At 25.1% G+C, this 57,671-nt stretch carries 47 protein-coding genes, 5 tRNA genes and 1 pseudogene; 27 read left to right on the forward strand and 26 right to left on the reverse strand.

Translation table 11 applies throughout. The features are described from left to right. Nucleotides 1-19: 19 nt before the first annotated feature. The 9 genes from mnmG (at nucleotide 20) to atpC (ending at nucleotide 8,729) form a co-directional block, all read left to right on the forward strand. Nucleotides 20-1,903, forward strand: a complete 1,884-nt coding sequence (mnmG, locus tag AB4W55_RS00005; RefSeq protein ID WP_367672484.1) for a tRNA uridine-5-carboxymethylaminomethyl(34) synthesis enzyme MnmG — start codon at nucleotides 20-22, stop codon at nucleotides 1,901-1,903. Between the two features lie 275 nt (nucleotides 1,904-2,178). Continuing rightward, complete coding sequence (gene atpB, locus AB4W55_RS00010; RefSeq protein WP_367672486.1) at nucleotides 2,179-3,000, forward strand: F0F1 ATP synthase subunit A; 822 nt, start codon at nucleotides 2,179-2,181, stop codon at nucleotides 2,998-3,000. Nucleotides 3,001-3,033: 33 nt separating this feature from the next. Next, nucleotides 3,034-3,279, forward strand: a complete 246-nt coding sequence (gene atpE, locus AB4W55_RS00015; RefSeq protein ID WP_367672487.1) for a F0F1 ATP synthase subunit C — start codon at nucleotides 3,034-3,036, stop codon at nucleotides 3,277-3,279. Nucleotides 3,280-3,333: 54 nt separating this feature from the next. Continuing rightward, complete coding sequence (atpF, locus tag AB4W55_RS00020; protein WP_367672489.1) at nucleotides 3,334-3,807, forward strand: F0F1 ATP synthase subunit B; 474 nt, start codon at nucleotides 3,334-3,336, stop codon at nucleotides 3,805-3,807. Between the two features lie 25 nt (nucleotides 3,808-3,832). After that, entirely contained in the window at nucleotides 3,833-4,366 is a 534-nt protein-coding gene (locus AB4W55_RS00025; protein ID WP_367672490.1) for a F0F1 ATP synthase subunit delta, read from the forward strand. A gap of 18 nt (nucleotides 4,367-4,384) precedes the next feature. Next, on the forward strand, nucleotides 4,385-5,932 hold the full coding sequence (gene atpA, locus AB4W55_RS00030; RefSeq protein ID WP_367672491.1) for a F0F1 ATP synthase subunit alpha: 1,548 nt from the start codon (nucleotides 4,385-4,387) through the stop codon (nucleotides 5,930-5,932). Between the two features lie 39 nt (nucleotides 5,933-5,971). Beyond that, nucleotides 5,972-6,856: an ATP synthase F1 subunit gamma gene (atpG, locus tag AB4W55_RS00035; RefSeq protein WP_367672493.1), complete on the forward strand. Its 885-nt coding sequence runs from the start codon at nucleotides 5,972-5,974 to the stop codon at nucleotides 6,854-6,856. Between the two features lie 19 nt (nucleotides 6,857-6,875). Further along, nucleotides 6,876-8,273, forward strand: a complete 1,398-nt coding sequence (gene atpD / locus AB4W55_RS00040; RefSeq protein WP_367672494.1) for a F0F1 ATP synthase subunit beta — start codon at nucleotides 6,876-6,878, stop codon at nucleotides 8,271-8,273. 45 nt (nucleotides 8,274-8,318) lie between these two features. Then, nucleotides 8,319-8,729, forward strand: coding sequence for an ATP synthase F1 subunit epsilon (gene atpC, locus AB4W55_RS00045; RefSeq protein ID WP_367672495.1), 411 nt, complete (start codon nucleotides 8,319-8,321; stop codon nucleotides 8,727-8,729). Between the two features lie 88 nt (nucleotides 8,730-8,817). On the opposite strand, the gene gyrB is transcribed toward atpC, so the two are convergent. Further along, complete coding sequence (gyrB, locus tag AB4W55_RS00050) at nucleotides 8,818-11,232, reverse strand: DNA topoisomerase (ATP-hydrolyzing) subunit B (protein WP_367672496.1); 2,415 nt, start codon at nucleotides 11,230-11,232, stop codon at nucleotides 8,818-8,820. A gap of 140 nt (nucleotides 11,233-11,372) precedes the next feature. Then, entirely contained in the window at nucleotides 11,373-12,473 is a 1,101-nt protein-coding gene (gene dnaN, locus AB4W55_RS00055; protein WP_367672498.1) for a DNA polymerase III subunit beta, read from the reverse strand. Between the two features lie 126 nt (nucleotides 12,474-12,599). Between dnaN and rpmH the strand changes: the two genes are divergently transcribed. The 4 genes from rpmH (at nucleotide 12,600) to mnmE (ending at nucleotide 16,261) form a co-directional block, all read left to right on the forward strand. After that, a complete protein-coding gene (gene rpmH / locus AB4W55_RS00060; protein ID WP_367672499.1) occupies nucleotides 12,600-12,746 on the forward strand; it encodes a 50S ribosomal protein L34 in 147 nt (48 codons plus the stop codon). Nucleotides 12,747-12,757: 11 nt separating this feature from the next. After that, the gene (rnpA, locus tag AB4W55_RS00065; RefSeq protein WP_367672501.1) at nucleotides 12,758-13,102 is read left to right on the forward strand and encodes a ribonuclease P protein component; all 345 of its coding nucleotides are present in this window, start codon (nucleotides 12,758-12,760) and stop codon (nucleotides 13,100-13,102) included. A gap of 114 nt (nucleotides 13,103-13,216) precedes the next feature. After that, nucleotides 13,217-14,842: a membrane protein insertase YidC gene (yidC, locus tag AB4W55_RS00070; RefSeq protein ID WP_367672502.1), complete on the forward strand. Its 1,626-nt coding sequence runs from the start codon at nucleotides 13,217-13,219 to the stop codon at nucleotides 14,840-14,842. 57 nt (nucleotides 14,843-14,899) lie between these two features. Further along, on the forward strand, nucleotides 14,900-16,261 hold the full coding sequence (mnmE, locus tag AB4W55_RS00075; RefSeq protein ID WP_367672503.1) for a tRNA uridine-5-carboxymethylaminomethyl(34) synthesis GTPase MnmE: 1,362 nt from the start codon (nucleotides 14,900-14,902) through the stop codon (nucleotides 16,259-16,261). Nucleotides 16,262-16,287: 26 nt separating this feature from the next. On the opposite strand, the gene AB4W55_RS00080 is transcribed toward mnmE, so the two are convergent. Then, nucleotides 16,288-16,360, reverse strand: a tRNA-Phe gene (locus tag AB4W55_RS00080). Nucleotides 16,361-16,615: 255 nt separating this feature from the next. Between AB4W55_RS00080 and AB4W55_RS00085 the strand changes: the two genes are divergently transcribed. The 3 genes from AB4W55_RS00085 to efp all read left to right on the forward strand — a co-directional run bounded on the left by AB4W55_RS00085 (nucleotide 16,616) and on the right by efp (nucleotide 19,364). Next, nucleotides 16,616-16,909, forward strand: coding sequence for a co-chaperone GroES (locus AB4W55_RS00085; protein WP_367672504.1), 294 nt, complete (start codon nucleotides 16,616-16,618; stop codon nucleotides 16,907-16,909). Between the two features lie 47 nt (nucleotides 16,910-16,956). Continuing rightward, nucleotides 16,957-18,600, forward strand: coding sequence for a chaperonin GroEL (groL, locus tag AB4W55_RS00090; protein ID WP_367672505.1), 1,644 nt, complete (start codon nucleotides 16,957-16,959; stop codon nucleotides 18,598-18,600). A 188-nt stretch (nucleotides 18,601-18,788) separates the two neighbouring features. Further along, nucleotides 18,789-19,364 carry an elongation factor P gene (gene efp, locus AB4W55_RS00095; RefSeq protein WP_367672507.1) on the forward strand — a complete coding sequence of 192 codons (576 nt, stop codon included), beginning with the start codon at nucleotides 18,789-18,791 and terminating at the stop codon, nucleotides 19,362-19,364. 57 nt (nucleotides 19,365-19,421) lie between these two features. Here the strand turns inward: efp and AB4W55_RS00100 are convergent, their stop codons facing one another. Together AB4W55_RS00100 and rsmD are read right to left on the reverse strand one after the other, a co-directional pair. Then, nucleotides 19,422-20,153 (reverse strand): ATP-binding protein, encoded by a 732-nt coding sequence (locus AB4W55_RS00100; protein WP_367672508.1) that lies wholly within the window; start codon nucleotides 20,151-20,153, stop codon nucleotides 19,422-19,424. An 80-nt stretch (nucleotides 20,154-20,233) separates the two neighbouring features. Further along, entirely contained in the window at nucleotides 20,234-20,806 is a 573-nt protein-coding gene (gene rsmD / locus AB4W55_RS00105) for a 16S rRNA (guanine(966)-N(2))-methyltransferase RsmD (protein WP_367672510.1), read from the reverse strand. A gap of 98 nt (nucleotides 20,807-20,904) precedes the next feature. Between rsmD and ftsY the strand changes: the two genes are divergently transcribed. The 3 genes from ftsY to metE all read left to right on the forward strand — a co-directional run bounded on the left by ftsY (nucleotide 20,905) and on the right by metE (nucleotide 25,668). Continuing rightward, on the forward strand, nucleotides 20,905-21,873 hold the full coding sequence (ftsY, locus tag AB4W55_RS00110) for a signal recognition particle-docking protein FtsY (protein WP_367672511.1): 969 nt from the start codon (nucleotides 20,905-20,907) through the stop codon (nucleotides 21,871-21,873). Between the two features lie 156 nt (nucleotides 21,874-22,029). Next, nucleotides 22,030-22,887 (forward strand): RNA polymerase sigma factor RpoH, encoded by an 858-nt coding sequence (rpoH, locus tag AB4W55_RS00115; RefSeq protein WP_367672512.1) that lies wholly within the window; start codon nucleotides 22,030-22,032, stop codon nucleotides 22,885-22,887. 498 nt (nucleotides 22,888-23,385) lie between these two features. After that, the gene (gene metE / locus AB4W55_RS00120) at nucleotides 23,386-25,668 is read left to right on the forward strand and encodes a 5-methyltetrahydropteroyltriglutamate--homocysteine S-methyltransferase (protein WP_367672513.1); all 2,283 of its coding nucleotides are present in this window, start codon (nucleotides 23,386-23,388) and stop codon (nucleotides 25,666-25,668) included. 88 nt (nucleotides 25,669-25,756) lie between these two features. Here the strand turns inward: metE and purH are convergent, their stop codons facing one another. Then, complete coding sequence (purH, locus tag AB4W55_RS00125; protein WP_367672515.1) at nucleotides 25,757-27,346, reverse strand: bifunctional phosphoribosylaminoimidazolecarboxamide formyltransferase/IMP cyclohydrolase; 1,590 nt, start codon at nucleotides 27,344-27,346, stop codon at nucleotides 25,757-25,759. Between the two features lie 253 nt (nucleotides 27,347-27,599). Here purH and AB4W55_RS00130 point away from each other — a divergent pair, with 253 nt between their 5' ends. Beyond that, nucleotides 27,600-28,103 (forward strand): TIGR00645 family protein, encoded by a 504-nt coding sequence (locus AB4W55_RS00130; RefSeq protein ID WP_367672516.1) that lies wholly within the window; start codon nucleotides 27,600-27,602, stop codon nucleotides 28,101-28,103. Nucleotides 28,104-28,378: 275 nt separating this feature from the next. Here the strand turns inward: AB4W55_RS00130 and rpoC are convergent, their stop codons facing one another. From rpoC to AB4W55_RS00190, 12 genes are all read right to left on the reverse strand, one after another. Beyond that, on the reverse strand, nucleotides 28,379-32,569 hold the full coding sequence (rpoC, locus tag AB4W55_RS00135) for a DNA-directed RNA polymerase subunit beta' (RefSeq protein WP_367672517.1): 4,191 nt from the start codon (nucleotides 32,567-32,569) through the stop codon (nucleotides 28,379-28,381). 77 nt (nucleotides 32,570-32,646) lie between these two features. Continuing rightward, nucleotides 32,647-36,675 (reverse strand): DNA-directed RNA polymerase subunit beta, encoded by a 4,029-nt coding sequence (rpoB, locus tag AB4W55_RS00140; RefSeq protein WP_367672518.1) that lies wholly within the window; start codon nucleotides 36,673-36,675, stop codon nucleotides 32,647-32,649. 273 nt (nucleotides 36,676-36,948) lie between these two features. After that, nucleotides 36,949-37,317, reverse strand: coding sequence for a 50S ribosomal protein L7/L12 (gene rplL, locus AB4W55_RS00145; RefSeq protein ID WP_367672519.1), 369 nt, complete (start codon nucleotides 37,315-37,317; stop codon nucleotides 36,949-36,951). Nucleotides 37,318-37,388: 71 nt separating this feature from the next. Beyond that, a complete protein-coding gene (gene rplJ / locus AB4W55_RS00150) occupies nucleotides 37,389-37,883 on the reverse strand; it encodes a 50S ribosomal protein L10 (RefSeq protein ID WP_367672520.1) in 495 nt (164 codons plus the stop codon). 148 nt (nucleotides 37,884-38,031) lie between these two features. Then, on the reverse strand, nucleotides 38,032-38,730 hold the full coding sequence (rplA, locus tag AB4W55_RS00155; protein ID WP_367672521.1) for a 50S ribosomal protein L1: 699 nt from the start codon (nucleotides 38,728-38,730) through the stop codon (nucleotides 38,032-38,034). Then, a complete protein-coding gene (gene rplK, locus AB4W55_RS00160) occupies nucleotides 38,731-39,159 on the reverse strand; it encodes a 50S ribosomal protein L11 (protein WP_367672523.1) in 429 nt (142 codons plus the stop codon). It lies immediately after the preceding gene. Between the two features lie 38 nt (nucleotides 39,160-39,197). After that, the gene (gene nusG, locus AB4W55_RS00165) at nucleotides 39,198-39,746 is read right to left on the reverse strand and encodes a transcription termination/antitermination protein NusG (RefSeq protein ID WP_367672525.1); all 549 of its coding nucleotides are present in this window, start codon (nucleotides 39,744-39,746) and stop codon (nucleotides 39,198-39,200) included. 1 nt (nucleotide 39,747) lies between these two features. Then, nucleotides 39,748-40,116 (reverse strand): preprotein translocase subunit SecE, encoded by a 369-nt coding sequence (gene secE / locus AB4W55_RS00170; RefSeq protein WP_367672526.1) that lies wholly within the window; start codon nucleotides 40,114-40,116, stop codon nucleotides 39,748-39,750. A 237-nt stretch (nucleotides 40,117-40,353) separates the two neighbouring features. Next, nucleotides 40,354-40,427, reverse strand: a tRNA-Thr gene (locus AB4W55_RS00175). A 6-nt stretch (nucleotides 40,428-40,433) separates the two neighbouring features. Continuing rightward, nucleotides 40,434-40,505, reverse strand: a tRNA-Gly gene (locus AB4W55_RS00180). Between the two features lie 7 nt (nucleotides 40,506-40,512). Then, nucleotides 40,513-40,595, reverse strand: a tRNA-Tyr gene (locus AB4W55_RS00185). A gap of 17 nt (nucleotides 40,596-40,612) precedes the next feature. Continuing rightward, nucleotides 40,613-40,685, reverse strand: a tRNA-Thr gene (locus AB4W55_RS00190). A gap of 380 nt (nucleotides 40,686-41,065) precedes the next feature. Between AB4W55_RS00190 and metF the strand changes: the two genes are divergently transcribed. The 5 genes from metF (at nucleotide 41,066) to epsC (ending at nucleotide 46,409) form a co-directional block, all read left to right on the forward strand. Then, a complete protein-coding gene (gene metF / locus AB4W55_RS00195; RefSeq protein WP_367672527.1) occupies nucleotides 41,066-41,962 on the forward strand; it encodes a methylenetetrahydrofolate reductase in 897 nt (298 codons plus the stop codon). A gap of 60 nt (nucleotides 41,963-42,022) precedes the next feature. Further along, nucleotides 42,023-42,802, forward strand: a complete 780-nt coding sequence (locus tag AB4W55_RS00200; protein ID WP_367672528.1) for an acetylglutamate kinase — start codon at nucleotides 42,023-42,025, stop codon at nucleotides 42,800-42,802. Between the two features lie 23 nt (nucleotides 42,803-42,825). Then, nucleotides 42,826-44,043 carry an argininosuccinate synthase gene (locus AB4W55_RS00205; protein WP_367672530.1) on the forward strand — a complete coding sequence of 406 codons (1,218 nt, stop codon included), beginning with the start codon at nucleotides 42,826-42,828 and terminating at the stop codon, nucleotides 44,041-44,043. A 93-nt stretch (nucleotides 44,044-44,136) separates the two neighbouring features. Beyond that, nucleotides 44,137-45,579, forward strand: a complete 1,443-nt coding sequence (argH, locus tag AB4W55_RS00210) for an argininosuccinate lyase (RefSeq protein WP_367672531.1) — start codon at nucleotides 44,137-44,139, stop codon at nucleotides 45,577-45,579. Nucleotides 45,580-45,587: 8 nt separating this feature from the next. Continuing rightward, nucleotides 45,588-46,409, forward strand: coding sequence for a serine O-acetyltransferase EpsC (epsC, locus tag AB4W55_RS00215; RefSeq protein WP_367672532.1), 822 nt, complete (start codon nucleotides 45,588-45,590; stop codon nucleotides 46,407-46,409). A gap of 107 nt (nucleotides 46,410-46,516) precedes the next feature. Here epsC and rpoD read toward each other — a convergent pair whose 3' ends face one another. From rpoD to rpsU, 3 genes are all read right to left on the reverse strand, one after another. Then, entirely contained in the window at nucleotides 46,517-48,367 is a 1,851-nt protein-coding gene (gene rpoD, locus AB4W55_RS00220; RefSeq protein WP_367672533.1) for an RNA polymerase sigma factor RpoD, read from the reverse strand. A 96-nt stretch (nucleotides 48,368-48,463) separates the two neighbouring features. Beyond that, the gene (gene dnaG / locus AB4W55_RS00225) at nucleotides 48,464-50,212 is read right to left on the reverse strand and encodes a DNA primase (RefSeq protein ID WP_367672535.1); all 1,749 of its coding nucleotides are present in this window, start codon (nucleotides 50,210-50,212) and stop codon (nucleotides 48,464-48,466) included. A gap of 54 nt (nucleotides 50,213-50,266) precedes the next feature. Next, complete coding sequence (gene rpsU / locus AB4W55_RS00230; RefSeq protein ID WP_367672537.1) at nucleotides 50,267-50,482, reverse strand: 30S ribosomal protein S21; 216 nt, start codon at nucleotides 50,480-50,482, stop codon at nucleotides 50,267-50,269. Nucleotides 50,483-50,660: 178 nt separating this feature from the next. Here rpsU and tsaD point away from each other — a divergent pair. Beyond that, nucleotides 50,661-51,673 (forward strand): annotated as a pseudogene (gene tsaD, locus AB4W55_RS00235) (tRNA (adenosine(37)-N6)-threonylcarbamoyltransferase complex transferase subunit TsaD). A gap of 9 nt (nucleotides 51,674-51,682) precedes the next feature. On the opposite strand, the gene ribB reads toward tsaD, so the two are convergent. Beyond that, nucleotides 51,683-52,336, reverse strand: a complete 654-nt coding sequence (gene ribB / locus AB4W55_RS00240; protein WP_367672538.1) for a 3,4-dihydroxy-2-butanone-4-phosphate synthase — start codon at nucleotides 52,334-52,336, stop codon at nucleotides 51,683-51,685. 146 nt (nucleotides 52,337-52,482) lie between these two features. On the opposite strand from ribB, the gene AB4W55_RS00245 reads away from it, so the two are divergent. Then, the gene (locus tag AB4W55_RS00245; protein WP_367672540.1) at nucleotides 52,483-53,709 is read left to right on the forward strand and encodes a tRNA CCA-pyrophosphorylase; all 1,227 of its coding nucleotides are present in this window, start codon (nucleotides 52,483-52,485) and stop codon (nucleotides 53,707-53,709) included. Between the two features lie 72 nt (nucleotides 53,710-53,781). Here AB4W55_RS00245 and crr read toward each other — a convergent pair whose 3' ends face one another. From crr to cysK, 4 genes are all read right to left on the reverse strand, one after another. Continuing rightward, the gene (crr, locus tag AB4W55_RS00250) at nucleotides 53,782-54,285 is read right to left on the reverse strand and encodes a PTS glucose transporter subunit IIA (RefSeq protein ID WP_367672541.1); all 504 of its coding nucleotides are present in this window, start codon (nucleotides 54,283-54,285) and stop codon (nucleotides 53,782-53,784) included. A 42-nt stretch (nucleotides 54,286-54,327) separates the two neighbouring features. Further along, entirely contained in the window at nucleotides 54,328-56,043 is a 1,716-nt protein-coding gene (ptsI, locus tag AB4W55_RS00255; protein WP_367672543.1) for a phosphoenolpyruvate-protein phosphotransferase PtsI, read from the reverse strand. A gap of 152 nt (nucleotides 56,044-56,195) precedes the next feature. Further along, nucleotides 56,196-56,453 (reverse strand): HPr family phosphocarrier protein, encoded by a 258-nt coding sequence (locus tag AB4W55_RS00260; RefSeq protein ID WP_367672545.1) that lies wholly within the window; start codon nucleotides 56,451-56,453, stop codon nucleotides 56,196-56,198. A 160-nt stretch (nucleotides 56,454-56,613) separates the two neighbouring features. Further along, nucleotides 56,614-57,573 (reverse strand): cysteine synthase A, encoded by a 960-nt coding sequence (cysK, locus tag AB4W55_RS00265; RefSeq protein WP_367672546.1) that lies wholly within the window; start codon nucleotides 57,571-57,573, stop codon nucleotides 56,614-56,616. Nucleotides 57,574-57,671: the final 98 nt, after the last annotated feature.

Below are 57,671 nucleotides of genomic sequence, written 5' to 3' on the forward strand. Positions count from 1 at the left end.
AAAATATATATAAGAGAAAATGTCTAATCATAATTTATTTTTTCAAACAATTGTTGTCGGAGGGGGTCATGCTGGGACAGAAGCAGCATTAGCTTCTGCTAGAATGAAAAAAGATACTTTATTAGTTACTAAGTCAATTAAAACTTTAGGATGTCTTTCATGTAACCCAGCAATTGGTGGAATTGGAAAAAGTCATTTAGTTAAAGAAATTGATGCATTAGGAGGAGTCATGGCAATTGCTGCTGATTACTCTGGAATACAATTTCGAACATTAAATTCTACTAAAGGAATTGCTGTACAATCAACAAGAGTACAAATTGATCGTGATTTATATAGCAAATTTATAAAAAAAACTTTAATAAATCAAACATATTTAAATATTATAGAAGAAGAGGTAGAAGATTTAATTATAAGAGATAAAAAAGTTTTAGGAATTATAACAAAAAAAAATAATAATTTTTATGCATCATCTGTAATTTTAACTACTGGTACTTTTTTAGGAGGAAAAATATATATAGGATTAAATAGTTATCAGGGAGGAAGAATAGGAGACCATACATCAATTAAATTAGCTGAAAAATTAAAGAAATTATCTTTTAAAATTAATAGATTAAAAACAGGTACTCCTCCTAGAATTGATATTAGAACAATTAATTTTAATAATTTAGTTGAACAGAAAGGACAAATACCAAAACCGAATTTTTCTTTTATTCCAACTAATTCTAAATTTTCAGAACAAATATCTTGCTTTATTACTCATACAAATGAAAAAACACATGAAATAATTAAAAATAATCTCCATAAAAGTCCTATATACCAAAACTTGATTCAAGGTATTGGACCTAGATATTGTCCTTCAATTGAAGATAAAATTGTTAAATTTCCAACAAGAAAATCTCATCAAATTTTTATTGAACCTGAAGGAAGATCTTGTATTGAAGCATATCCAAATGGTATTTCTACTAGTTTACCAATAAAAATTCAAAAACAAATTATTTCTTCAATTAAAGGATTTGAACATGCAAATATTTTACGTCCAGGATATGCTGTAGAATATGATTTTGTAGACCCTAGAGGATTAAAACCAACATTAGAAAGTAAGTATATCAAAGGATTATTTTTTGCAGGACAAATTAACGGAACGACTGGATATGAAGAAGCTGCAGCACAAGGTTTAATAGCAGGTTTAAATGCAGTTCTTCGAACATCCCGAACTTATCCTTCAGGTTGGTTTCCTAAACGGCATGAAGCGTATTTAGGCGTCTTAATTGATGATTTGTGCACTAAAGGAGTAACCGAACCATATCGTATGTTTACTGCAAGAGCAGAATACAGATTAAATTTAAGAGAGAATAATGCTGATTTAAGACTGACAAAAATTGCACATGAATTAAAATTAATTAATCAATTAAGGTGGAAAGTATACCAAAAAAAAAATCAAGAAATAAAATTTATAACATCTAAAATTAAAGATCATACAGTTATACCAAATTCTGATTTAAGTTTAAAAATACAAAAAAAATTTAATATTAAAATTAAAAAAGAATCAAGCATAATAGAATTATTAAAGCGTCCTGAAATTAATATATCAATATTTCAAATATTAAATTTATTTAAGGAACAAAAAATTAATTACAATGCATTATTAGAAGTAATTACTCAAATTAAATATAATGGTTATATTTTAAAACAAAAAAAAGAAATTGAAAAACAATTAAAATATGAAAATATTATATTACCAAAGCCGTTTAATTATAATAATATTATAAGTTTATCATTAGAGGTCATTGATAAGTTAAATAAATATCAACCTATTTCTATTGGGCATGCATCTAAAATTTCTGGAATTACGCCAGCAGCAATATCAATTTTATTAATTTATTTGAAAAAGAGATCTATTTAAATTAATAATTTTTAATTAATTTAATAAAATGTTGTATTAAAATAAATTCCTTTAAAATTTAAATATATAGTATAATATGTTTATTATTTTTTAAATAGATTAAAAAAAATATTTTTTAGAATTGAAGAATAATAAATTATAAATATTTAAACATTTTTAGTTATATAATTATAAATTACTGTTATATTTTTAAATTATTTAAAATTCAATAATTTTGAACATAAAATTTTTCATAAAAATATTATGTATTTCAATTTATAAAGGCGATTTTTATTATGTTTTTAGAAAGTATAATTGAATCTGAAAGATATATTAGTCATCATTTACATCATCTACAATTAGATATCAGAAATTTAAAATTTATTAACTTTAATTATATGCCGAATACTTATTGGATTATTAATCTAGATTCAATATTATTCTCATTTTTTTTAGGAAGTATATTTTTAATATTTTTTTATAAAGTATCTCAATCTTTATCTCTTAAAAATCCAAATAAATTACAAATAGCTATTGAGTTAATTGTTGAATTTGTTAATAAAAATGTAAAAGAAATGTATCATGGATATGATAAATTAATTGCTCCATTATCATTAACAGTTTTTATATGGATTTTTTTAATGAATTCAATGGATTTAATTCCAATTGATTTTTTTCCATACCTATTTAAAAAATTTTTAGGATTACCATATTTTAGAATAGTACCATCAGCTGATATTAATATTACTATTTCAATATCTATGGTAATATTTTTTTTAATTATTTTTTATAATTTTAAGAAAAAAGGTTTAATAGGTTTTTTGAAAGAATTAACTATGCATCCATTTAATCATATTATATTCTCATTATTTAATTTTTTTTTAGAATCTATTTCATTATTATCTAAACCCATTTCATTAGCATTAAGATTATTTGGGAATATGTATGCTGGAGAAATTGTATTTATTTTAATTGCTGGTTTATTACCATGGTGGTCTCAATGGATTTTAAGCGTTCCATGGGCAATTTTTCATATTTTAATTATATTTCTACAGGCTTTTATTTTTATGGTATTAACGATTGTTTATTTATCCATGGCATCCCAAAAACATAACTAAATTAAAAAAATTTTTAACTTTAAGGAAATAATTATGGATAGTAGCATAAATATAGATATGATATATTTTTCAGCCGCTTTAATGGTGGGTATGGCAGCAATTGGTGCTTCAATTGGAATTAGCATGTTAGGTAGTAAATTTCTTGAAGGAGTTTCTCGCCAACCTGATTTAGTTTCTATTTTACGTACACAATTTTTTATCGTTATGGGATTAATTGATGCTATTCCTATGATTGCTATTGGATTAGGATTATATATGATTTTTGTTTTATCAGGGTAAATATAAAAATTTATATTTTAAAAATATACATATTAATTTAAGGATAAATCATTTATGGATTTAAATGCAACTATCATTGGTCAATCTATTTCATTTGTATTATTTATTTGGTTTTGTATGAAATATATTTGGCCAAATATTATCAATGTAATAGAAGATAGAAAAAAAGAAATTAATCTTGCAGTATTAAATATAGAAAATTCTAAAAAACAGATTGAAATATCTAAAATTCATGCCAATAACATTCTAAATGAATCAAAAAAAAAAGCACTTTCAATTATTGAAAAAGCAAATCAAAATAAATTAATCATTTTAGAACAAGCGCAATTATCTGCAAAATGTGAAAAAAACAAAATTCTTTCACAAGCAGAATCCGAAATTAATTTAAAAAAAGAAAAAATTCAATCTGAGTTAATACAAGAAATTAGTTCATTATCTATAATAATTGCAAAAAAAATTATTCAAGGTTCTATTCAAAATCATAATGAATTAGATGATTTAATTAAAAAATTAGAAATAAATTTATAAGCTTTTGTGTATGAGGATAAAATCAGTGTTAAAAAATATTACTATAGCACGACCATATGCTGAAGCAATATTTGAATTTGCGATAGAAAAAAATTCTTTAGAGAATTGGAAGAAATCATTATATTTATTTTCAGAAATATCTATACAAAAAGAAATTAAAATTTTTTTTTCCGAAATTTACCCACCTAATATTTTATTAGAAATTTTTTCCATTATATATCATGATAAAATGGATATTTATGAAAAAAATTTAATTAATTTATTAATTATAAATAAAAGATTTTTTTATTTAAAGGATATTTTCTTACATTTTTTAAAATTATATGATAAATATCGAAAGATTTTACATGTTAAATTAATATCTGCATGTAATTTTAACAATAAAAAAAAATATCAAATTCATCAAATGTTAGAAAAAAAATTTAATAAAAATATTTATTTGAAATTTCAAGTAAACCCTATGATTTTAGATGGAATAATTATTTATGTAAATGATTTAATTATTAATGATTGTTTAAATTATCATTTAAAAGAATTATCAAATTTTTTATTGTATTAGCCGAGAATATATAAAAACATGAAATTCAATTCTATTGAAATTAGTTCATTAATTAAACAACGTATTTCTAAATTTAATATAGTAAAAAACATTCATAGTGAAGGAATAATTATCTCTATATATGACGGAATTATAAAAATTTATGGTATGAAAAAGGTCATGTTTGGAGAAATGTTATTAATATCAGACAATCAGTATGCATTAGCTTTAAATTTGGAAAGAGATGTTGTTAGTGCAGTCGTTATGGGTTCGTATCTTAATTTAACTGAAGGAATGTTAGTATATTCTACAGGTCGTATTTTAGAAATACCTGTAGGTTTAAGTTTGTTAGGAAGAGTTATTGATGTTTTAGGAAAACCCATTGATGGTAGGGGATCAATTATAAGTAATATATTTTTTCCTATTGAACAAGAAGCTCCTAATGTTATAGAAAGAAAATCTGTTACTGAACCTTTACATACTGGTTATAAAGCAATAGATGCTATGACACCAATCGGAAAAGGTCAAAGAGAATTAATTATTGGTGACAGACAAACAGGAAAAACAACTCTAGCAATAGATACCATTATCAATCAAAAAGAATCTAATGTTTTTTGTATCTATGTTGCCATTGGTCAAAAACAATCTACTATATTAAATGTTGTAAAAAAGTTAGAAGAATACAATGCATTATCATATACTATTATAGTAGTTGCTTCTGCATCGGAAGCCCCTGTTATGCAATATTTAGCTCCATATTCTGGATGTGCAATAGGAGAATATTTTAGAGATCAAGGGAAAGATGCTTTGATAATTTACGATGATTTATCAAAACATGCAATTGCTTATCGACAAATTTCATTATTATTAAAAAGACCACCCGGAAGAGAAGCGTTTCCTGGTGATATATTTTATTTACATTCAAGATTATTAGAAAGATCTGCACGTATTAACGAAAAAAGTGTTGAAAAACGAAGTAATGGATTGGTTAAAAATCAAACAGGATCATTAACTGCAATTCCTATTATTGAAACACAATCAGGTGATGTTTCGGCATTCATACCAACAAATGTAATTTCTATTACTGATGGGCAAATTTTTTTAGAATCTAATCTATTCAATATTGGAATTAGACCTGCAATTAATCCAGGTATTTCGGTTTCTCGTGTTGGAAGTGCTGCTCAAACTGAAATTATTAAAAAATTATCTGGAACAATTAGAACATCTCTTGCTCAATATCGAGAACTGGCTTCATTTGCTCAATTTTCTTCTGATCTTGATGAAAATACCAAAAAACAATTACAACATGGACAAAAAATTACTGAACTTTTGAAACAAAAACAAAATCATCCACTTTCTGTAGCTGAGCAATCGATTTTATTTTTTGCTGTTGAATATGGATTTATTGATGATATTGAATTAGAAAAAATGGTATTTTTTGAAGAATCAATATTAGCTTATTTTAATTGTCATTATTCCAAGTTAATTCAATTAATTAATTTAAATGGATTGTATACTCCAGATGTGCAATTTCAATTTAAAAAAATTATTAAAAAGTTTAAAAAATCTAATATTGGTCAATATTAATAATGTAAAAATTTATTAGAGTTACTAAATAGGTAAATTATGACCAATATAAAAAATATAAAAAATAAAATTAGTAGTTTAATTAATACTAAAAAAATTACAAAAACTATGGAAATGGTAGCAATTTCTAAAATGAAAAAATTTAAAAAAAAAATTGAAACCAGCTTTTCATATTCCAAAGTAATTGAAAAAGTTATTTCTCATGTTTTAGAAAGCCCATTGAAATATAAACATATTTTTTTAATCAAAAAAAAAATAATCAAAACTATTGGAATTATTGTAATATCTTCAGATAAAGGATTATGCGGTAGTTTAAATTCTAATCTATTTAAGATGATTAATTCTATAATATTAAAATATTCTATTCAAAAAATTCAATGTCGTTTATACGTTTTTGGACAGAAAGGGTTATTTTTTTTTAAACATATTAATTTATTTCATTTTTCTAATATAATTCATTTAACAGATGATATAAATGAATCAGATTTAATTAAATCTACTGAAGAAATATTAGAACAATATCAAACTAATAAAATTGATAAGTTGTTTATTGCTAGTAACAAAAATGATAATAGAGTTTCTTTCAAACCAGTTTTAACACAAATTTTACCTTTTAAAAAAGATGTGTTAGATCATAAAAAAAATAAAATTTATAAATTTTGGGATTATTTATATGAACCTAATTCCAAAATTGCATTAGATATTTTATTAAAAAAATATATTTTATTTCAAATATTTCATTCTATTTTAGAAAACATGTTATGCGAACAAACATCTCGTATGATTGCTATGAAAACAGCGTCTGATAATAGTGATAATATTTTAAAAGAATTACAATTAATTTACAATAAAATGCGTCAATTTAGTATTACACAGGAAATTACAGAAATTATTTCAGGGGCATCTCTTGTTTCTGAAAATTAATGAATTATGGGGAATTTATATGACTCTTGGGAAAATTATTCAAATTATTGGTGCGGTAGTTGATGTTGAATTTTCTCAAAAACATGTTCCAAAAATATATCATGCATTACAAGTGGAATATCAAAATAAAACATTAATTCTTGAAGTGCAGCAACAATTAGGATCTGGTATTGTTCGAACAATTGCAATGGGTTCTTCAAATGGTTTAAAGCGAGGATTATTGGTAAAAGATCTTCAACATTACATTAAAATTCCAGTGGGAACTTCTACATTAGGTCGTATTATAAATGTATTAGGAGAGCCTATTGATATGAAAGGACCAATTACAGGTAATAATTTAAAAAGTCTTGATTACTGGGAAATTCATCGTTCTCCCCCAACATACGAAGAACAATCTAACTCGAAAATTGTTTTAGAAACCGGAATTAAAGTAATTGATTTAATTTGTCCATTTATGAAAGGTGGAAAGGTTGGATTATTTGGAGGAGCAGGTGTAGGAAAAACAGTTAATATGATGGAATTAATTCGCAATATTGCAATTGAACATTCTGGATATTCTGTATTCACAGGTGTTGGAGAGCGTACCCGAGAGGGAAATGATTTTTATTATGAAATGAAAGCATCTAATGTTTTGGATAAAGTATCTTTAATTTATGGACAAATGAATGAACCCCCAGGCAATAGATTACGAGTAGCTTTTACAGGATTAACTATAGCAGAAAAATTTCGAGATGATGGAAAAGATGTATTGTTATTTATTGATAATATATATCGATATACTTTAGCTGGTACAGAAGTATCTGCTTTACTTGGTCGAATGCCTTCTGCAGTAGGATATCAACCTACGTTATCTGAAGAAATGAGTATATTACAGGAACGAATTACTTCCACTAAACGAGGTTCAATTACTTCTATACAAGCTGTATATGTTCCTGCAGATGATTTAACCGACCCAGCACCAGCAATTACTTTTTCACATTTAGATTCTACTATAACATTAAGTAGACAAATAGCTGAATTAGGAATTTATCCTGCTGTTGATCCTTTAAATTCTACTAGTCGTCAATTAGACATTGAATTAGTAGGAGAAGAACACTATAATACTGCTCGTAAAGTGCAATCTATTCTTCAAAGATATCAGGAATTAAAAGATATAATTGCTATACTTGGTATGGATGAGTTATCAGAAAATGATAAATTATTAGTTTATAGAGCCAGAAAAATACAAAAATTTTTATCTCAACCTTTTTTTGTTGCTGAAGTTTTTACTGGTATGCCAGGAAAATATGTTTCTTTAAAAGAAAGTATTCGAGGTTTTCGGGGTATTATAGAAGGGGAGTTTGATCACTTATCTGAACAATCCTTTTATATGGCTGGTTCTATTGATGATGTAATTAAAAAGTCAAAAAATATGTAATATATTTTAAATATTCATGATTAATAAAAGGATATTATTAATTATATGAAGTGCTATTTAAATGTAGTAAATACATATAATAATTTTTTTTCTGATTATATTAAGAAAATACATATTAATAGTATATCTGGAGAATTAGGTATTTATTCTGGACATTCTCCATTATTAACTATTATTCAACCCGGTCCATTATGTATTTTTCGAGATAATAAAAAAATTAAATATTTTTATATTTCTGGAGGTATTTTAGAAGTACAACCAGATCATATTAGCATTTTATCAGATATTGTAATAAATCATGATAATTTATGCTTTAAAAAATTACTCCAAGAAAAGATCTTTATAGGAAATAAAATAAAATTTTTACAATATTCTAAATCATATAAATTAAAAAAAACACTTTTAGAAATTAATGCAAAATTAAAAGTTTTAGAAATAGTTAAAAAATATAGTTAAATTTAAAATACGGCAGGTAAATTAATATTATCAATCATCCTGCCGACTTTATAAAATTAATAATATTATTTAATATAATTAATTTTTTTTAAATATCAATATTTTCAACTCTTAACGCATTTTTCTCAATAAAGTTTTTTCTGGGATCAACTATATCTCCCATTAAAATATTAAATAATTTATTGGCAGAACTTGCGTCTTTAATAGTAATTTGTAACATATTTCTTGTTTTTGGATTCATAGTAGTTTCCCAAAGTTGATTTGGGTTCATTTCACCTAATCCTTTATATCGTTGTATTTTAATTCTTTTTTTTGATTCTTCAATTAGCCATTTAATAATTTTTTTTAAATTTTTAATGGGTATTTTTTTTTCTCCTTTTTTAATATATTTATTTTGATTTATTAATATTTTCCATTTTTCTTGTAGTTTAATAATTTTATGATATTCATTACTAAGCACTAATTTTTCATTGATAAAATATATATTTTTTTTTGAATTTAACTGATTGAATTTTAATATTATTGGTTCAAATATATTTTTTTCAAAGTTTTCTTTTATATCATAGGAATATTTAATATATTTTGATTCATAATTTAGATTTATAAGAAATTTTTCTATCCAATTTTTTACATGATTTTTATCATTTAGATTTTTTAAAATTGGTTCATTAATTAACGCAGATAAAATACTGCTAGATAGATTATATTGATTTTGGTTTAAATTATTTTGAATCATTTGATATTCTAATATAATTTTTTCTAATTTTTCGAAATTAAAACTTTTTTCATTATGTTTAAGGTTATATGATTTTAAATTATCTAAAGCGATTTTAATTTGTTCTTGATGCATTTCTTGCAGGTTTTTAATATATATACTTTTTTTTCCAATTTGAATTTTATATAAAGGAGGTTGAGCTATATAAACATGTCCTTTTTCAATAATTTCTGGCATATAACGATAAAAAAATGTTAAAAGTAATGTCCGGATATGAGATCCGTCAATATCAGCATCAGTCATGATAATTATATTATGATAACGTAATTTTTCGGGATTATATTCTAATTTACTGACCCCACATCCTAACGCAGTAATAATTGTTCTAATTTCATTTGAAGAAATCATTTTTTCAAATTTTGCTTTTTCTACATTAAGTATTTTTCCTTTTAATGGTAGAATTGCCTGATTTTTTCGATTGCGACCCTGTTTTGCAGATCCCCCAGCAGAATCTCCTTCTACTAAATAAATTTCTGAAAATTGTGGGTTTTTTTCTTGGCAATCAGCAAGTTTCCCTGGAAGTCCTGTCGATTCTAATAATCCTTTTTTTTTACTAATTTCTCGAATTTTTTTTGCTGCTTCTCTAACTTTTGCTGCATGAATGATTTTATTAATAATAATTTTTGAATCGTCTGGATTTTCTAAAAGAAATTCTGAAAGATATTCTGTAATAATTGATTCTATTACTGATTTGATTTCGGAAGATACTAATTTTTCTTTAGTTTGAGAAGAAAATCTTGGATTTTGAAATTTTATTGAAATAATTGCTACTAATCCTTCTTTAATATCTTCTCTTGTTGTATGAATTTTTTGATTTTTTACATATCCTTCACGATTAATATAATTATTTATAGTTCTTGTCATACCTGTTCTAAAACCAGATAAGTGTGTTCCTCCATCCTTTTGGGGTATATTGTTTGTAAAACAATATATTTTCTCTTCAAAAGAATCATTCCATTGTATAGCAATTTCAATATAAATATTTTTTTTAATGGTATTAAAATATATTACTTGATTATGAATAGGTTTTTTTTGTTTACTGATAAATTTAATGAAACTTTTAATACCACCTTTATAATGATATGTTGCGTGTAAATTTTTGGAGATATCTTTTATTGACATAGTTACATTAGAATTTAAAAAAGATAATTCTTGTAATCTTTGAGAAATTATTTCGTATTTAAAAGAAATAATATTTGTAAAAATTTTATGACTTGGCCAAAATTGAATTTTAGTTCCATTTTTTTTTGTATCTCCAATTATTTTTAATGAATTAATTGGTTTTCCATTTGAATATTCTTGTTGATAAATTTTTTTTTGTTTATATATAGTGAGTTTTAATTTATTTGATAATGCATTAACCACTGAAATACCTACTCCGTGTAATCCTCCTGATATTTTATATGTACTGTTATCAAATTTTCCTCCTGCGTGTAACATTGTTAAAATAACTTCTGCTGCTGAAATGTTTTCTTCTTGATGTATATCAACAGGAATTCCTCTTCCATCATCTTGGACTGAAACAGAATTATCTGAATGAATAATTACTTCTATATTTTTACAATAACCAGCTAATGCTTCATCGATCGAATTATCTACAACTTCAAACACCATATGATGTAATCCGCTTCCATCATCCGTGTTTCCAATATACATTCCTGGTCGTTTTCGAACTGCATCTAATCCTTTCAAAATTTTTATATTAGATGAGTTGTAAGAATTTGACATTAATTATTTTCCTAATTTTTTATTTTTAATACAATATACAATATAAATACGTTATTTATATTAATTTAATGAATTCATTTAATTAAATTTTAATAAATATTTTATTTTTTTTAATATATATTTAGTATAAGAATATATATTTATATAATTAATGGCATAATTATATAAGTCGAATAATATTCGTTAATATTTTTTATATATATACTATTTGTTGATTGATTTAATAATATTTTAATATCATTTTCTTCAATTACGTTAATTACTTCCATTATATAATGAATATTCATTGTTAATTCTATTATTTTATTTGAATAATTAATTCTAAATCGTTCTTGAATTTTTTCTTCATATTCATTATGAAAACTAACAGTACATATCTGATTGTTAAAAGTTAATTTTACTCCTTTTGATTTATTACTAGATAATACGTAAGCTCGATTTAATGCGGATTGTAATTTATTACGATTAATTATGATTGTTTGATCGAAATTATCAATTAATATACTTTTATAATCGGGAAAATCATGATCAATTAATTTACTCGATATAATGTATTCTTTTGTATAAATTTGTAACATTTTTTTTCCGACTTTCATTTTAAATGTGTCATCAGTTTCTTTTAATATTTTAATTAATTCTGTAATAGTTTTTCGGGGTATAATCATAGAATGATTTTGAATTGATTGTTCGATTTTTACAGTAGATATAGACATGCGATATCCATCTGTAGTAATTGCTGATATTTTATTTTTTTTGATTTCTAAATATAATCCATTTAAATAATTTCTAACATCTTGTTTTGCCATTGAGAATTGTGTATTATGAATAATATCTCTAATTTTTTTTTGAGATACAAAAATTTCAATAATATTATCTTCTGTTTTAAATTTTGGAAAATTTTTGCTTTCTGATATAGAAATTATAAAAAAGATATTTTGATAAAAAATTTTTATATAATTTCCTTGTATTTTTATTTCAATCATAGCATCATTTGGAAAACTTCGGATAATATTTAATAATCTTTTTCCGGGTACGGTAATACTTCCATTTTTATAGTTTTTTTGACATGGTATTTTAGATACTAATTCTATTTCTAAATTAGTACTAATCAAAAATAAATATTTCGATTGTACTTTTAAGAGTATATTATTTAGGATTGGATTTTCAATATTAATTGATAATAAACTATTTAATTTTTGCAGTGGTTTTAAAAGTATTGTTTTTTCTATAATAAAGTGCATTTTTAATCTTCCTTTTTAAATTGGATTAAAAAATAATACTTTAAATAATTTATTAAATTCAAATTATAAAGTATAATATAATAATTTATTATTTTAATATTTATATCTTGATTTAGGTCTAGATTAATGAAAAGAACTTTTCAACCTTCTATTTTAAAACGTAATAGAGTACATGGATTTCGATCTCGTATGTCAACAAAAAACGGTCGATATATTTTATCTCGCCGTCGAAATAAATCACGCATACGTTTAACTATATCTTCTAAGTCTTGATAAATATATACATGCGAAAGTTATCTTTTTCAAAAAAAATGCGTTTATTAAATTCTGATGATTTTAATAATGTTTTTAAGTGTTCTAAAAAATATGAAATATCTGAAATTATTATTTTGTATCGAAGTAATCAATTAAATTATCCTAGATTAGGTATAATAGTTTCTAAAAAAGTTTCAAAATATTCTCATCAAAGAAATTTATTTAAAAGATTAATTCGGGAGAGTTTTCGCTTAATTCAATATCGTTTAATGTATTTTGACTTTGTTATCATAGTTAAACCAAATATGTTGATACTTCAAAAAAATAAAATACAAATTCTTTTAAAACATTTATGGATGCGTTATTATATATAATAATTCTTTTTTTAAATAAATTAATCATTGTTATTAATAATTGATTTAATTATGTATTTTTTTTAAAAATATTAAAATATTTTAAAATGTTTTAAAGAAATGAGAATATTAATTATGTGTTTAAAACGTATTTTTTTGATTTTTTTATGTTTATTATTAATAATTTTTTCATGGAAACAATGGAATATCTCAATAAAAAATTTTAATTTTAAATCAGTAAAAGTTTCTCATAATTTAATAGAATCTTCGTTAAAAAATGATAGTCAAATAAATAATGTTCATGTTAAGACTGATGTAATGAATGTAATAATTAATTTATCTAATGGTAATATTAAGGAAATTAAATTACTTCAATATCAAGAACATTTAAATTCATTTAAAAAATTTATACTATTTAATAAACAAAAAACATCTATTTATAAAATCCAAGAAGGTTTATTAAGCAATGAATCTCTAAAATTCATAGATAAAAATTATGCAATTAATTTTAAACATTATAAATTAGCAAATGATCAAAAAATATTACGTGTTCCAGTAGAATTCGTATCAAAAAATGGTGTACAATACATTAAAAATTTTATTTTTAAAAGAGGATCATATGATATACAGATTGAATATTACATACATAATTTAAATATATTTTCAGTAAATTTAAATTTATTTGGAAAAATTCAAGAAAAATTTTTAATTCAAAAGAAAAAAAATATTTTTCATATATCTTCAAATACTAATCATTTAAGTAATATATCTTATTATTCGGATAATAATAAGTATAATAAATTTTCATTTGATGATATTTATCGTGGTCGAAATATAAAAATTTTTTCTCATGATGGTTGGATTGGATCATCTCAAAAGTATTTTATTATTTCCTGGATTATGAATCCTAAAAATCAGAATATGATGCATGCATATTATTTACATGATAATCAAGTAGTAATTGAATATCATACGTTAGATATTAGTATTTTTTCTGGCCAGAAAAAGATTTTAAGAAGTATATTATGGGCTGGTCCAAAAATTCAACACAAAATGTCATTAATTAATTCTTCGCTGGGTTTATCAATAGATTATGGATTTTTATGGTTTTTATCTAGACCATGTTTTTTATTTTTAAATATATTACATAATATAACTGGAAATTGGGGTATTTCTATTATTATTATTACATTTATTATGCGATTTTTAATGTATCCTTTAACTAAATTTCAATATCTTACAATAGCTAAGATAAAATCTTTACAACCTCAAATTAATACTTTAAAAGAAAAGTTTAAAAATGATACGGTTAGATTAAATCAATTTGTTTTAAAATTATATAAAGATGAAAATATTCATCCATTAGGAGGTTTTTTACCAGTACTAATTCAAATGCCAATTTTTTTATCGTTATATTCTATGTTAGTAAATTCTATCGAATTACGCCATTCTCCTTTTTTATTTTGGATTTATGATTTGTCTGATCGTGATCCATTTTATATTCTTCCTATTATTATGGGAATTACTACTTTTTATATTCAAAAAACTTCCCCTCCAGATTTAGTTAAAAATGATAGTAGAACACAAAATATCATGAATCTTGTACCTATTTTTCTATCTTTTATTTTTTTATGGTTTCCATCAGGACTAGTATTATATTATCTTGTGGGTAATATTGTAACTATTATACAACAAATTATTATTTATAAAGAATTTCAGAATATAAAAAAAAATAAGAAAAATAATACAATTTTAAAATGATGACTTTTATAAAATATGTTATTTTAATAATACAATGTTGATATTAATAAAAAATTTATGTTTTATGATACTATAGTGGCTCCTTGTACACCATATGGACGATCCGGTGTAGGTATATTAAAAATATCTGGTATTCATTCTAAAAGAGTTGCTTATAAAGTATTAGGTAAAATTCCGATTCCTAGATATGCATATTATTCAAAATTTATAGATAATCTGGGTGCTGTTATTGATTCAGGAATTGCTTTATGGTTTCCAAAACCAAATTCTTGTACAGGAGAGGATGTTCTTGAATTGCATTGTCATGGTAATCCAACGATTTTAGATTTATTAATTAAAACTATTCTTTCTATTCATGGTATTCGTTTAGCAAATCCTGGTGAATTTTCTGAACGTTCTTTTTTAAATAATAAAATAGATTTAATTCAAGCTGAATCTATTATGGATCTAATTCATGCGAATTCTGAAGCAGCTGTAAAATCTTCATTAAGATCTCTGCAGGGTTTTTTTTCGAAGGAGATTAATAGTTTAATATTGCAAGTTAATAAAATTAGAGTTTTAGTGGAAGCTTCAATTAATTTTCCTGAAGATGATACTCGTATTCTTGATCATAAAATTACTCAAGATATTAATAATATTTTTTTGAAACTAATTGATATTAATAAAATTTCCAATTCTGGATTTTTGTTACAAGAAGGAGTAAAAGTTTCTCTAGTTGGAAAACCTAATTCAGGAAAATCAAGTATATTTAACGCATTATTATTAGATAATGCTGCAATTGTAACAGATATTGAAGGAACAACTCGCGATATTTTAAATGAAAGTTTTCAAATTGATGGAATAACATTTCATATTAGTGATACTGCTGGTTTACGATCCACAGATAATATTATAGAAATTTTAGGTATAAAAAAAACTATCGAACAAATTAAATTATCTGATCATATTCTTTTAGTTATTGATGATACATCAGAAAAATTTAAAAAGAAAAAATATATTTCTGATTTTATAAAAAAATTTATTCTAAATCAACGAATTACTATTTTATTTAATAAATCAGATCTTTCCAAAAAAAAATCGTATATAAAAAAAAGTAATTTTGGCTATTCATGCATTTATCTTTCTGCAAAAACAGGATCTGGAATTGAAATTTTAAAAAATCATTTAAAAAAGCAAGCGCTTGGAAAAAATGTTATTCCAGGAGAAATTTTTTTAGCGCGTCGTCGACATATAGATATTTTATCACGCGTACAAAAAAAAATTAAAAATATTAAAAAGATATGGATGATTGAAAGAAACGTAGAATTATTAGCAGAAGATTTAAAATCTATTCAGAATATTTTAGGAGAAATTACAGGAAAAGTAACTTCTAATCAAATTTTGAATTCTATATTTTCTACTTTTTGTATTGGTAAGTAGATGATAATAGTTTTTTAAAATTAATATGCCCGAAGGTGGAATTGAACCACCGACACAGGGATTTTCAGTCCCTTGCTCTACCAACTGAGCTATTCGGGCAAATTAAACTATAGTATAAATTAAAGCATTAAATGTTAATAAATGTCAATAGTTTTATTTTGTAATGTTTTAATTTAATTTTAGTGATATATATAAAATATTGTATTAATTTAATTTTTTGGTACTCTTGAAAATATATCGATCGATCCACATATATGAATATAATCACGTAACGTTTTTTTCAATAAAATTTTTAAATTTAAATATATTTTAAATATAATTAATTTGAGGTAATCAATTAAGGAGTATAATGTAATGAAGATTCGTCCATTGCATGATCGAGTTATTGTTAAAAAACAGGAAGTGGAATCAAAATCAGCCGGTGGTATTTTTCTGACTGGATCTGCTGCAGGAAAATCTACTCGCGGAAAAATTATTGCAGTAGGTAATGGCCGTATTTTAGATAATGGTCAGTTAAAACCTCTAGATGTTAAAGTTGGTGATATTGTCATTTTTAATGAAGGTTATGGTGCTAAAACTGAAAAAATTGATAATGAAGATGTATTAATTTTAACTGAAAGCGATATTTTAGCAATTGTTGAAAAATAGTATACTCTTTATAAATCCATTCAGAATATACAAGGAAAATATGATATATGGCAGCTAAAGATGTAAAGTTTGGTAATGAGGCACGTGTAAAAATGCTTCGGGGTGTAAATGTATTAGCAGATGCTGTAAAAGTAACCCTAGGTCCAAAGGGAAGAAATGTTATTTTAGATAAGTCATTTGGCGCTCCAAGTATTACAAAAGATGGTGTTTCAGTAGCTAGAGAAATTGAATTAGAAGATAAATTTGAAAATATGGGAGCACAAATGGTTAAAGAAGTAGCATCGAAAGCAAATGATGCTGCTGGTGATGGAACAACTACTGCTACTTTATTAGCACAATCTATTGTAAACGAAGGATTAAAAGCAGTTGCTGCTGGAATGAATCCTATGGATTTAAAACGTGGGATTGATAAAGCAGTAATCAAAGCTGTTCAAGAACTAAAAAATATGTCTGTTCCGTGTTCTGATTCTAAAGCAATTACTCAAGTAGGTACTATTTCTGCTAATGCTGACGAAAATGTTGGTATGTTAATTGCTGATGCTATGGAAAAAGTAGGAAATGACGGTGTTATTACAGTAGAAGAAGGTACAGGATTACAAGATGAATTAGAAGTTGTAAAAGGTATGCAGTTTGATCGTGGTTATTTATCACCTTATTTTATCAATAAATCTGAGACCGGAGTAGTTGAATTAGATAATCCTTATATTTTAATGGCAGATAAAAAAATTTCTAATATTCGTGAATTACTTCCTCTATTAGAATCAGTTGCAAAATCTAGTAAACCATTGTTAATTATCTCTGAAGACTTAGAAGGAGAGGCATTAGCTACCTTAGTTGTAAATTCTATGCGAGGAATTGTCAAAGTAGCTGCTGTAAAAGCTCCTGGTTTTGGGGATCGTAGAAAAGAGATGTTGGAAGATATTGCGGTATTGACTAATGGGACAGTAATTTCTGAAGAATTAGCAATGGAATTAGAAAAATCTACTTTAGAAGATTTAGGTCAAGCAAAACGTGTGGTTATTACAAAGGATACAACAACTATTATTGACGGTTGTGGTGATAAGGTAGCTATTAGAAATAGAGTAAATCATATTCGCCAACAATCGCAAGATGCTACTTCTGATTACGATAAAGAAAAACTTAATGAACGTTTAGCAAAACTTTCCGGTGGCGTAGCAGTATTAAAAGTAGGAGCCGCTACTGAAGTAGAAATGAAAGAAAAGAAAGCTCGTGTTGAAGATGCTTTACATGCAACTCGTGCTGCAGTTGAAGAAGGTGTAGTTGCAGGGGGAGGTGTTGCATTAGTTCGGGTTGCTGGTAAAATTTCTAATATTTTAGGTCAAAATGAAGATCAGAATGTTGGTATTAGAGTTGCATTACGCGCAATGGAAGCTCCGCTTCGTCAAATAGTTTCTAACTCTGGAGAAGAACCTTCAGTAGTTACTAATAATGTCAAAGATGGAACGGGGAATTATGGATATAATGCTGCAACTGATCAATATGGAGATATGATTGATTTTGGTATTTTAGACCCTACTAAAGTAACTCGTTCTGCTTTACAATATGCAGCTTCTGTTGCTGGTTTAATGATTACTACAGAATGTATGGTAACAGATTTAGCTAAAGAAGATAAAAATGATCTTCCTTCACCTACTCCAGGTATGGGTGGTGGTATGGGTGGAATGATGTAATTTTTTTTATACATTTTAGAATATATTAATAATTACCCTTTATAATATAAAGAAAATTATTTAGGGTGATTATTAGATTTTTAAATACATATTAATTCCAAAAATTTTCTTATATAATAGTAAATATATAATATTTTTATTTTATTAAATATTTCATTTTAAAACATATTTATTTTACTTATAAATTTATGATATTGTATTATACTAATCATTTTAAATCTGGTTTAAAAGTAATTTTTGAAAATTTTCCTTATTGTATTGAATCTGTTCAGTTTGTTAAACCAGGAAAAGGACAATCATTTTCTCGAGTTAAGTTAAGAAATTTATTAAATAAACAACTAATTGAAAAAACTTTTCGTTCTACTGATTGTTTAAAACATGCTGATATTATTGATATTAATTTACTTTATCTTTATCATGATAGTAAATTTTTGTATTTTATGAATGAACAAACGTTTGATCAAATTTTAGTAGAAAAATTTATTATCCAAGATAAAATGAAATGGTTGATAGAACAACATAATTATTTAGTTACTTTATGGAATGATAAGCCAATTGGAATAATTATTAATAATTTTGTTGAACTTAAAGTGATTAATGTTACTCCAGAAGTTTCTTCAGATGTAATTTCTAATGTAAAGAATACTAAATTTTGTCAAGTAACCACTGGTGCAATATTAAAGGTTCCACTCTTTATACAAGAGGGAGATATCATTAAGGTGGATATTCGTACAGAAAAATATCATTCAAGAATTAATAGATAATTTTTTTTAAATATATTTATTATTTATTATTTATTAATTATTAACTATTTATTACTCTTACTTAATTTTTCTTCGATAACTTTTCCAGCCAAAATTTAACCATAAACTATTACCGATACACATTCTATCCATTACTCTTTCTCCGAGTAATTTTTCCATTTGATTATAATCCAAATTAGATATCATACCGGTAGATTTTTTAGATGCAGCTCTTCTATCTATGATTTGATTGATAATATTTTTTTCATATCTTGATGCTATTTGAATTCCGATTTCATCTAGAATTAGTAAATCCATTTGATTTAATTTATTTAATATTTTTTTTTCAGTTAGATGATATTGATGATTATTAAAAGTATCTTTTAAGTTGGACATCAGGTCAGATATTGTTAAAATTAATACATTTTTTCCATATGATATTAAATAATTACTTATTGCGCAAGCCAGGTGATTTTTACCTGTTCCGGGTTTTCCGGAAAAAATAAAACTATCTTCATGTTTATCAAATTCCTTTGCATATTTTTTGGCAGATTCTAATACTTTTCGATGACCCTCATGTTCGATATAATAATTTTTGAACGAACAATTGGTATACAGTTTTTGAATGCCAGATTTTTCTATAATAGATTGATGTTTGATTATTTGGTTATTCTTTTTAATTATCCGAGAAAGTAATTTACTTTGTTGTTCGTGCCATTTTAATAATTCATAATCATTGTAAAATTTTGGTTTAATATGATTAGGAATAATTTTTTTTAGACGATTTAATATTGTGATATTTTTATTCATATTTTCCTCAAAAATATATTAAAAAATATTTTAATTTATATTATTATTCATACTTTAACGTTTTATAAAAAATATTTTTTTTATTGTGTACTTTCTTGATATATTGCATAACTTATTTTACTGGTATATTTTTTTTTCCATAATTTCCAGTTATTGGGTATTTTAATATTTTTGTTAGATATTAAATTTTCTATATATATATATCCTGATTTTTTTATGCAATGTGTTTTTTCTAATAAAAAAATAGTTTTTTGTAATGTATTTTCTTTAAATGGAGGATCTAAAAAAATAATATCATATTTTTTTTTATTAATTTTTAACCATGTTAGTGTATTTGTTCGAATAATATTAATATTCTTAATGTTTAATTGTTTTATATTATTGTATAAGTTATTATATATTTTTTGGTCTATTTCTAATAATGTTGCAAATTTAGCATATCGGGAGATAGATTCAATACCTAAAGCACCACTCCCAGAAAAACAATCTAAACAATATGCATTATGAATTTTTTGGGATATCCAATTAAATATTGTTTCTTTCATTCTGTTAGTGGTTGGTCGTAATCTTTTATGATTAAATGTATTTATTATTCTTCCCTTTAAATATCCTGCAATAATATAGATTTTTCCGTTTTGATATTTATTTTTCATAGTAGTAAAGATTTTATTGATTTTTATAATTTATGAAATCACAATTTATTTCAAAATACAAAACATCTAATGATTAATGTAAATCAAGTTAATAAATCTTGTTTAATTATGAACAATTATTTTTTTTAGGAACAATGAATATTTTTAAAAATATACAACTTGGATTTAAACGCACTAGGGATGCTTTGTCATTCCAAATTAAAAATTTTTTTAAAACAGATAGTATTAATCATATTTTTTTTGAAAAATTAGAAGAACAATTGTTAATATCCGATTTTGGGGTACATACTACAAAAATTATTATTGATTATTTAATTCAACAAAATAAATCAGGTATTTTGAAAAATGAAGATAATTTATATGATCATTTAAGATATATTATGCTTTCTATTTTAAATAAACATGATCATTTAATTCAAAATAAATCAATTATTAATAATAATAAATTATATATTATATTAGTTATTGGTGTAAATGGTGTTGGAAAAACAACTACAATAGGGAAATTAGCGTATTTCTATAAAAATTTAGGAAAATCTGTTGCATTATCTGCTGCAGATACTTTTAGAGCAGCTGCTGTTGATCAGTTAAATTTTTTTGGGAATAAAATTTCTATACCAGTTATTTCGCAATCATTTGGATCAGATCCAGCTTCTGTAGTATTTAATTCTATTAATTTTGCGCAATCTAATAAAATTGAAATATTAATTATTGATACTTCAGGAAGATTACATAATAAAAAAAATCTGATGGAAGAGTTAAAAAAAATTGTTCGTGTTATTAAAAAAAAAAACTTTTCCGAACCAGATGAAATATTACTAATATTGGATGCATGTAATGGACAAAATTCTTTTCAGCAAACAAAGATTTTTAATCAATCAGTCAAGTTAACTGGTATTGTATTAACTAAATTAGATGGTACGGCAAAAGGTGGAGTAATATTTTCTATATTAAATGAATTTCCTATTCCAATTAAATATATTGGTTCAGGAGAAACTGTAAATGATTTAATAGTGTTTAATTCTCGAAAATTTATTAAAGGAATATTAAAAAAAAATAATATTTAAATGGGTATGTATACATTGATTTTAAAAGTTTTTATGTTTTATTATAAATACTTATATTTTAAATTAATGACTATTTATTGTTTTATATTTTAAAAATTTTTAAGATATTGAAAATTATAAGTATTATATGATCATTTATTAATATGGAAAGTGAATATGCTTAATAAGATTCAAACATTACATGCCATTCCTTTAAGAGATTTAAATTCTTATATTCGTACTGTTAATAAATTAGATATGTTGTCAGCTGATCAAGAGCGTATTTTAACTGAGAAGTTATATTATAATGGTGATTTAAAAGCAGCACAGACTATTATCCTATCTCATTTAAGATTTGTAGTATATATTGCAAAAAAATATTCTGGTTATGGATTATCTCAAGCAGATTTAATTCAAGAAGGAAATATTGGTCTTATGAAAGCAGTTCGTAGATTTAATCCTAATGTTAATGTAAGAGTAGTTTCATTTGCTGTGCATTGGATTAAATCTGAGATTCATGAATATGTATTGAAAAATTGGCGAATTGTCAAAATTGCAACAACAAAATCACAAAGAAAATTATTTTTTAATTTAAGAAAAAATAAAAAAAGATTAGGCTGGTTTAGTTCAAATGAAGTTAAATTGGTTGCAAATCAACTTGGTGTTAGCATTCAAGATGTTCAAGATATGGAAAAACGATTATCTGTACAAGATGTTACTATTTATCCAGCTACAGGCATACATAATCAAAGCTTTAATACTAATAATATAATTTCATATTTAAATGATTCAAAATCAGATTTTTCTTATACAATAGAAAAAGAGAATTGGCAAAAATATTCCAATAGTAAATTGAATAATGCCATGTTAGAATTAGATTCGCGTAGTCGATATATTATTCATGCTCGTTGGTTGAGATATCGTAATAAAATTACTTTACAAGAGATAGCTAATAATTATGGTATTTCAGCTGAGCGAGTTCGTCAATTAGAAAAAAATGCCATGAAAAAATTAAAATGTGCTATAGAAAATTAAATATATTTTTTAATATTTATTATTTATATATATAGGTATAATTTAAAAGATTTTTCATTTGTATAAAATATATTATTCAGTGCAAGTTGTTATCTTTATTCATATTTAATATTATTTTTATATTTTATTATTTTTTAATAATTTTATTTTAATGTATTAATTATAAAAATATTTTTAAAAATTTGATTATGATTTTTTTAAAAAATGTAAAATTATTTTTTTTAAATAGAATGTGTTTATTCAATATAGTTATAATGTAATCATAATATAAATTTTTATTTTTTATATGTTAAAATTTTTTTATTTTTATTAAAAATATTTTTAAAATTTTTAATTACATATATTTAATTTTTTTAAAATTTATTTAATAATATTAATTTAATTTATTTTTAATTTTAAATATTAATTTAAATTGATAATTATAACAATAGTTATATAGTAAATATTCTAAATCGATTAATTTGTTGTAAAAATGTTATTTAATACGGGATATATTTTATGGATATTATAAATCATATTCTAGGATTTCCTAGAATTGGTGCACATCGAGAATTGAAATTTGCTCAGGAAAATTATTGGTCTGGAAAAATTTCGAAAATCGAATTATTAAAAATTGGGAAGAAATTAAGGTATAAAAATTGGAAAGATCAAAGTTCATCAGGAATTAATTTGATTTCGGTTGGTGATTTTTCGTGGTATGATCATGTTTTAACTACAAGTATGATGTTGGGGAATATTCCCGAAAGACATCGTAATATTGATGGTTCAATTGATTTAGATACATTATTTTATATGGCTCGAGGCACAGCATTAAATAAATCTTCAGTTTTAGCTTGCGAAATGACAAAATGGTTTGATACGAATTATCATTATATTGTTCCAGAGTTTGTAAAAAATCAGGATTTTAATTTATCTTGGAATCAGTTATTTGATGAAATTGATGAAGCAATTAATAAAGGTTATTCAGTAAAACCTGTAATTTTAGGTCCTATGACTTATTTATGGTTAGGAAAAATTACAGGAGTTAAATTTAATCGATTAAGTTTATTACCAAATTTATTAAAAGTCTATCAAAAAATTTTAAATAAAATTTATGAAAAAGGTATTGAGTGGATTCAAATTGATGAACCAATTTTAGTTTTTGATTTACCATCTGATTGGATGCATGCATTTAAAATGACTTATGATATTTTAAAGAGTGATTTGAAGTTACTATTAACTACATATTTTGAAAGTATTAATCATAATTTAAATGATATAGTAAATTTTCCCGTACAAGGTTTGCATATTGATTTAACACATGGAAAGTATGATTTATCTGTTTTAAATCGAAAGATACCTCATGATTGGGTGTTATCTTTAGGTGTTATTAATGGTCGAAATATTTGGAAATCAGATTTAAAGTTTTGGTTTGATGTTATTCAAAATTTTTTAAAATTTAAAAGAAATGTATGGATTGGATCTTCTTGTTCTTTATTGCATAGCCCAGTTGATTTAAGACTTGAAAATAATATTCCATTAGAAATAAAAAATTGGTTTTCTTTTGCTTTACAAAAGTGTTATGAATTAAATTTATTGACTTTAGCCTTAAACGATAATGATTCTAGTATATTACAGTCCTGGACTGATTTATTACATAGTCATGCTAAATCAGAAATGGTAAATAATGATTTTGTAAAAAATCAACTAATGAATATTACTTATAATGATAAAAAACGACATTCAGTTTATTCAGTTCGTTCAAAAGTTCAAAAAAATACTTTCCATTTTCCTGTTTTACCTACTACTACTATTGGATCATTTCCTCAAACCGATGATATTCGTGCATTACGTTTACAATTTAAGAAAGGAAAGATTGATTTCCATAAATATCAAAATGAAATTAAAAAACATATTCAATATGCTATTCAACAACAAGAATTATTAGATATTGATGTTTTAGTGCATGGAGAATCTGAACGTAATGATATGGTAGAATATTTTGGTGAGCATTTAGCAGGTTTTATATTTACTAATTATGGATGGGTACAAAGTTATGGGTCAAGATGTGTTAAACCACCTGTAATTGTTGGGGATGTTTATCGTAAGAACCCAATTACAATAGAATGGTCTAAATATGCACAATCTATAACAAAAAAACCTGTTAAAGCCATGTTAACTGGACCTGTTACTATATTATGTTGGTCTTTTATTCGAGAAGATTTACCAAAACAAATAATATCTAATCAAATCGCATTAGCATTACGTGATGAAGTGTTAGATTTAGAAAGAGCTGGGATTAATATAATTCAAATTGATGAACCTGCTCTTCGGGAAGGATTACCTTTACGAAAAATAGATTGGAAAAAATATTTATCTTGGGCAACTCAATCTTTTAGAATTTCCTCTTCCAAAGTACAAGATACTACTCAAATTCATACTCATATGTGTTATTGTGAATTTAGTGATATCATGGATGCTATTGTTCAATTAGATGCGGATGTTATTACTATTGAAACTGCGCGATCTCATATGGATTTATTAGAATTTTTTAAAACTTTTGAATATCCTAATGAAATTGGTCCTGGTGTATACGATATACATTCACCAAATATTCCTAGCGTTGACCAGATTGTTTATTTATTAGAACAAGCTATAAAATATATTCCAATTAATCGTTTATGGGTGAATCCGGATTGTGGATTAAAAACTAGAAATTGGAAAGAAACTATATCATCTTTAAAGAATATGATGATTGCTACTAAAAAAATTCGTAAAAAATTTGAAACATTAACTATATAACATTATTTAAACAAAAGGGTTATATTTCCCTTTTGTTTTGTTTCAAAAAGTAATATAAATATGTTTTTAATATGATTGTATTATAAATTTAATGATAAAAACTTCTAACATGTGTAAATATCATAGATATATTATTATCGTTAACTGTTTTGATGATTTCATGATCTCTAATTGATCCTCCTGGTTGTATAATGCATGATACTCCTGCATATATTGCTTCTTGAATACTATCTTTAAATGGAAAAAATGCATCTGAAGCCATGATAATATTTTTTTTATTTATTTGATTTTTTTGAAGTTTTTGAAAGTATTTATAGTTAGCAATTTTTACTGCATCTATTCGGCTTGTTTGTCCAGAACCTATACTTATTGTTTTAAAATCGTAACCATAAACAATTGCATTTGATTTACAAAATTTTGCTATTTTCCAACAAAATATGGCAGTTTTTATTTCTGATTTGGTGGGTTTTTTTTTACTTACTATAGTTAATTTTTTTGTTTTACTAATTTCTACATTTGATTCTTGTACTAATAAGCCATCATCGATAGTTTTAAATTCAATAAAAGGTATATTATTTTTATTTTTTTGATACTGACATATTAAAACTTTAATTTTATTTTTATTTCTTATTAATTCTAATGCTTCAGGAGTAATTTCTGGCCCAATAATTAATTCTACAAACTGTGTATTTAAAATTTGGTTGATAGTGTTCGAATCAATTATTGTATTAAAACCAATAATACCTCCAAATGCTGAAATTTCATCACTTTTATAGGCAGATAAATACGCAGAAAATATATTATCTGAAATTGCTGCTCCGCATGGTGTTCCATGTTTAACAATAACACAAGATGGTTTTTGGAATTGATTAACACATTTTAATGCAATATATGCATCGTATATATTATTATAAGATAATTCTGCTCCATGGATTTGACGTAAAGAATTAATTAATCCTGTTGTTTGTTCAGGATATAATGTATATAATGCAGATTTTTGATGTGGATTTTCTCCGTATTTTAATTTTTTTTGTTTATAGTAAATCAATTTTATTTTGTTAGGTAGTAAATTATTCGATTTTAATTTAAAGGTATTGTTTCTTTTTAAATTAAAATATTTTGTAATCATATTATCGTATTTATTTACATATTTAAATGCTTTATAAGCCAATTGTAGTTTAGTTTCAAGTTTTACGTATCCATGTTGATTAATTTCGTTTAAAATTTTATCATAATCTGATGGATCTGTTAAAACTACGGTATGTTTATAGTTTTTTGCTGCAGCTCGTACCATTGCAGGGCCACCAATATCAATTTGTTTTTCGATATTTTGATTTATATTTACATGATTAAATGGATAGAAATTCACTATTATCATGTCAATAGTGGTGATTTGATGATCTTTAATAAATTGTTGATCATCTATTTCATTACTTAATATTCCGCTAAAAATTTTTGGATGTATTGTTTTGATTTGTCCATTCATAATTTCTGGATATTGAGTAATTTCAGATATTTGAGATGCCGTGATATTATTTTCTTTTAATTTTTTTTCTGTTCCGTGAGTTGAAAATATTTTTATTTTTTTATTTTGTAATTCTTTACATAATTTGATGAGATTAGATTTATCAGATACACTTATTAAAGCCGTTTGAATTATTTTGTTGTATAATTTCATAATTTTATCCATTAATTTTAATATATTAATAAATACCTAAAAGTTATTAATTAAATAATATATTTTTTAAATTATTTATCTTGTAATCAAAATATTGCATTTGAATAAATTCATTTAATAAAATACCTAAAAATAATTTATGGATATATTATATGTAATTAAAATTATTATGTACGTAATTTATTATTTTAAATTAATATGTTTTAAATTAGTTTTTAATATTTAATTTGTAATATTTTTAAAGAGGATAAATATGGAAAAAATTATTGAAAAAACCATTTATGCTTCTCGGTGGTTAATGTTTCCTGTATATATTGGTTTATCTTTTGGTTTTATATTATTAACATTAAAATTTTTTCAACAAATTATTTTTATTATTCCTGAAATTTTAATTATGTCGGAATCTGGATTAGTATTAATTGTATTATCATTAATTGATATAGCTCTAGTTGGTGGTTTATTAGTCATGGTCATGTTTTCGGGATATGAAAATTTCATTTCCAGAATGAATATTCAAGATAATAAAGAACGATTAAGTTGGATGGGCACTATGGATGTTAATTCTATTAAAAACAAAGTAGCTTCATCAATTGTAGCAATTTCTTCTGTTCATCTTTTACGATTATTTATGGAAGCAGAAAAAGTCTTAGATGATAAAATTATGTGGTGTGTAATTGTTCATTTAACTTTTGTATTATCAGCATTTGGTATGTCATATATTGATAGAATGAATAAAAAAATATTATGTTTTGATTGATCAAATTGTAAATTTAACATGTATATTTTTAAAAATATTTTAAAATATTGTTTTGTATCGATTTTATTGTATGAATATTTTGTAATTTATTATTTAAATTAATTTAAAATTGGTGATTTATATGAAATTCATATACAACGATATTATATATCAATATATAGTTTGTATAATATTTTTTTTTAAATTTATACATAATAATATATTTGTGATAGCTTATTAATAATAGCTCTCACAAATAAATATGTATTTTAATCTTAAATAATATATTTAATTCATTACTTTATGATATCATCATTAGAAATGATAGATTCATTATGTGTTTTAGAATATTCATTAAGTATTTTATCTCTTTCATAAATTCTTTTATTATGATAAATATATCCAGTTCCAGCCGGAATAAGTCTTCCAACAATAACATTTTCTTTTAATCCTTTTAGATCATCTTTTTTACCAGAAACTGCTGCTTCAGTTAATACTCTTGTTGTTTCCTGGAATGACGCTGCGGATATAAATGATTCGGTTGCGAGAGATGCTTTAGTAATTCCGAGTAAATTTCTTTCAAATGTAGCTTTTATTTTTTTTAATTTTTTTAGTTTTCTATTCGTAATTTTAATTTTTGAATATTCTACTTGTTCTCCTTTTAAAAAATTAGAATCTCCTGGATTAATAATCGTTGCTTTTCTTAGCATTTGTTTTACAATTACTTCAATATGTTTATCGTTGATTTGTACCCCCTGTAATCTATATACTTCTTGTACTTCATTAACGATGTATTTAGTTACTGCTTGCACTCCACGCAATCGAAGAATATCATGCGGTGATTCTGGTCCATGGGATATAATATCTCCTTTTTTTACTTTTTCTCCTTCAAATATGTTTAATTGTCTCCACTTGGGGATCATTTCTTCATATGTATTATCTTCATCAATTGATTTAATTATTAATCTTCTTTTTCCTTTTGTTGCTTTTCCAAATGAAACAATCCCACTAATTTCAGATAATATTGCAAATTCTTTTGGTCGTCGGGCTTCAAATAAGTCTGCAACTCTTGGTAATCCTCCTGTTATATCTCTTGTTCCTATTGATGCTTGCGGTATTTTTGCTAAAGTATCTCCAGCATAAATTTTTGTTCCATTATTTAATTGAATAATAGCTCTTTTTGGTAGGAAATATATGGCTTGCATTTCTGTTCCTGGAATAAAAATATCTTTTCCATCCTTTGTAACGATTTTTAATGCTGGTCTTGGATCTAATCCTGTATTACTTCTTTCAAAAACATCTAATATAATAATTGAGGATAATCCAGTTAGTTCATCTGTTTGTTTAATAATTGTTTGTCCTTCAATCATGTCAATAAATTTTACATATCCATTTACTTCTGTGATGATAGGAATAGTATGTGGATCCCATTGAGCTAACATTTCTCCAATATGAGATTTTTCTTTATTTTTTTTTTCTAATATTGTTCCGTAAGGTATTTTATAGTTTTCTTTAATTTGACCTGAATCGTCTATGATATTTAATTCAGAATTTCTTGAAATAACAATATTCTTTCCGCGAGAGTTCGTAATTAATTTTGTATTTTTTAAATTAATTATTCCTTCGTGTTGCACTTCAATATTTGATTGTGTAACTGACCTAGAAGCTGCTCCTCCAATATGAAATGTTCTCATAGTTAATTGAGTACCAGGTTCTCCGATAGATTGCGCTGCTATCACACCGATAGCTTCTCCTTTTCGAACTAATTTTCCTTTAGATAAGTCTCTTCCATAACAATATGCACATACTCCAAAATCAGTTTTACAGTTAACAACCGATCTTACTTTAATATAATCTATAAAGTACTTTGTCAATAATTTGCATTTGTTTTCATTTAATAATGTATTTTTTGGGATCAGAATTTCAGAAGAATTTGGATATAATACATCTTCTGATGTTACTCTTCCAAGCGCTCTATCTTGTAGTGGTTCTTTTACAATGCTTCCCTCAATAATTGGAGTAATAATCATTCCATTTTTTGTTCCACAATCATTTTCTGTTACCACAAGATCTTGAGCTACATCTACCAATCTTCGTGTTAAGTAACCAGAATTAGCTGTTTTTAAAGCAGTATCTGCTAAACCTTTTCTCGCTCCATGCGTGGAAATAAAATATTGTAATACATTTAATCCTTCTCTAAAATTTGCAGTAATTGGGGTTTCTATAATTGATCCATCAGGTTTAGCCATCAGTCCTCTCATTCCGGCTAATTGTCTAATTTGGGCTGTAGATCCGCGAGCTCCTGAATCTGCCATCATAAATATGTTATTAAAAGATTTTTGTGTTTGAAATTCTCCATTTTTGTTCACGACAACTTCAGTAGATAAATTTTTCATCATAGACTTTGCTATTTCTTCATTAGATGCAGCCCAAATATCAATTACTTTATTGTATCTTTCTCCTGAAGTGACTAATCCTGATTCAAATTGTTCTTGAATTTCTAGAACTTCTTTTTTTGCTTCTCCTATAATTTGATTTTTTTGTTGTGGTACTGCCATATCATCAATACCAACTGATGCACCTGATCTTGCCGCATATTCAAATCCAGTATACATAATATTATCTGCAAATTGTACTGTCTCTTTTTGTCCCAATATTTGGTAACATATACTTAACATATGAGAAATTGATTGTTTTTCTAATGTTTTATTTATTATTTTAAATTGTAATCCCTTGGGAACAATCATCCAAAGTATCGCTCTACCAATGGTTGTATCAACAATTTTTGTAATTTTTGTAAAAGAATTATCTGAATTTTTAGAATATTCTATAATTTTTACTTTGATTATAGATTGTAGTTCTGTAAATCCTAATCGATATACTTTTTCTGCTTCTTGTACGCTGTTTAATATCATTCCTTCTCCTTTGCTGTTTTTTTTCTTTCTAGTCATATAATATAATCCTAGTACAACATCCTGAGAAGGTACAATAATTGGTTCTCCATTAGCTGGAGAAAGAATATTTTTAGTAGACATCATTAAAGCACGTGCTTCCATTTGTGATTCTTGTGTTAAAGGTACGTGTACTGCCATTTGATCACCATCAAAGTCAGCATTATAAGCAGCACATACTAATGGGTGTAATTGAATTGCTTTTCCTTCTACTAATATTGGTTCAAATGCTTGTATTCCTAATCTATGTAGAGTTGGTGCTCGATTTAATAATATAGGGTGTTTATGTATAATTTCATCAAGTATATCCCATACTATTGGCTCTTCATGTTCTACCATTTGTTTGGCGGTTTTAATTGTAGCTGCTAAACCTTGAGTTTCTAATTTTCCGTATACAAATGGCTTAAAAAGCTCTAAAGCCATTTTTTTCGGTAATCCGCATTGATTTAATTGAAGAGATGGACCAACTGTAATTACGGAACGTCCAGAATAATCTACTCTTTTTCCAAGAAGATTTTGACGAAATCTTCCCTGTTTTCCTTTTATCATATCTGATAATGATTTTAATGGTCTTTTATTAGATCCTAAAATAGCTTTCCCTCTTCTTCCGTTGTCTAACAATGCATCTACTGATTCTTGTAGCATTCTTTTTTCATTGCGTATAATAATATCTGGTGCAGATAAATCTAATAGTCTTTTTAATCTGTTATTTCTATTAATTACTCTGCGGTATAAATCATTTAAATCGGATGTTGCAAATCTTCCGCCATCAAGAGGAACTAATGGCCTTAAATCTGGTGGTAAAATGGGTAAGACTTGTAGAATCATCCATTCTGGTTTATTATTTGATGATCGGAAAGATTCTACAATTTTTATACGTTTAGTAATTTTTTTTCTTTTTGTTTCAGATTGTATACTTTGTAATTCTTTATGTAATTTTTTATATTCTAGAGATAAATTTAAATCTTTTAATAATAATTGTATTGCTTCTGCTCCCATTTTTGCTTCAAAATCATCTCCAAATTCTTCTAATGCATTTAAATATTGTTCTTCTGTTAAGACTTGTTTTTTTTTAAGATTTGTCATCCCTTCTTCTAAAATAATGTATGACTCAAAATATAATACTCTTTCAATATCACGTAATGTCATATCTAATAATAATGCAATTCGTGATGGTAAAGATTTTAAAAACCAAATGTGTGCTATTGGAGCAGCTAATTCAATATGTCCCATTCTTTCTCTACGTACTTTGCTGGTTGTAATTTCTACTCCGCATTTTTCACAAATTACACCTCGATGTTTTAATCGTTTGTATTTTCCGCATAAACATTCATAATCTTTCATTGGTCCGAATATTCTTGCACAAAATAAACCATCCCTTTCAGGTTTAAAAGTACGATAATTAATAGTTTCTGGTTTCTTTACTTCTCCAAACGACCATGATCGAATGACTTCTGGAGACGCTAATTCAATTTTAATAGAATTAAATCCTCCTATTTTTGTTTTTATTTTTAAAAAATTTAATAAATCTTTCACGAAATTACTCCGTTTTTGAAAAAAAATATATTTAAATGTGATAAACAGTGAATTTTTCAATTCAATTGTTTAATTTTTTATTCTTCGTCAAGTTCAATATTAATTCCTAACGACCGAATTTCTTTCAATAAAACATTAAAGGATTCTGGCATTCCTGGATTCATATCATAATTATTTGATATTATGTTTTTATATATTTTTGTTCTTCCATTTACATCATCTGATTTTACAGTTAACATTTCTTGTAATGTGTAAGCAGCTCCATATGCTTCTAATGCCCATACTTCCATTTCACCAAATCGTTGTCCTCCAAATTGCGCTTTCCCTCCGAGAGGTTGTTGAGTAATTAAACTGTAAGATCCAGTGGAGCGAGCATGCATCTTATCATCTACTAAGTGATTTAATTTTAACATATACATATATCCTACTGTTACTGGTCTTTCGAATTTTTCTCCTGTTTGACCGTTAAATAATGTGATTTGTCCTGAAGATGGTAAACCCGCTAATTGTAAAAATTCTTTGATATCATTTTCATTAGCGCCATCAAAAACAGGAGTTGCAACTGGCATTCCTTCTTTTAAATTATGTGCTAATTCTGATATATCTAGATCAGAAAACGAATTTAAATTAATTTTTTGAGAGATTTTTTTTCCTAAATTTAATGCTTTATTTATAAAACAACGTATTTCGGAAATATGTGTTTTATTTTTTAGCATTTTTTTAATTTTTTCACCGATTTCTTTTGCTGCCATACCTAAATGTGTTTCTAATATTTGTCCAATATTCATTCGAGAAGGAACGCCTAATGGATTTAATACTATATCAACTGGAACTCCATTTTCATCATATGGCATATCTTCTATAGGACTGATTTTAGATATTACTCCTTTATTGCCATGTCTTCCTGCTATTTTATCACCAGTTTGTATTTGCCTTTTGACCACGAGATTAATTTTAACAACTTTTAGTATTCCTGGAGACAAATCACTGTTTTGTAGGATATTCTTTTTTTGTAAATCTATTTTGGTTTGTAGTGATTTTTTTATTATTTTTCTGTTATTTAATAACTGTTTTATTTGATTAGCATATTTATTATTTTTTATGGGAATTTTTATCCATAATTTTCTAGGATACATGCTTAAATAATCAATAGATACTCCACATTTAATTAATATACTTCTTATTTGATTAAATATTTGAATTTCAAACATTTTAAATTCTTCTATGAAATTTTTTTCAATTTCTTTGATTTTCATAGATTCAATTTCTATTGTTCTTTGATCCTTTTTGACACCATCCCTAGTGAATATTTGGACATCCACTACAGTCCCAAAGATTCCGTTTGGAACTCGCAATGAAGAATCTTTAAAATCAGATTCCTTTTCTCCAAAAATAGCTCTTAATAGTTTTTCTTCTGGTGTTAGTTGTGTTTCAGTTTTGGGTGTAATTTTACCTACTAAAATATCTCCACCTATAACTTTTGCTCCAATATATACAATTCCAGATTCATCTAATTTTGATAATGCTGATTCACTAATGTTTGGTATATCAGTACTAATTTTTTCTGGTCCTAATTTTGTATCTCTTACGACACAGGAAAGTTCTTGTATATGAATAGTAGTAAACTGATCTTTTTGTATAATTTTTTCGGAAATTAGAATAGAGTCTTCGAAGTTATATCCGTTCCATGGCATAAATGCTACTCTAAGATTTTGTCCTAACGCTAGTTCTCCGAGATCAGTAGATGGTCCATCTGCTAAGACATCTCCTTTTTGTACAATCTCTCCTAAACGAATACATGGTGTTTGATTAATACAAGTATTTTGGTTAGATCTATTATATTTAGCTAAATTATAGATATCGATTCCTGATTCTTTTGGATTTCTTTCATGTTGATTTACTGAAACAATAATTGTTGCAGAATCAACATATTTTATCATTCCACCTCTTTTTGCTATTACTGCAACCCCGGAATCTATTGCGACTCTTCTTTCTATTCCTGTTCCAACGAGTGGTTTTTCAGATCTTAAAAGGGGTACAGCTTGTCTTTGCATATTTGCACCCATTAAAGCACGATTTGCATCGTCATGCTCTAAAAATGGAATTAATGCTGCTCCTACAGATGCAATTTGTTGTGCTGATATATCCATATAATTAATTTGATGTTTATAAAATAAGTTTGATTCTCCTTTATGTCGACATGTTATTAAGTTATCAAGAAATTTACCATCTTTATTAATTTTAGCATTTGCTTGAGCAATGATATAACTTCCTTCTTCTATAGCCGATAAATAATGTATTTTCTTAGATGCTATACCATTTTCTACGATTCGATAGGGTGTTTCTAAAAATCCATATTCATTTGTTTGAGCATATATTGATAGAGAATTAATTAAACCAATATTTGGACCTTCTGGTGTTTCAATTGGACAAACACGTCCATAATGTGTTGGATGCACATCTCTTACTTCAAATCCTGCCCGTTCTCTTGTTAGCCCCCCTGACCCTAATGCCGAAATTCTTCTTTTATGTGTAATTTCTGATAATGGGTTATTTTGATCCATAAATTGAGATAATTGACTAGATGTAAAAAACTCTTTTATCGCAGAAGAAATTGGTTTTGCATTTATCACATCTTGAGGCATAAGGAGATCAAGATCACCTAATGATAATCTTTCTTTTACTGTTCTTTCCACTCGAATTAAACCAATTCTAAATTGATTTTCGACCATTTCCCCAATGGATCTTACTCGTCTATTTCCTAAATGATCAATATCATCTATTTCTCCTTTTCCGTCTCTTATATTAATTAATTTTTTAACAACATCAATAATATCTTCTTTTGTTAAAATACTAGGTCCTGTTACACTATCGCGCTCTAATGATCGATTAAATTTCATTCGACCTACTAACGAAATATCATATCTCTCTTCAGAAAAAAATAAATTTTTAAACAAATTGTATGCAGACTCTGATGTTGGTGGTTCTCCTGGTCGCATCATACGATATATTTCTATTAATGCTTGTTCTTGATTTGGTGTAGAATCAATCTTTAATGTATCAGATATATATGGTCCATGATCTAAATCATTTGTAAAAATTGTTTCGATTCTATCATAATTTGCCTTTTGTATGCTATAAATATTTTCGAGACTAAGATTCATATTGGATAATATAATAGGATTATTTGTATTTGGATCAATATAATTTTTAAATACTGTTTTTCCTATTAAATATTCTATAGGAACTTCTATTAAAGTGATGTTATTTTCTTTTAGTTTTTTAATATGAAAAATAGTAACTCGTTTTCCTTTTTCAACATATATTTCATTTTTGTGAGAAATATCGAATGATGCTATTTCTCCTCGTAATCTATCTGGTATTAGTTTGAGATATATTTTTTGATTGATGAATTTATAAGTATTTTTTTTAAAAAAAATACTTAATATTTCTTGTGTATTATATCCTAATGCACGTAAAATAATGCTAATCGGCATTTTTCTTCTTCGATCAATTCTCGCAAATAAATGATCTTTAGGATCAAATTCAAAATCTAACCAAGATCCTCGATATGGAATAATTCGAGTACTATATAAAATTTTTCCAGAAGAATGTGTTTTTCCTCTATCGCTATCGAAAAATACTCCAGGACTTCGATGTAGTTGTGAAACTACTACTCTTTCGGTACCATTGATAATAAAAGTACCTGTTTCCGTCATAATTGGGATTTCTCCCATATATACTTCTTGTTCTTTAATATTTTTAATACTTAATTTTGTTCCATGTTTTTCATATATTATTAGCCTTAATTTTACTCGAATTGGTACGGAATAAGTCATCCCTCTATTTTTACAGTCTTCGATATTAAATATTTTTTCTCCAATGGAATAATTTATGTATTTTAGTTCAGCATTTCCATTATAGCTTTTAATTGGAAAAATTGATCGAAATGCAGATTCTAATCCTATTTTTCCATTTGGATCTTTTTTAATAAATCGTGTAAATGAATCTAATTGAATACCAAGAAGGTACGGTATATTTAATAGTTTGGGATTTTTGCTAAAATCTTTTCGAATTCTTTTTTTTTCAGTATAAGAAGTGATCATTTTATTCCTTATAAATTAGTTATATTTTAAAATATATTACATTTTAAAAATTATTAAATGTAAATATTAATTGTAGTGATAAAAATTATAATTATTTTGATCTAATAGATAATATAGAATATAATATTTTATATTTTTAAAACTATTTCATATTTATATTATACATCTTTTAAATAATATTAGTTAATTTTATTAAAAAGGCTGGTGCTATTCCATTGATTCACCAGCCAATTGATATTTTAATATATTAATAATTTTAATCATAATATATTATTATTTCATTTCAACTTCAGCACCAACTTTTTCTAAAGTCTCTTTTAGTGATTCAGCATCTTTTTTATTAATTTTTTCTTTTAAAACTGTTGGCGCTGATTCTACTAAATCTTTAGATTCTTTTAATCCTAAACCGGTTGCACTTCTTACTGCTTTAATTACAGATATTTTATTAGCACCAATTGATTTTAATATAATATTAAATTCAGTTTGTTCTTCTTTTTTTTCTTTATTTTCAGAAGAACTATTATTTATTGGTATAATAGAAGATACTCCAAATTTTTTTTCCATGGCAGAAATTAGATCAACAATATCCATAACTGACATGTTTGATATGGATTCTAATATTTGTTCTTTAGTAATGGACATAACATGCTTCCTACAACAATGAAGTGAATTTTATGTAATATTTAATATGATTTTATATTTTTTACTGAATTTTATATACTTTTCATTTGTTTAATTTGTAATAAAATAAATTTTAATTTTCCGATTGTTGCAGTTTTAATAGTATGAATAAAACGTATTATAGCTTCTTTATAAGAAGGTAAATTTGCTAATTTTTCAATTTCTAAACTTGATAATATTTTTCCATATAATGTAGCAGCTTTTATTTTAAAATTTTTATTTTTTTTAGAAAAATTATGAAATAGTTTTACTGCATTTTCAGGTTCTTTTAGGGAATATCCAATTAGTATTGATCCTGCGATTTTTTTTTTTAAACATTCTAGAGGTGTTTTATTAATAGACATTTTTAATAATGTATTTTTGATTATATTTATTTTAACATTATTTTTGCGGCTTTTTTTTCTTAAAATATTAATTTTATTAACGTTAACTCCTGTTGAATCAGCTAAAACAGCAGATAATGTTTTATTAGCCATTTCATGCATTTTAAATACAATTTTTTTTTTTTGATCTAAGTTTAATGTCATTTCGTTTACTCTCCGAAATATTTAGACTTATTTTTTTTTTTGAATTAAACATTGTTTTTTAAATATAAATATATATTTTATATGAATTTAATATATTGGTGTGTTTATTATTTGTATAATATTAATTGTTGTATTGATTCAGATAAAATTATTTTTCTATTATTTCGTTAATAGTACTAATTTCGATAGGTATTCCGATACCCATAGTTGTAGATAATACAACTTGTTTGATAAATGTTCCTTTTAATTTAATTGGTTTTAATTTTTCTAAAGATTGTAATAGGTTTATTAGATTTTCTTTTATTTTTTTATTTGAAAAATTAATTTTTCCAATGGTAGAATGTATTATTCCATTTTTATCATTTTTATATTGGATTTGTCCTTTTTTTGCATTTTTTACTGCTTTAGTAATATTTTCTGTGATTGTTCCTAATTTTGGGTTAGGCATTAAACCTTTTGGTCCTAACATTGGTCCTAATTTTCCAACTGACTTCATAATATCTGGGGATGCAAGAATAATGTCAAAATTAATATCATCTTTTTTGAATGTTTGTATTAATTCTTCTCCTCCTGCTAGATTTGCTCCGTATTTTTTTGCTAATTTAATGTTATCTCCTTGTGTAAAAACAGCTACTTTAATTTCTCTTCCAATACCATGTGGTAAGATAGTGGATCCTCGAATATTTTGATCAGACTTTTTAGGATTGATTCCTAGATTTATTGCTATATCTATACTTTCAATAAATGTTTTTTTTTGGTTTTTTTTTAATAGATTAATTCCATCTTCAAGATTATATTTTTTTTTATTTTGCATATTACTGTTTATATTTTTTATATTTTTTATCATTTAATCCTCTATTTTTAATCCCATAGATTTTGCTGTTCCCTGAATAGATTTTTTATTTTTTTCGATATTTGATCCTGTCATATCAATAGATTTGATTTTAGCTATTTCTTCTATTTGTATTTTTTTAATTGAACCAACAATTTCTGTTTTTGCTTTACTAGAACCCGATTTAATATTAGCAAATTTTTTCAGTAAACTAGATGCCGGTGTAGTTTTTGTAATAAATGTAAATGATCGGTCTGAATAAACGGTAATAACTACTGGAATAGGTATTCCTTTTTCTAATGTATTTGTTTGTTTATTAAATAATTTACAAAATTCCATGATATTTACTCCTTTTTGTCCTAATGCGGGACCAATAGGAGGGCTAGGATTAGCCATTCCTGCTGGAATTTGTAGTTTTATATATGCTTGTATTTTTTTTGACATATTATGTTTTACTTTTATAATGATTTAATTAAAATTATTTATAGTTTTTTTTGAACTTGTATAAAATCTAATTCAACTGGTGTAGATCTTCCAAAGATTGATACTAATACTTTTAACCTATTTTTTTCATAATCTACATTTTTTACTGTACCATTAAAATCGGTAAATGGTCCATGCTGAACACGTATTTTTTCTCCTATTTCAAATATCATTTTAGGTCGAGGTTTATTTTTTTTGTGATTTAATTTTTTTAGAATGTTGTCTATTTCTTGATTATTCATTGGAGCTGGTTTTTCAGATGTACCTCCAATAAATCCAATTATTCTTGGAGTATTTTTTATTAAGTGCCAGCTATTTTTATTCATTTGCATTTCAATAAAAATATAACCTGGGAAAAATTTTTTTTTATTTATTTTTCGTTTTCCCCGCTTCATTTCAATGACGTTTTCGCTAGGGACAATTATTTTACCAAAAAATTGCTCCATATTATTTAATTTAATACGTTCTTTAATTGAATCTATTATACGTTTTTCGCATCCTGAAAATGCTTGTAAAACATACCAATCTTTATTTCTAATATTATGCATTTTACGACCTTAATCCAATTATTAATGACGTTATGTAAAATATACTTTTGTCTAATATCCATAATATTGAAGAGATAATTAAATTAGCAATAAGAACGATCATTGTGATTTTTATTGATTCTTTTTTATTTGGCCAATGTATTTTTTTTCCTTCTAGGTAGATTTGACGTAATAGTTTTATTATGGATTGAATTTTTTGAACATATTTTGTATTTGCGATAGATATGAAAATTAATGTAATTATTATACTGTATAAAGAGTATATTTTTTTTTGATATATTAAAAAAATTATGATATTTATAATCATTATAGTAAATATAATTAACCAATTAATTTTCTTGGTATGATTTTTTGTTTTTTTTATACTCATATATTTTTTTTAATATCATGTATGATTGAATTATGAAAAATAAATATTTTATTTAAAATATACTATTTTTTTTTAAATATATAAAGTAATAAAATGATATTAGTTTTAAATATTTTTTATAATATTGAAATATTAATTAATAATCAAATTTTATTTAATATTTTAAATTTTTTAAAATCTTTAGATTATATAATATTTTACAATATGATATTTTATTATTATTTTATTAAATTTACATGCTGATACCCAGATTTGAACTGGGGACCTCACCCTTACCAAGGGTGTGCTCTACCTAACTGAGCCATATCAGCTTTTTTAGCGGGCAGCGGGAATCGAACCCGCATCATCAGCTTGGAAGGCTAAGATAATAACCATTATACTATGCCCGCACATTTTTGGTGGAGGAAGGATTCGAACCTTCGAAGTCAATAGACGGCAGATTTACAGTCTGCTCCCTTTAACCGCTCGGGAACTCCACCGTGTTTTAATATTTTTATGCCGGCTACCGGAATCGAACTGGTGACCTACTGATTACAAGTCAGTTGCTCTGCCTGCTGAGCTAAGCCGGCTATCATGATTTTTTCTTTAAGTATATAATACTAATACATTATGTTTTATGCAATAATAAATTAATTATATTTTATATTATAATTTATTAAAAGTAAAAAATATTTTTTAATATTTTTTCATAAAAAATTAGAATGATTATATAATAAATTAAAATATGTTTTTTGTATATATTTTTAATTTATTTTTTATAATTGAACAAAATTATAAAATAGTTTTTTAAAAATTCGATATCTATTATAATTTGAAGTCATATTTTTGAATTTTTGATTTTTAATAATATTAAAATATTATTTTATTCTTAAATTTTAATATTTTTAAATTATTTTGATAATATTCTTAATATTTTAAGAATATTTAAAGATTAAATTTGGAATACATTATGGATTTTCCTTATAACAATAGTTATTATCGTATATTAGATGAAGGTATTTTTAATATCATTTCTAAGGTGCATATTTCTTTTGAATTTTTTCCACCTAAAATACAATCTATAGAAAATAGTAAATTTTTATCTTCTATTAATCGATTAAGTGTATTTCGTCCGGATTTTATTTCGATTACATGTACTTCTAATAGTAATTTAAATGATTTAACTTATCGTACTGTTCATAAACTTCAAAATATGTTAAATATTAACATTTCTCCTCATATTACTTATATTAATTCTACTGACCATGAAATTAAACGACTTGCTAAAAATTATTGGGACATCGGGATTCGTAATATTGTTGCATTACGTGGTGATTTTTCAGAGCAAGGTAGTAATCGTATAGTATATGCTTCTGATTTAGTATCTTTATTAAAAGAAGTTGCTGATTTTGAAATTGCTGTTGCTGCTTATCCTGAAGTTCATCCAGAATCAAATAATTCTCAATTAGACTTAATTAATTTGAAAAGGAAAATTGATGCTGGAGCAAATAAAGCAATTACTCAATTTTTTTTCAATATAAATAATTATTTAAGATTTCGTGATCGTTGTGCTTCTATTGGTATTTACGCTAATATTATACCCGGCATATTACCAATATTAGATTTTAAACAACTTAAAAGATTTGCTTCTATGACAAACGTATGTATTCCAAAATGGATACGTAATTTTTTTGATAATTTAGATCCAAATGATGTTTATACGACTCAAATGATTGGATTAGCGATATCAGTTAACATGATTAATCAATTGTATATTGCTGGAGTACGACATTTTCATTTTTATACTTTAAATAAATCAGATATTATTTATTCTTTATGTCATATGTTAAATTCTTCTAGAAAATAGTATTTTTTTTTGCAATTTTAAATATTAATGATGTATTTTTTATATAGAGCGTTTTATATTATGAAGACAGTAGTTATTAAAATAGGAGGTATGCTATTAAATAGTGATGCTTCTATGATTCGTCTATTTAATGGAATATATTCTTATTATCAATCATATTATCACAATATATTAATTGTACATGGTGGAAATTATTGGTTTGAATCTATCATGAAAAATATATATTGTACTTTTAAAAAAGATGATTTAAATGCAATTAATTTAAATATTAATAATAATATTTATCATGATCTAAAAATTGGTATATTATCTGGAACAATTAATAAGTATTTAGTAAATCAATCACGGTTATATAATATTAATGCAATTGGTTTATGTTTAACAGACGGAAATATGTTAATTTTTGATCAATATGATTTAAATAATCCTATGAAACCAACGTGTGGTTCTTTAAGATTAATTAATTATTTTTTTAAATTAAAAATAATTCCAATTATTAGTTCAATAGGTATTAATCAGAATAATGATATAAATATTATTGATTCTGATATTACGGCTATGATATTAGCGAAGTGTTTAAATGCAAGGTTAATTTTATTAACTGATGTTAGTGCAGTTTTAGATGGTAAGGGAAATCGCATTAAAGAGCTTTCAGAATATGATGCTAATAAATTAATTTCAGAAGGTATTATTACTGATGGTATGATTAGTAAAGTTCAAACTGCTTTACGTTTTGCGCGTGATTTAAATAAATCAGTTGATATTTCTGGTTTACAGGATATTATTCAACTAAAATTATTATTACAAGGACATTCCTCTGGTACTCGTATTTTTTGCTAAAATTAATGGATATTAATACTGTTATGAATATAAAAGATAGTAGTAAAGTAGTATTAGCTTATTCTGGAGGATTAGATACTTCGGTGATTATTCCATGGATTAAAGAAAATTATTCATTGGATGTAATTGCCTTTGTTGCTGATTTAGGACAATCTAAAGATGATTTAAATAGTATTTCAGATAAAGCATTTCAGTCTGGAGCATCAGATTGTTTTATTATAGATTTAAAAAAAAAATTTGTTGAAGAATATATTTTTCCAGTATTAAGTACTGGTGCTTTATATGAAGGAAGTTATTTGTTAGGTACAGCTATGGCTAGACCTTTAATTGCTAAAGAACAGGTAAAATTAGCTTTATCACTAAAAGCCATTGCTGTTTGTCATGGAGCAACTGGTAAAGGAAATGACCAGGTTCGTTTTGAAACAGCCTATGCTTCTTTAGCACCTCAACTTCAAGTTATTGCCCCATGGAGAGAGTGGAATTTTTCTTCTCGAGAAGATTTGATTGAATATTTAAAAGTAAGAAATATTCCTAGTACTGCAACGGTTGATAAGATATATAGCAGAGATGAGAATATTTGGCATATTTCTACTGAAGGGGGAATATTAGAAGAACCTTGGAATGCCCCTAATAAGGATTGCTGGATTTGGACTACAGATCCTGTAGATGCTCCAAATATTCCAGAATTTGTTAGTATTCAATTAGATAAAGGTTGTCCTGTTGCTGTAAATGATCAATTTTTAGATTCTGTGCAATGTTTAAGTGTATTAAATTCATTAGCTTCTAAACATGGAATTGGTCGTATAGATATAGTTGAAAATCGTTTAATTGGTATGAAATCTAGAGGTTGTTATGAAACTCCAGGTGGAACATTATTAGTTCAATCTATTCGTGCTATAGAACAATTAGTATTAGATCGAGATAGTTTTAAATGGCGAGAAAAAATTGGATTAGAAATGTCTTCTATAGTTTATAATGGATTATGGTTTTCTCCGGTTTGTGAATCTATTAAAGCTTCTGCGCGCGTCTTATTTAATTTAATTACCGGAAAGGTTGTGTTAAAATTATATAAAGGACATTCAATAGTTGTTCAGAAGAAATCTAAAAATTCTTTATATTCTCAAGAGTTCGCTACTTTTGGTTGTGATGATGTATATGATCAAAATGATTCGAAAGGTTTTATTAACTTATTTTCATTGTCTTCTAAAATTAGAGCAATGAAAAATTGTAATAAAATTTAATATTTTTTACAAATTCTATAATGCGAAATATTTATATAATATTTTAACATGATATTTTTAATATAATTTATTATTTGTGGAGTGTAATATTTTATGAATTATCAAGATTCAAAATTGTGGGGAGGACGTTTTAATAAAGAACCCGATGTTTTTTTTCGTAAGTTTAATACCTCATTACGTGTTGATCATCGTTTAGTGATACAGGATATTATTAGCTCGATTGCATGGTCTAAATCTTTATTAGAATGTGAAGTACTTACGGTTGAAGAACAAGGTCGAATTGAATTAGAATTAAATAATTTATTACAAGAAGTGTCTCGTAATATTGAAATGATTCAAAATAGTTTACATGAAGATATTCACAGCTGGGTGGAATCAAAATTAATCGAAAGATTAGGTGATTTAGGAAAAAAATTACATACAGGAAGAAGTAGAAATGATCAGGTTACAACAGATTTGAAATTATGGTGTAAATATGCTATTCAAATTTTATTAAATCATTTACATCATTTAGAACGTGCTTTTTTTATTCAAGCAGATCTCACAACAGATGTTATCATGCCTGGTTATACTCATTTACAAAGAGCTCAGCCTATTACTTTTTCGTATTGGTGTTTAGCGTATATAGAGATGTTTCGAAGAGATGAAAGTAGGTTACAAAATGCTTTACAAAGATTGGATTTTAGCCCATTAGGTTCGGGTGCTTTATCTGGAACTTCTTGGTGTATTGATCGTGATAAATTAGCAGTTAGAATGGGATTTTCTTCTGCTACTAGAAATGGTTTAGATTCTGTTTCCGATCGCGATTATGTTTTAGAAATACTTTCTGCAGCTTCAATTAGTATGATTCATTTATCAAGATTTGCTGAGGATTTAATATTTTTTAATTCTGGTGAATCGAATTTTATTGAATTATCTGATACTATTACTTCTGGATCGTCTTTAATGCCTCAAAAGAAAAATCCAGATGCATTAGAGTTAATTAGGGGTCGATCTGGTAAAGTTCACGGATTATTAACAAGTATGTTAATATTACTTAAAGGTTTACCGTTATCTTATAATAAGGATATGCAAGAAGATAAAGAGATTTTATTTAATGCTTTTGATATTTGGCGAGATTGTTTAAACATGTCTATTATAGTTTTAAATTCCATGAAAGTAAAAAAAAATACTTGTCTATATGCTGCAAAAATGGGATATTCAAATGCTACTGAATTAGCAGATTATTTAGTAAATAAAGGTGTTCCATTTAGGGAATCTCATTATATTGTCGGAAAAATTGTTTTAGAAGCAATCAGTCGTAAATTTTCTTTAGAACAATTAGAATTATCAGTTTTCAAGAAATATCATGTATGTTTTGAAAAAGATGTTTATGATGTGTTAGATTTAAATTCTTGTATTAATAGCAGAAATGTGAAAGGTGGCGTTTCATTTCAGGAAGTTAAAAAATCTCTTGATGAAGTAAAAAATTATTTAGATGAAAGAAAAAATATTTATTTATCTAAATATATGAATGATATAACATCCAGTGAATAGGAAGATATATGTTATATGAAGAAGTGGAAATAATATGGAAAAAAATTTATTCTGAAACATCGATTTTAATTAAAGAAGAGCCATATTTATATAATTTTTATAATTCTTATATTTTAAAACATAATTCTTTAATTGATTCAATGAGTTACATTTTAGCAGATAAGTTATTTGATGATTTTATATCACGAACTCAAATGAAAAAGATGATTTCAAAATTATATTTACATAATCCTATTATGTCTATATATGCCGTACAAGATATTAATTTTATTATTCAAACAGATCCTGTAGTAAATTATTTTCATATACCTTTTTTATACTTTAAAGGTTTCCATGCTTTACAGGGATATCGTATTAGTAATTATTTATGGTCACAAGGTAGAAAATCACTAGCAATGTATTTTCAAAGTAAAATATCTCAGCGATTTTCGATCGATATTCATCCAGCTGCAAAAATTGGATCTGGAATTATTTTAGATCATGGTACTGGAATTGTTATTGGAGAAACTGTTGTAATCGAAAATCATGTTTCTATATTACAATCTGTTACTATAGGGAGTAGATATAGTATTTTAGGTAATCGACATCCCATCATTCGTGAAGGTACTATTATTGGTGCTGGCGCAAAAATTTTAGGAAATATTGAAATTGGTTCATTTTCTAAAATTGGTTCTGGTGCTGTTGTATTAAATTCAGTTCCAAGTTATTCTACGGTGGTTGGAATTCCTGGTAAAATTATCAGTAAATCTCATAATGAGGTTTTAAATCCTATAAATCAAAATAATTCTTTTTCTCATTCTATAGATTTTCAATATGGATCAGGAATTTAATTATATTATTTTATTAAATCATTTTTTATGTAGAATGTTTATATTTTTATATTTAAAGCTTCCAATATTTTATTTTCGGAAGCTTATAAAATTATGTTTACCATTTTTTATTCTTCTAAAAAACTTTTTAATACATCTGATCTACTGGGGTGTCTTAATTTTCTTAAAGCTTTTGCTTCTATTTGACGTATTCTTTCTCTTGTAACATCGAATTGTTTTCCAACTTCTTCTAATGTATGGTCAGTATGCATATCGATACCAAATCGCATTCTTAATACTTTTGCTTCTCGTTCCGTTAATCCAGATAAAATTTGATATGTTGTTGCTCTTAAATTTTTTGATGTTGCTGACTCTAATGGAAGCTCTAAATTAGTATCTTCAATAAAATCACCTAAATGTGAATCTTCATCATCCCCGATAGGGGTTTCCATAGATATAGGTTCTTTAGCAATTTTTAATACTTTTCGAATTTTATCTTCTGGAATTAACATTCTCACTGATAATTCTTCTGGTGTAGGTTCTCTACCAATTTCTTGTAATATTTGTCTGGAAATTCGGTTTAATTTATTAATCGTTTCAATCATGTGTACTGGAATTCTAATTGTTCTAGCCTGATCAGCGATACAACGTGTAATTGCTTGTCTAATCCACCATGTTGCGTATGTAGAAAATTTATATCCCCGACGATATTCAAATTTATCTACTGCTTTCATTAAGCCGATATTTCCTTCTTGAATTAAATCTAAGAATTGTAATCCTCGATTAGTATATTTTTTCGCAATTGAAATTACTAATCTTAAATTTGCTTCTACCATTTCTTTTTTTGCTCTTTTTGATTTAGCTTCTCCTATTGACATTCGTCTGTTGATATCTTTAACTTGTCCTATACTAAGTCCTGTTTCTTTTTCAATTTGAATTAATTTTTTCATGATTAAAAAAATATTTTCTTTAAATAAACATATTTTTTTAGACCATGGTTTATTCATTTTTTCTGCGATATATATCCAATTTTTGTTTGTTTCATGACCAATAAATAAATTTATAAAACTTTTTTTAGGCATGTTACATTGTTCAATACATAATTTCATGATTAATCTTTCTTGTTTTCGGACACGTTGTATCATATTACGCATGTTACTAATGAGATATTCAAATTGTTTTGGTACTAATTTAAATTGTTGAAATATATTTGATAATTTTTTAATCTCTTTAAAAACTGTTTTATGCGTATTATTTTTATTTGCAATAGTTTTTTTAGTTTTTATGTATTGTTTTTTTAATTCCAAAAATTTTTTACATACTAATTTTGTGTCGAGACTATTTTCTTCGAAATATTCATTAGTGATTTTTTTATCAATATTCTGTTTTTTATTTTTGGCTTGTTTTTTATTATTTTTTCTTTTTGTTTTTTTATATTTAGTAATGGGCGTAATGATATCTTGTTGATTAGGATTAATGAATCCGGTGATCAATTCAGACAATCTTATTTGATCAGATTGTACTCGTTCATATTGTTTTAATAAATAAATAATAGTTTCAGGATATTCGGATACAGAAGATTGTACTTGATTAATTCCTTCTTCAATTTTTTTTGCAATCTCAATTTCACCTTCTCTAGTTAATAATTCTACTGTACCCATTTCTCTCATATACATACGTACAGGATCTGTTGTTCTTCCAAGCTCTGATTCTACATTAGATAGTACTTGAGCTGCTTCTTCTACAATATCTTCATCTGTATCATTGTTTCCAGTTTTTAGTATTATATCATCAGAATCTGGTGCATGTTCTACTACTTGAATACCCATATCATTTATCATTTGAATAATATCTTCAATTTGATCTGATCCGATAATATCTTCTGGTAAGTGATCATTGATTTTAGAATAAGTTAGATATCCTTGTTCTTTTCCTGTTTTAATTAATATTTTTAGTTGTATGTGTCGATTATTTTTCATAATATATTATTTCCTATAAATTATATTAAATATGTATTTGAGTAACTGGATTAATTTTATTATTTTTATTTAAATATTATAAATTATTTTGAAGTTTTAAACGATGATTTTTTTTGATAGTATTTTATTAATTTTCCATAATTCATATTTTTCATATTTATTTAAATTACTTTTTTGATCTTTTAATATTAAAAAATTATATTTTTTTTCCAAGTTAAAACGATATATTTTAATGATTAATTCTAGAAATACATTTTTTGTATTTTTTGAATCGATCATATTATCCCAATATGCTAATTTTTTAATGATATTAAAAATATTGTTTTTTTGTCGATAAATTTCTATTAATTGTCCAGTATGAAATATATTATATTTCTTACATTTAGAAATTATATCTAAAAATATATCAAATCCTTTAATATCAATTGATTTTAATTTTTTAATTGATTTCGGTAATACATTAATTAGCGTTGGATTTTGAATAATGAGACTAATTAATATCTTGATATGCGTGAATCTAATTTTAATTATATTATTATAGATATTATTATATTTTTTTTGTGAAAAAATTTTTTCTAATTGAAATGCATCGGTAATACCTATTTGATTTCCTATTTCTTTTTGAAAATATAATTTTATTAATTGACTTGGAATCTGATTAATTAATGGTAAAGATTTGTTAAATAACTCCAATTTTCCATCTATAGAGGATAAATTAATTTTTTCTAGTAATATTGTTAAGAAAAAATCTATCATATTTATAGCATTTTTAATACGTGTTTTAAATTTTTTTTCTCCTTCTTTATGAATTATACTATCTGGATCTTCACCATCCGGTAAGAATATAAATTTCATACTATAACCGTCATGCATATAAGATAATGCTATTTTAAAAGTGTTCCATGCTGCATTTTTTCCTGATTCATCTCCATCGTAACAGTAAATAATGTTTTGGCTAATATTAAAAAGTATTTGTATTTGTTTTTTTGTAGTTACTGTTCCAAGTGAAGCAACTGTATATTTAATATTATACTGTGTTAATGAAATGACGTCAAAGTATCCTTCAACAACAATTAAATATTTTGGTTTTGAAAATTTTTTATATATTTCATAGATTCCATATAATTGATTTCCTTTATTAAATATACTTGTTGTAGGAGAATTAATATATTTTGAAGATGTTTTATTATTTATTGCTCTTCCCCCAAAACCGGTGATTCGACCATATTTATCTTTTATCGGAAATGTTATTCTACCTTGAAATCTATCATATTTATTATTTTCTTTATTATTTATTAGAACCCCTCCTAAGATTAAATTTGGTATTTGATTTTTATCAAATATTTTTTTTAAGAAATATTTTTCATAATTACAATATCCAATTTCAAAATATTTAATAGTATTATAATGAATATTTCTTTTTTTTAAATATAATTGAGCTTTTTGAGAATTTTTTGATTGTATATTATCGCAATATATATTTGATATTATTTTCATACTTTGATATATTGCGATTTTTTCATAATATATTTGGTGATACTTTTTTTTATATGGAATTTTTAATCCATTTATATTTGCTAATTCTTTAACACTTTCTACAAATGTTAATTGATTATATTTCATTAAAAAATCAATAATATTTCCATATGAGTGACAACCAAAACAATAAAAATATTGTTTTTCTGTATTTATTGTAAAAGATGGTTGATTTTCATTATGAAATGGACAAATTGCTTGATAATTTTTCCCGAATTTTTTTATTTTTATATGATTATGAATTATATCTATAATATTGGTTTTTTTTAAAATTTCTTGTATAAATTCTTTTGGTATAAAATGATTCATGGTATTTTATATTGTAATATTAATAGAAAAATATTTTTAAAAAAGAATTTTTTTTTAATACATTCGTATTTTTTTTGCATTTTCTCTAGATATTTTTTTTAGGAGTCTTTTGATAGCAGATGCTTTTGCTCTTTTTCTTTCTGTTGTTGGTTTTTCATAAAATTCTCGTCTTCTCATTTCGGCTAATATACCAGCTTTTTCGCAAGCTCTTTTAAATCTTCTTAGAGCAATATCAAATGGTTCATTTTCACGTACTTTAATAACAGGCATATAAAATTATTAATCTCCTTTAAAATCGTTTATTTGTATTGATGATTAAATGATTTCATTATAAATCATTTTAATATATTTATCCTTTTAATATTTATATATTGAAGGTATATATTATTATACACTTAATAAAAATTTTTTGTTATACTTTAAAATACATTAAAATTATGGATATATTATGCGTATATTAGGTATTGAAACTTCTTTTGATGATACTGGTATTGCAATTTATGATGATAATATAGGTTTAATAATCAATGAAGTATATAGTCAATCGCATATACATTCTGTATATGGTGGGGTAGTTCCAGAGTTAGCATCTAGAGAACATATATATAAATTGGTTCCTTTAATTAAATATGTTTTAAAAAAAAAAAAATTTTTTTAAACAATATTAATGCAGTAGCATACACTGCAGGTCCAGGATTACCTGGCTCATTACTTGTTGGGGCATCTATTGGTTGTGCGTTAGCTTTTGCTTGTAATATTCCTGCAATTCCTGTTCATCATATGGAAGGTCATTTATTATCTCCAATGTTAGAAAAACATTCTCCTCAATTTCCATTTATTGCTTTATTAGTTTCTGGAAAACATACTCAATTAATTCTTGCTCATGAAATGAGTAAATATGAATTATTAGGAGAAACACTCGATGATGCAGTAGGAGAAGTGTTTGATAAAATTGCTAAAGCATTAAATTTAGGGTATCCTGGTGGTGCAGTTCTTTCTACTTTTGCAAAAAAAGGAATATCGGGTAAATTTAATTTTCCGCATCCTATGAAGTATCATTCGAATTTTAATTTTAGTTTTTCAGGATTAAAAACTTTTACTTTAAATCTTATCCGAAAAAATTTACATAATATTCAGTCTTTGTTTGATATTGCTCGTGGTTTTGAAGATGCTGTAATTAACATATTATCACATAAATGTGATCAAGCATTAAAATATACAGGTTTTCGTCAATTAGTAATAGCAGGAGGAGTTTCTTCTAATAAAAATTTGATTTTACATTTAGAACGTATGTTATATAAATATCGCGGTAAATTATTTTATGCTCGTCCTGAATTTTGTACTGATAATGCTGCTATGATTGCTTATACTGGAATGATGTATTTTAAAAAATATTCTTTTAAAAAAATTGATATTATTGTTCGTCCCAAGTGGAAAATTACAGAGATTCATCCAATATAATTTTTAATATTAAAATTGTTTATTTGTATTATCCTGAAGATATAATATCAAATCTTTTATAGTAATTAACGGCATAGCATGTATGTTTGAAAATTTAATTATTTCTTTTATATTAGGCATACTACCATCTTTATTTGTTAATTCACAGATAACACTCATTGGTTTAAATCCAGCTAATTTCATAATTTCAATGGATGCTTCTGTGTGACCAGCTCTGGAAAATATTCCTCCTTGATGTGCACAAACAGGAAATACATGACCCGGTCTGTTTAAATCAGATGGTTTTGCTGTATCTGGTATAGTTGCTTGGATTGTTTTAAGTCGATCTTTTGCTGATACTCCAGTAGATATTCCTTTAGATGCTTCAATACTTACTGTAAATCCTGTTTGGTAGGTGCTAGTATTATTTTTTACCATCATTGGTAAATTTAATTGTTTTCTTTTATTTTCTGTGATACACAAACATACAATTCCACTTCCATATCGAATAGTTAATGCCATTTGTTGAGTAGTCATATTTTCACATGAAAATACTAAATCTCCTTCATTTTCTCTATTTTTATCATCTAATATAATTATTCCATTTTTTGATTGTAAAGTAGAAATTGCTAATTTTATTCGATCTTTAAAATTTCCAAATTGTTTTAATGAATAGTCGTTCATCATGATAACCTTAATATAGGTTTTTATGAATCTTCTTTACATAATTAAAATAATGTACAAAGATATTTTTAAATTATTGTAATTATACATTTTTTATGTTTTATATAAAATATAAATTTTATATTTTTTATTTTTGAATTCATTATATGGAAGTATATTTGGTTGGTGGTGCAGTACGGGATAAATTGTTAAATATCTCTAATTCGGATCAAGATTGGGTGGTGGTAGGTTCTACTCCAGAACAATTAATTAAAAAGAAATATTTGCAAGTAGGAAAAGATTTTCCTGTATTTTTACATCCTCATACAAAAGAAGAATATGCTCTGGCTCGAACGGAACGTAAATTTGGATCTGGACATACAGGATTTGTTACATACTTTTCTGCTGATGTCACTTTAGAAGAAGATTTGATGCGTCGTGATTTAACAATTAATGCTATTGCACAAAAAAAAAATGGAAATTATATTGATCCATTTAATGGAATTTCTGATCTTAAATTAGGTATATTAAGACATATTTCTTATTCTTTTCTAGAAGATCCGTTGCGTGTTTTAAGGGTTGCTAGATTTTCTGCTCGGTTTTCAAATTTGGGATTTATGATTTCTTATGATACATTATCTTTAATGTCCTTAATTTCTACTTCTAGAGAATTAAAATCTTTAACTGTAGAAAGAATATGGAAGGAAACAGAAAAAGCTTTCCAAACTTTTTATCCTCATGTGTATTTTCAAGTATTATATATTTGTGGTGCTTTATCTGTTTTATTCCCAGAATTTATGTGTTTATTTAATCAACATTCTTTTAATGTAAATAAAAATTTTTTTTTTAAACATCCTATTTTATTTTATTTAGCTTCTATTGCTCAATTTACTTCAAGAGTATCAATAAGGTTTTTATTTTTTTGTTTTTTAATTGCTCAACAAAAATTTTTGTTTTTGTATAAAATTCATACTTTTTATGATAAATATATTACATATTTTATAAAAAATTTTTGTATGCGTTATAAAGTTTCATCTTATTTAAGAAAACTTTGTATGAATTTTTCTGGATTTTATGTTTTTTTAAACTTTTCGCGGTCCCAATCTTCAGAAAATATTGTATTGTTTCTAAATAAAATTGATGTTTGGAGAAAACCAAAACAATTTTATGATATTTTGATCGTAATAAAATTTTTTCAAAATTCTCTTTTTATTAAAAATACCTTATTTAATATTAATATTACAACATTTTTATTAAAAGCGTATCATATTATGAAATCCGTTTCAATTTCTTCTATTATAAAATTAGGATTTCAAGGGAAAGAAATTAAATATGAATTGACTAAAATTAGATGTTTATTATTTGATCGCTGGAGGCGTATAAATTTTATTTAAGTGGTTATTTTTTTTTGAAATAAAATATTTTAAACGGTACCTAAAAGCACCGTTTTTAAATTATATATCTGTTCATTTTTTTATTTTCATGATTACTGTTTTTCCTGCAATTGCTTGACCTGAGTATTTTTTAATTTTTTGAATTTGATCAATGTTTGATATTACTATTGGTGTTAAAATAGATTTTGCATGTTTTATAATAAATTTTAAGTCATATTTTATTATTATATCACCAGCACTAACTATTTGATTTTCAGATGCAATTTTCTCAAATCCTTTTCCTTTTAATAAAATTGTATCAATTCCAAAATGTACAAACAATTCGATTTGATTTTCTGTAACAATAGAAAATGCATGCATTGTTTTAAAAATTTTTCCAATTTTACCATTTACAGGAGCTACTATTCTATGACCAGATGGTTTAATTGCTATTCCATCACCGATAATTTTTTTTGAAAATACTTCATCTGGAACGTCTTTTATATTTGTTATTGTTCCTGATACGGGGGAGATGATATCAGTATATTGAGAAGAGTTGGTTTGTTTTTTTTTAAAAAAATTAGAAAATAAATTCATATTTTACCTTTAAAATAACATTTTAATAAATAATCAATATTATTATGTAGAAATAAAATTATTTACTAAATGTACAATTTCTTGTGTGGTTTTTTTCTTTAACGCCATTTTTGCTAATTTTTCAGCATCCCTGAATTTAATTGTTCGAATAATTTGTTTTATTTTTGGTATAGAAGATGGATTCATGCTAAACTCGTCTAAACCCATACCTATTAGTAAAATAGCGGCTTGTTCATTACTTGCCAATTCACCACACATACCAGTCCATTTTCCGGATTTGTGGGATGCCTGAATTACTGTATGAATAAGTTTTAAAATAGATGGACTCATAGGTTGGTATAAATTTGCAATTAAATCATTTCCTCGATCTACAGCAAGAGTATATTGTGTTAAATCATTAGTTCCAATACTGAAGAAATCTACTTCTTCTATTAAATAATTTGCAATAATTGCTGATGCTGGAGTTTCGATCATAATTCCTATCTGAATTTGATGATCAAATAATATATTTTTTTTGTGTAGTTGATCTTTTAATTTATTAATTTCGTTTTTTAAAATTCTAATTTCTTCTACCGAAATAATCATAGGAAATAATATTTTTAATTTTCCAAAAATTGATGCTCTTAAAATAGCTTTTAATTGTGTATGTAATATATCTTTTCTATCTAAACTAATTCTAATAGCTCTCCATCCTAAAAATGGATTTTCTTCCTTTGGGAGATTCATATATGGAATTTCTTTATCTCCACCAATATCCATAGTTCTGATAATAACTGGTTTATTTCCCATTTTTTCTGCTACTTCGCGATATGCAAAAAATTGCTCTTCTTCTGAGGGTAGTTCATTTCTTTCCATAAACAGAAATTCGGTACGATATAATCCAATTGATTCTGCTCCATATTTTTTTGCATTAATTACATCTTGAATATTTCCTATATTTGCACTAATTTCGATTTGATGATTATCAATTGTAATAGCTTTCAGATTTTTGAATTTCTTTAATCGTACGTTTTCAAAATCATATTTATTCTTAATTTTTTTAATGTGTTCAATAATTTCTTTTTTTGGGTTAATATAAATATGATTTTGAATTCCATCAAGTACTAAAAAATCTCCATTTTTTACTAATTGAGTAATATTTCCAGTACCTACAATTGCTGGAATTTCTAATGAACGAGCCATAATTGAAGTATGTGATGTTTCTCCTCCAAGATCAGTAATTAATCCTAATATATATTTAAAATTAATTTGAGCTGTTTCAGATGGAGTTAAATCTTTTGAAATTAAAATCACTTCGTGTTGAATATTTTCTAGATCAATAACATTTAAATTAAGTATATTTCTTAATAATCTATTACCAATATCTCGGATATCAATTGCTCTGTTTTTTAAATATTCATCTTCTATTTTTTCTAATTCTTTAATTTGTTCAGATATTATAATTTTTATAGCATATTCTGAGGTATTTAGTTGATTTCGAATTAAATAAGTAATTTCATTTTCTAATTCTTTATCTGTTAAGAGCATGATATGTCCTTCAAAAATTTCTTCTTCTTGATTTTTAAACAGGATTTTTGATTTTTTTTTAATATTTTTTAGTTGTTGAATAGTTTTTTTTCTTGCATTAAAAAATTTTTGAAGTTCTTCTTCGATTTGGTTTTTTGATATATTTTGTTGATGAATAATAATCGGTTCTTCTTGTAATAAAAATGCTTTTCCTAAAGCAATTCCTTTGGATGCTAAAATACCTGAAATCATAATATCACCTTTATTTGTATTTGATATAAAATATATTCTATTTTTATACGGATATATTACTTGTATCAGGTAAAAATAGTATGGATTAAATTCATTCTCAAACAATCTTGAAAAATTAGTTTAAAGAATATATTATTTTTTAAATTTAGAATTTATTCCATTTCTAACAGAATTTTTTCTAGATTTTTAATAGCTTCTTTTTCATCAATTCCATTGGCAGATAATGTTATTATGGTTCCTTGACTTAATCCTAATGTTTGTAGTTTAAATAAACTTTTTGCGTTTACAGATTTTTTATTTGATGTTATTAGGATTTCAGATTGAAATTTTTGTGCAGCATGGACAAATTTTGCTGCTGGTCTGGTATGTAATCCATGTTCAGAAATAATTTTAATATCTTTTTTTATCATGTTATATCTCTTTATTTGAATAAATAAGTTATTAGATACATTTAATTTTTAAATAAAATAATAATTTGATTATAATTTGATTTAATTTTCATTACTAATATTATTTAATACGATTATTTTTTAGTTTTAAAATATTTAAATTTACATTATACTATAATTATCATTTTTTGTAATATTCATCGGAAAATAATTCTGTACTTAAATATCTTTCTGCAGATGAAGGGAGAATTACTACTATATTTTTTTTATTAAAATTAGGTCTTTTTTGTATTTTTAAAGCTGCTGCAAGTGCTGCTCCGGAAGATATTCCGCTGAGAATGCCTTCTTTTTTCATAAGAGCATGAGACATAATGAATGCTTCTTCATTAGATACTTGAATTACTTCATCAATTAATTCTAGTTTTAAATTTTTTGGGATAAATCCCGCTCCAATTCCTTGTATTTTATGTGGACCTGGTTTAATTTTTAAACCGTATAAGGTTTGTGAAATTACTGGAGAATCACTTGGTTCAACAGCAACACTAATGAGATTAGGTTTTCTCTTGATATTTTTAATGTATTTTGTTATTCCTGTAATTGTTCCTCCTGTTCCCACTCCAGCTACTAGTATATCAATTTTGTTATTTAAAGATTTCCAAATTTCGGGACCTGTTGTGATTTCATGTATTTTAGGATTAGCTGGATTGCTAAATTGTTCTAATAGAATATATTTTTTTGGATTTTGTTTAGCTATTTTTTGGGCTTGATTGATTGCTCCTTGCATACCATCAGATTTATTTGTTAATTGTAGTTTTGCTCCTAATGCAATTAGAAGTTTTTGTCGTTCTATTGACATAGTTTCAGGCATAGTTAAAGTAATTTTATATTTTCTAGCTGCTGCTACATAGGCAAGCGCTATTCCTGTATTTCCACTTGTAGCTTCTATTAGATGTGTGTCTTTATTGATCAATCCCTTTTTTTCGGCTTCCCAAATCATATTTGCCCCAATTCTACATTTTACACTAAAACTAGGATTACGAGATTCAATTTTTGCAAATATTCGTTTATTTCCTATACTTTTTAATCTGACTAGTGGGGTATTTCCAATAGTTAACGAATTGTCTTGATAGAATGTTTTCATGTTATTTCTCAATATTTTATATATATTTTTTATTTAAATATTTCTATTAATTATATTTAATAAATATTTGTACTATTATAATATTAATTATACATTTT

The sequence above is a fragment of the Buchnera aphidicola (Symydobius americanus) genome (genome assembly GCF_964059135.1).
Taxonomy (GTDB): Bacteria; Pseudomonadota; Gammaproteobacteria; order Enterobacterales; family Enterobacteriaceae; genus Buchnera_L; species Buchnera_L aphidicola_AJ.

Coding starts and splice junctions, on each gene's coding strand:
- mnmG (WP_367672484.1), top strand. CDS start 20: ATGTCTAATCATAATTTATTTTTTCAAACAATTGTTGTCGGAGGGGGT.
- atpB (WP_367672486.1), top strand. CDS start 2,179: ATGTTTTTAGAAAGTATAATTGAATCTGAAAGATATATTAGTCATCAT.
- atpE (WP_367672487.1), top strand. CDS start 3,034: ATGGATAGTAGCATAAATATAGATATGATATATTTTTCAGCCGCTTTA.
- atpF (WP_367672489.1), top strand. CDS start 3,334: ATGGATTTAAATGCAACTATCATTGGTCAATCTATTTCATTTGTATTA.
- atpA (WP_367672491.1), top strand. CDS start 4,385: ATGAAATTCAATTCTATTGAAATTAGTTCATTAATTAAACAACGTATT.
- atpG (WP_367672493.1), top strand. CDS start 5,972: ATGACCAATATAAAAAATATAAAAAATAAAATTAGTAGTTTAATTAAT.
- atpD (WP_367672494.1), top strand. CDS start 6,876: ATGACTCTTGGGAAAATTATTCAAATTATTGGTGCGGTAGTTGATGTT.
- atpC (WP_367672495.1), top strand. CDS start 8,319: ATGAAGTGCTATTTAAATGTAGTAAATACATATAATAATTTTTTTTCT.
- gyrB (WP_367672496.1), bottom strand. CDS start 11,232: ATGTCAAATTCTTACAACTCATCTAATATAAAAATTTTGAAAGGATTA.
- dnaN (WP_367672498.1), bottom strand. CDS start 12,473: ATGCACTTTATTATAGAAAAAACAATACTTTTAAAACCACTGCAAAAA.
- rpmH (WP_367672499.1), top strand. CDS start 12,600: ATGAAAAGAACTTTTCAACCTTCTATTTTAAAACGTAATAGAGTACAT.
- rnpA (WP_367672501.1), top strand. CDS start 12,758: ATGCGAAAGTTATCTTTTTCAAAAAAAATGCGTTTATTAAATTCTGAT.
- yidC (WP_367672502.1), top strand. CDS start 13,217: ATGTGTTTAAAACGTATTTTTTTGATTTTTTTATGTTTATTATTAATA.
- mnmE (WP_367672503.1), top strand. CDS start 14,900: ATGTTTTATGATACTATAGTGGCTCCTTGTACACCATATGGACGATCC.
- AB4W55_RS00085 (WP_367672504.1), top strand. CDS start 16,616: ATGAAGATTCGTCCATTGCATGATCGAGTTATTGTTAAAAAACAGGAA.
- groL (WP_367672505.1), top strand. CDS start 16,957: ATGGCAGCTAAAGATGTAAAGTTTGGTAATGAGGCACGTGTAAAAATG.
- efp (WP_367672507.1), top strand. CDS start 18,789: ATGATATTGTATTATACTAATCATTTTAAATCTGGTTTAAAAGTAATT.
- AB4W55_RS00100 (WP_367672508.1), bottom strand. CDS start 20,153: ATGAATAAAAATATCACAATATTAAATCGTCTAAAAAAAATTATTCCT.
- rsmD (WP_367672510.1), bottom strand. CDS start 20,806: ATGAAAAATAAATATCAAAACGGAAAAATCTATATTATTGCAGGATAT.
- rpoH (WP_367672512.1), top strand. CDS start 22,030: ATGCTTAATAAGATTCAAACATTACATGCCATTCCTTTAAGAGATTTA.
- metE (WP_367672513.1), top strand. CDS start 23,386: ATGGATATTATAAATCATATTCTAGGATTTCCTAGAATTGGTGCACAT.
- purH (WP_367672515.1), bottom strand. CDS start 27,346: ATGAAATTATACAACAAAATAATTCAAACGGCTTTAATAAGTGTATCT.
- AB4W55_RS00130 (WP_367672516.1), top strand. CDS start 27,600: ATGGAAAAAATTATTGAAAAAACCATTTATGCTTCTCGGTGGTTAATG.
- rpoB (WP_367672518.1), bottom strand. CDS start 36,675: ATGATCACTTCTTATACTGAAAAAAAAAGAATTCGAAAAGATTTTAGC.
- rplL (WP_367672519.1), bottom strand. CDS start 37,317: ATGTCCATTACTAAAGAACAAATATTAGAATCCATATCAAACATGTCA.
- rplJ (WP_367672520.1), bottom strand. CDS start 37,883: ATGACATTAAACTTAGATCAAAAAAAAAAAATTGTATTTAAAATGCAT.
- rplA (WP_367672521.1), bottom strand. CDS start 38,730: ATGATAAAAAATATAAAAAATATAAACAGTAATATGCAAAATAAAAAA.
- rplK (WP_367672523.1), bottom strand. CDS start 39,159: ATGTCAAAAAAAATACAAGCATATATAAAACTACAAATTCCAGCAGGA.
- nusG (WP_367672525.1), bottom strand. CDS start 39,746: ATGCATAATATTAGAAATAAAGATTGGTATGTTTTACAAGCATTTTCA.
- secE (WP_367672526.1), bottom strand. CDS start 40,116: ATGAGTATAAAAAAAACAAAAAATCATACCAAGAAAATTAATTGGTTA.
- metF (WP_367672527.1), top strand. CDS start 41,066: ATGGATTTTCCTTATAACAATAGTTATTATCGTATATTAGATGAAGGT.
- AB4W55_RS00200 (WP_367672528.1), top strand. CDS start 42,023: ATGAAGACAGTAGTTATTAAAATAGGAGGTATGCTATTAAATAGTGAT.
- AB4W55_RS00205 (WP_367672530.1), top strand. CDS start 42,826: ATGAATATAAAAGATAGTAGTAAAGTAGTATTAGCTTATTCTGGAGGA.
- argH (WP_367672531.1), top strand. CDS start 44,137: ATGAATTATCAAGATTCAAAATTGTGGGGAGGACGTTTTAATAAAGAA.
- epsC (WP_367672532.1), top strand. CDS start 45,588: ATGTTATATGAAGAAGTGGAAATAATATGGAAAAAAATTTATTCTGAA.
- rpoD (WP_367672533.1), bottom strand. CDS start 48,367: ATGAAAAATAATCGACACATACAACTAAAAATATTAATTAAAACAGGA.
- dnaG (WP_367672535.1), bottom strand. CDS start 50,212: ATGAATCATTTTATACCAAAAGAATTTATACAAGAAATTTTAAAAAAA.
- rpsU (WP_367672537.1), bottom strand. CDS start 50,482: ATGCCTGTTATTAAAGTACGTGAAAATGAACCATTTGATATTGCTCTA.
- ribB (WP_367672538.1), bottom strand. CDS start 52,336: ATGAACGACTATTCATTAAAACAATTTGGAAATTTTAAAGATCGAATA.
- AB4W55_RS00245 (WP_367672540.1), top strand. CDS start 52,483: ATGGAAGTATATTTGGTTGGTGGTGCAGTACGGGATAAATTGTTAAAT.
- crr (WP_367672541.1), bottom strand. CDS start 54,285: ATGAATTTATTTTCTAATTTTTTTAAAAAAAAACAAACCAACTCTTCT.
- ptsI (WP_367672543.1), bottom strand. CDS start 56,043: ATGATTTCAGGTATTTTAGCATCCAAAGGAATTGCTTTAGGAAAAGCA.
- AB4W55_RS00260 (WP_367672545.1), bottom strand. CDS start 56,453: ATGATAAAAAAAGATATTAAAATTATTTCTGAACATGGATTACATACC.
- cysK (WP_367672546.1), bottom strand. CDS start 57,573: ATGAAAACATTCTATCAAGACAATTCGTTAACTATTGGAAATACCCCA.